Here is a 56,024-nt window from a genome sequence, read left to right as displayed (position 1 = left end):
ACAGTCCGTGCTGCACTGCAACTCGGGCTTGCCGTCCGGACCGGTGCCGTCCACCAGCTCGTGCAGGCCGACCGGGCAGCGCAGGATCTCCCGCAACCAGGGGTCAATGGTCGTGCTCATGCCTGAATCTCCTCACGGATCTGCTGAAGGGCGCTGTCACGCACGCGTTCCATCGTCGCACGATCCGCGGCCTCGACGTTGAGCCGAAGCAGCGGCTCGGTGTTGCTGGCGCGCACGTTCAGCCACCACATCGGCTCCGCGAGGTGCGTGATGGTCAGTCCGTCGAGCGTGTCCTCGTCCGCGCCGCCCTGCTCACGTGCCCAGTCGCTCACCCGCGCGGTCGCCGCAGCGCCGTCGGTCACCCGGGAGTTGATCTCACCGGAGGCGACATACCGGCTGTACGACGCGGCCAGCGCCGACAGGGGCTGCTCCTGCTCACCGAGCGCGGCCAACACGTGCATCGCGGCCAGCATCCCGGTGTCTGCGTACCAGAAGTCGCGGAAGTAGTAGTGCGCGGAATGCTCGCCACCGAAAATCGCCTGGTGCGAGGCCATTTCGGCCTTGATGAAGGAGTGGCCGACCCTTGTCCGCACCGGCTCGCCACCCTGCTCGGCGATGATCTCCGGGACCGCGCGGGACGAGATCAGGTTGTGCACGACGCGCGAACCGGCACCGGCCTTGGCGATCTCCCGCGCTGCCACGAGCGCTGTCACGGCGGAGGGACTCACCGGCGCACCCTGCTCGTCGACGACGAAGCAGCGGTCGGCGTCCCCGTCGAAGGCCAAGCCTGCGTCGGCACCGTGCTCGACGACGGCTCGTTGCAGGTCACGGAGGTTCTCCGGCTCCAGCGGGTTGGCCTCATGGTTGGGGAACGTCCCGTCCAGCTCGAAGTAGAGCGGCACGACGTCGAGCGGTAGCGCCGGCAGCCCGGCGCCGGTGCCCAGCACGGCCGGCACGGTGTGGCCGCCCATCCCGTTGCCGGCATCGACCACGACCTTGAGCGGGCGGCTGCCGGACAGGTCGACAAGGCCGCGCAGGAACACCGCGTAGTCGGCGAGCAGATCGCGCGCGGTGATCCCACCGGTCGACTCCCCGCTCGGTGCGGTCGACGGGTCGTCCAGCCATCCCTGAGCCATGGCGGTGATCTCGCCGAGGCCGGTCTCACGACTCACCGGACGCGCAGCGGAACGGCAGAGCTTGATGCCGTTGTACTGCGCAGGGTTGTGGCTGGCGGTGAACATCGCACCCGGCAGGTCGAGGGCACCGCTGGCGTAATAGAGGCCGTCGGTCGAGCAGAGGCCTATCTGTATGACGTCCAACCCCACCGAGGCGGCACCACGCGCGAACGCGTCGGTCAGTGTGGGCGAGCTCGGGCGCATGTCGTGACCCACGACGATCGCCGAGGCGCCGTCGGGGCGAGCGACGACACGCGCGAAGGCCGCACCGATCGCGGCGGCCACGTCATCGTTGAGTTGCTCGGGCACGAGGCCTCGAACGTCATACGCCTTGCAGAAGTCGGCGAGTCGGGGCACGGTCACAAAGGGTGAGCCTACCGGGACGAATCCAGGCCGGGCAGCACGGTCAGCACCGGGCGGCCGCCCTCCTTCGGCGGCTGCTCGGCCATCGGTGGTGGGGCCGCCGCGGCACGCACGGCGTCGGCCAGCGCGAGCAGGTCGTCGGGTGTCGGCTCCGGCTCGGTGAGGTCGATCGCGAGCCGCACCACGTCCCACCCGCGGGGCGCGGTCATCCGGGTCGTGTGATCGGCGCACAAGTCGTAGGTGTGCGGCTCCGCGTAGGTCGCCAACGGCCCGAGCACCACGGTCTGGTCCGCGTGCACGTAGGTGAGGGTCGCCACCGCCGCAGACTTGCATGCGGTGCGGGAACACAGGCGCTTCACACTCGGACCAGTCACGATGCTCGACTCTAGGACACCGGGACCGGTCGTGGGTCCCCGGCACGCCGCCTGCTCCGGGATCGCCCTGCCGGGCCGGGCGTCCGTGGCGAATCCCGTTGTGCTGGCTAGAGTCGACGTATGACGACCGATCGACACGGCCGCGGCTTCCGTGGTCCGCTGGCCTGGCCACCGGTCCCTGCCATGCGCAGCCGATCGGCGCAGTTCGACGAGCTCGTACTCGACGGGGTGGAGAACCTCGAACGACGCCTCAAGCGCAGCCTCGACGGGATCGAGTTCGCGGTGGAGGACGTGCCCTCGACCGACCCACCGCCCTGGGAGGCCGACCTCGCACTCGGTCGGGCCTACCCCGAGCAACGCGGGCGGGCCGCTCGTGTGGTGCTCTACCGACGCCCGATCGAGTCGCGTGCCGCCGAGGACGCGGACCTGAGCGACCTCGTGTGGGATGTGCTCGCCGAGCAGGTCGCCCACGTCATCGGCATACACCCCGACGATCTGGAGGACTGATGTCACAGGCCACTGATCCGCCGCCGCTCGTCCCCGGCCTGCCCGGCGTCGCCCGGCTACCCGTGCTGGTGACCGGCGGCACCGGCACCATCGGTTCCCAGGTCGTGGCGGAGTTGCTCCGATCCGGCGCTCCGGCAAGGGTTTTGACTCGTATGACGGGTCAAACGAACACGGACGCACAGGAGATCGAGGGCGACCTCGCCACCGGCTCCGGACTAGACGAGGCGGTCGACGGTGTGCAATCGGTGATCCACTGCGCCAGCAACGCCGCACACGCCCAGGACGTCGACGTCGACGGCACCGAGCGCCTGTGCAACGTACTGGCCGAGCACAACCCCACCGCCCGGTTGATCCACGTGTCGATCGTCGGCTGCTGGGAGAACCCACTGCCCTACTACCGGGCGAAGGCAGCCGCGGAGACCGTGGTCATCGGATCGGGTCGCAGCCACGTCATCGTGCGTGCCACCCAGGTGCACGAGCTGGTGCACCGACTCATCGGCGGCCAGGTCGCCGGGTTCGGCGTGGGACTGCGCGGCCTACGCTTCGCGCCGATCGAATCCGCTTGGCTGGCAATGCAATTGGTCGACCGCGCGCTGGAGGAGAAACCGTCGCAGGCGAGCGTCGAGTATGCCGGCCCGGAAATCCTGACCGGCCGTGAGCTCGCGGTGCTCACCGCCCACATCGAAGGGCGCCGCGCACCACGGGTGCTGCGGCTGCCGGCCGTGGGTGGCACGATGCGACGCTTCGCCGAAGGATCCAATCTGCCCGGACCCCAGGCGATCCGGGGCGGCGCGACCTACGCCCAATGGCTGTCCGACCAGCCGGCGTGACAGCCGGCCTCAACCGCGGGCCGGCACCAGTCGCTTGGTGGACTGGCTGAGCGGAGTCTGGTCCAACGGCATGGTCGCCAGCAGGTCCGCGTTGTCGTGTCGGCCACGCAGCGTGACCGCAGCGTGCACCGGGTGGCCCTTGCCCGGCCTGACCCAGACCGCCGTGGCACCCGCGCCGATGTCGGTGACCACCGGACGATCCGCAGGGATCGCAACGGTTCTGGCCTTCGGTCCCGCCGAGGTCATCGTGATGACGTCGGCGCTCGTCGCGGTCGGAGCGCTGAGCATCAGCGAGGCCTTGGCCTGCGGTATGCCGTCCGGGATCGCGATGCCGGCCGGGCCGTCGATCGCCGGCAGCGCTGGTGCCCAGGTCAGGTCGGTGGTGCCGGAGCCGGCGGTGCGGCTCATCACCGATGCGGCGACCGGGACGTCGCCGGTGATCTGCACGTCGTAGTTGCCGGTTGTGAGACCGGTGAGCGTGACCCCTGTGCTCGTGCCCGGCGCGACCGTCTGCACCTTGTCGACGACCACCGCGCCGGCGGTGTTGACGACGCGCACCCGCACGATCGCCTCGTCCTTGCCCGGGACCGCGACACGGACCTGGGGGGCGGCGCTGGTCGCGGACACCCCTGGAACGGTGAGCTTCTCGGCAGGCGTCACCGGTGCGCTCGTGGTGTCCTCACCGACCGGTGTCTCGCCGTTCATCCAGGCGTCGGTGAGCGATGCGGACACGCCGGCGCCGGTCGCGGTGACGTGCACCGCCGGTGCGGCGAGGGCTGCGGCGAAGTCACCGAGCACCAGCACTTTTCGTTCACCCGGTGCGAGCACAGTGCCCTTGACCGACGCAGCCGCGTCGGCACCGTCGGCTCCCAGGACCGTGACATCGACCGTCGTCGGCGTGGCGCCGGTGTTGACGAGGGCGAGTCGGGCGACACGGCCGTCGTCGTGTCCGCCGCCGAAGAACCAGCCGTCCTGCACGGGCCCGCCGCAGCCGCTGACGTTGAGCCCACGGGCCGTGGTGCGCTCGTCGAGTTGTGTCTGCGTGGCCACCAGTCCGGTCGCCAGGCCACCCTTGCCGACCACGGACGCGGCGGTCGTCGCGGGCAGATCCGTGCTGACAGCACCACCACGCCGCAGCGACAGCGGCTTGCTCCTGCCGTCGGTCGTGACGGAGACTGATCCGCCCGACGCGGTGCCGTGGACCCAGTCCGCCGGGGCGGACGCCGCGCGCACCCGGCCCGCCGCGGCGGCGCCGGTGCAGGAAAGTGAGACGTCCCGCAGCGCGCTGGACGTCGTGTCGACGTCGAGCTGACGCACGTCGGCCGGCCGCGTCGCGTCCGCGGTGTCGGTCGTCTGGGTGGCTCCCCAGACCAGACCGGCTCCGGCGAGCACCGCCACTGTCGCCCGAACGACCCCGAAGACCTTCACAGCGTCCTCCGGGAGCGTCGGTTGCCGAGTGGTATCGCCAGGAAGAGCAGCAGTGCGGCCAGCGCACCCTGGCCGAGCGCGATGTTGCGGTGCTGCACGCCGGGGTCGATCACCAGCCGGCCGCCGCCGGCCGGCATGGGATAGCGCAGTCGGCCATCGGACACAACCGGCTGGACCCGGTGACCGTCAACGGCGACCGTGCCGTGGTCGCGCCAGCCGGCGCCTTCGGCCAGCACCAGGTCGCGACCGGCGGGTCCTGCCGGGAGTCGCGTGTGTGATCGAGCGTGAGCCACGGTGGAGGGCAGCGAGTCGACGGGTACGCCGTCACGCTCGAGCCATACGCGGCTGCTCGCCACGACGGTGCCGCCGCCGGAAGTCACCGCGGGGTCGACGCGCCATACAGCGGCGCGCGCAGCGCGGGAGATCTGGGTCAGCCCGGCCACCCCGTGCAGTGTGTCGGTGACCGCGGCTCGCTCACCGGGCCCGTCGACGATGACGAAACCGACCGCCAGCGCACGCAACTCGGCCGCGACGGCATCGGCCTGGTCGGGCTCCAGCAGCGCGGTGGCGGCAGTGGCCGCCTGACCACCGCCGCTCGGGGCGGGCTGGTGCAGCCCGGTCGCCGGCAGCCCGGTCTCGCGGCCGGTGAGCCGATAGGTGATCGCGCCGGTGTCGGAAATGCTCAGATGCAGCAGCCGCACGGCGTTGGGACCGGTCAATTGGCTGGCGACGACGCTCGGCGGGCCGGCCGGGGCCGGCCGCAACGCGGTCGTCGGTTGTGCCTGCCAGGCGACCAGCCCCGCGATGCCGGCGAAGAGCACGCACGCCGTCGCCGTGACACCGACCGCGAAGCGATGCACGAACCGCGGCGCTCGCGCCGAGCGCTCGGCCAGCAGGCCGCGCAGCCCGACGAGGCCGGCGGCGATGAGCGCTGCGGCGAAGACGTCGAGGCCGAGTCCGGCCCAGGGTGTGCGCGTTCCGTCGGACCACTGGACCAGGTGCAGATGGCCCGCGGCGAGCCCGGTGGCCAACCCAAGCAGCCCGACAAGGGCGAGCCCGGTGGATGCCTTGCCGAAGCCGGACCGGACGAGACCGGCGATCCCGAACACCAGCACGGGGGCGCTCGCCAGCACGGCGTAGGAGCCCGGGCCACCGGGATGCAGCAGCAACAACTGCCATGCCGGGTGGTCGTGCAGCGTGTCCAGTCCGCCAGGGCCGGCGAACAGCGCGCGCCAGTCGCTGAGCAGGTTGCGGGTCCACCAGCCGAGCACCAACCACGGCAGCACTGCGACGGTCAGGCCGCGCAGTCGCGCCCAGCCCGGGCCGAGCACGACGACGCCGAGTGCGACGAGGGAGATGACGATCAGCAGTGCGGGCGCGAAGGCGCCGACCACGGCTGCGGCCAGCACGGTGCCGAACGTGACCGGAGTGCTGGCCCGGCGCCGGCCGATCTCGAACACCCCGGCGAAGGCGAACGGGAAGACGATGTGCGCCACCACCGGGCCCAGCCGGCCGCCGGCGACGGCGGTCGTCAGGGTGGGCAGTGTTGCCCAGGCGAGCGCGGCGGCGACGCGCGGCCACCGTGCATGGGTGGCGATGCGTCCGGCGCGGTAGGCGACCAGGCCGGAAAGTGGCATCGCGAGGACCAGCAGCCAGGTGACGACGGCTGACGCGGAAGCCGCCCCATGGACGCCGGGGAGCTGCTGCGCGATCCACGCCAGCGGCGCGAGCACGACGAGGTATGGCGTGGCGGAGCCCGCCTGGCCGAGGCCCGGACCGGTCCAGGCATCGCGCCACATCCGCCATACGCCCGAGGCATCGGTGGTGAAGGGCTGCAGCGCTCCCCCGGTGAGGCCGTTGCCGGTGCCGCGCAGTGCGCCGCCGGTGATCAGGTCGCGCCAGCACACCGCCGCGGTCGCGAGCAGACCGAGCACCACCCACAGGCCCGGGTTGCGCAGCACGCCGGTGCGCCCGGCGACCGGCGTCGGCATCGACTCGGCGTCATCGGCCACCGGTCCGGTCTCGACCGGCGCGGTGGCGGGTATGTCGCGGCGGGTCGGCTCCGGGGTGATCGCGTCGCCGATCGTGGCGGTCGCGTGATCGATCGCGCCCCGCCAGGGCACGAAGATGTTGCGCAGGTTGCGCCGCCGGGTGCTCGCCCGCCCGATGAACCGCCACCGGGCGCCGATGATGCGGACCACACCGAGCGGAGCGCTCGCCTGCGCGAACTCCGCCAGCGAGCGGCGAGGGCGCTTCAACAGCAGCATCAGCAGGCCGAGCACGGTGCAGCTGAGCAGGATCCACAACGCCATGAACGGCAGGCCGAGCAGCGAACAACGCGCGAGTGCGACCTGGCGGTGCCGTCGCAATGTCCGGGGGCTGCGCGGAGCCGGCCGGTCGACGTCGCTGTCCTTGCCGACGAGGTCCTGGTGCGCGCGGGCGGCAGGTACGACGATGACCTGTCGCCCGATCAGGTGGGCGCGCCAGGAGACGTCCAGACCGTCGCCGTCTCCGTCGAAGGCCGGGTCGAAGCCACCCAGGCCGAGGTAGACGTCGCGGCGGATGAGCATGCCTGCGCTGCTGACGCCGAGCACGTCGCGCCGGTCGTCGTGCTGGCCCTGGTCGGGCTCGCCCTGCATGCGGGAGCCGACGTGCCGACCGGTGCGGGTCAGGTCGATGCCGACGTTGACCAGTCGCGTCGGGTTGTCGCTGTCGAGCACCTTGCAGCCGGCGATGCCGATGCGATCGCTGCCGGAGACGACGGAAACCAGTTGGGAGAGGGCGTCGGAGTCGGGGGCGCTGTCCTCGTGCAGCAGCCACAGCCACACGTCGCGGTCACGCGGGCGGACCGGTCTCTTGCGCGCGCGGCGGCGCGGGCGCAGCGCCACCACGGCGTCCTCGCCGGGATCGGGCAGCGCGGTGACCGCGGTGTCGACGATCTCGGCGAACGGTGTGCCCGCGGGCACGGTGACGACCGAGAGCGACCAGTCGGCGTCGCCGACGGCAGGGTGCTCCGCGAGCAGGCCCGGCAGATCGCGGCCCGGTGTCGCGTCGATGACGATCAGCCGATCCGGCCTGTGATCGGAAGCGACGAGCGCGTCCAGGGTCTCGAGGAGTCGCGGGTGATCACTGTGCTGCACCACCAGCAGCGCGGTGACGGCGAGCTCTACGGCGTCGTCATCGGTCGCCAAGAACCCGGCACTGACCAGCTCGGCTGCGTGCCGGGAAGGCGGGGCTTGCGTCGTGGTCAGACTGCCCGCTTCTTGAGCTTGCGACGCTCACGCTCGGACAAACCACCCCAGATACCGAAGCGTTCGTCGTGTGCGAGGGCGTATTCGAGACACTCGGCCTTGACGTCGCACCCGATGCAGACCTTCTTGGCCTCACGGGTGGACCCGCCCTTTTCGGGGAAGAACGCCTCCGGGTCGGTTTGTGCGCACAGCGCACGCTCCTGCCACGAAAGCGCTGTCTCTTCTTCTTCCTGCTCGAGCCCCTCGTGCAAGAGGGTCAAAATCGTGAACTCCTGCACGGCTCCTCCTCATTGTCGGTAATGACCTGACGGGGCTAATTACACGCGTGTCATTCCGATCCGTCAAGCCCACGAGGTGCTAACTACGGTTCGCAGACCTCCGCAGCGGCAACGCTTTTCGTCGTCCGGACGGCCAGGTCTCCCGCCGGACCCGACGTGCGATCATGGACCAATGCGCATCACCGCTCTCGCCGGAGGTGTCGGCGGAGCCCGATTCCTGCGCGGCCTGCTTCACCACCTGTCCAATCGCACCGACGGTCCGCACTCGCTGACAGTGATCGGCAACACCGGCGACGACATCTCGCTCTTCGGACTGCGGGTGTGTCCCGATGTGGACACCTTGCTCTACACCCTCGGTGGCGGAGTGCACGAGGGCCAGGGCTGGGGCCGGGCCGACGAGTCGTTCGTCGTGCAGGGCGAGCTGGCGGCATACGGAGCACAGCCGCAGTGGTTCGGCCTCGGTGACCGCGACTTCGGCACCCACATCGCCAGGAGCCAATGGCTCGCGCAGGGTATGACGCTCAGTGCCGTCGTCGAGCGGCTCGCGCAGCGCTGGGGACTGCCTGAGCAAGGGGTGACGCTCCTGCCGATGACCGACACTCCGGTCGAGACCCACGTCGTCATCGAGGACGAGGACGGCTCCGAGCGCGCCATCCATTTCCAACAGTGGTGGGTGCAGCACCAGGCCTCGCTACCCGCGAAGCGCTTCGTGGTCGCCGGGCTCAACCAGGCGGCCGCCGCCCCGGGTGTGCTCGACGCTATCCGCACCGCCGACCTGGTGCTGCTGCCACCGAGCAACCCCGTCGTGTCGATCGGCATCATCCTGTCCGTGCCCGGAGTCCGTGACGCGATGCGTGGCACGAACGCCCCTGTGGTCGGCGTCTGCCCGCTCGTCGGCGGCGCTCCGGTGCGCGGTCACGCGGATGCCTGCCTCTCCGCGATCGGCGTGCCGGTCACTCCCGACGGCGTCGCCGGCCTCTATGCCGACTTCCTCGACGGCTGGCTGGTCGACAAGGCCGACGAAGCGTCGATGGCCGGCGCCGAGCCCGCGATCCGGGCCATCCCCCTCCTGATGACCGACATCGAGGCCACCGCCGAAATGGCCTCGGAAGCAGTCGAACTCGGCCTGTCGCTACGTCGATGACCGCACCCCCGCAGCCGGTGTCGATCCGTCCCGTCGGCTTCGACGCCGAGGTGACACCGGCGATGGATCTGCCGGCAGTGCTCGGGGATCTCCTGCGTCCGGCCCTCTCCCCCGGCGACGTCGTCGTGGTGACCAGCAAGATCGTCTCCAAGTGGCTGGGACTCTTCGCGCCGGTCGGCGTCGAGCGGCCCGATCTCGTGCTCCAGCAATCCGATTCGGTCGTTGCCGAGCGCGCGAACGACTCGGGCACCACTCGTGTCGTGCAGGCGGTCGCCGGGCCGGTGATGGCGGGGGCCGGCATCGACGCCTCCAACTCCGGCGACGACCGCCTCCTGCTCCTGCCCCGTGACCCGGACGACGTCGCCCGCCGCGTGCGTCACGAGATCGCCGAAATCCTCCAGCGGCCAACAGATTTCGCGGTCGTACTGTCGGACACCTCCGGGCGCGCATGGCGTGGCGGTCTGACCGACTTCGCGCTGGGTGCCGCGGGACTGCGACCGGTCGACGATCTGCGCGGACTGCCCGACACGGCCGGTCGTGACCTGGCGGTCACCGTTCGCAACATCGCCGACGAGGTCGCCTCGGCCGCCGACCTGGTCAAGGGCAAGATCGACCGCGTGCCCGTGGCGCTGCTGTCCGGGCTCGAATCCTTCGTCACCGTCGACGACGGACCGGGTGCCGCCGGGCTCGTCCGCACCGGTCCGTCCGACTGGTTCGCGCTCGGTCGGGCCGAGGCCGTCCGTGCCGCGCTCGGTGTCGCGCCGGGCACTCCTCTCTCGGCCGAGGTCGGCATCGAGTCGGTCGCTCCGGAGCCACTGCCGGATCGGGTGGCCCGCGCCGTCCGGGTGGCACTCACCGCGGCCGACCGGGTCGACGTCGATCAGTCGGCGCCTTCGGACGACGGTGTCGTCATACGACTCGAAGGCTCGGATCCCGTTGCACTGGGCCGGGTTTGGGCACGCCTGGAGGTGGCCCTCGCCGGCGAGCGCCTGACCGGGGTCGCCGCGCGCGACGCAAACGGCGTGTGCCTGACCGTCCGCGACTGACTCAGCGACCGACCGTCATCGGCGGCTTCCCGCAGCGATGAGTTGCTCGATGCCGTCGAGGACGACGGACAGCCCGAACTCGACGTCCTGATCGCTCGGGAAGGCCTCGTCATCGTCGAACGTGCCCGCCTCGAGAGCGGTCGAGACCGCCGGGAACTCGTCCGGATCCACGACCGACGCCAGCGCCCGGGCCCACCCGGTGCCGGGTCCGTACTGCCGCGCCTGGCCGACCATGCTGCGCACGAACCCGTCGACGACGAGCAGCGCGGACGCCGCTGACTGCGGGTCGAGTCCGGTGCGCCCGATGGCCTGCATGCCGCTGTCCATCCAGGCCACGTTGTTCGGCCCCGCGGGCGGACCCTCCAGGATGACGTCCAGCACCCACGCGTGCGCCTGCAGCTGGGCCAGCTCCGCACGTGCCCACTCCCCCACCTGGCGCCGCCAGCCGGCCCGACGGGACGTCGCCGGCGGCCGACCCAATGCGGCGTCAGCCGCCACCGCCACGAGGTCGCTCCGCGAATCGACATGCCGGTAGAGCGCCATCGTGGTGAGTCCGAGGCGGCCCGCGACTGCCGCCATCGTGATCGCTTGGATCCCGTCGCCATCAGCGATCTCCATTGCGACAGAGGCGATTTCGTGAACCGTAACCGTCGGCTTGGGGCCACGACGAGGCCTTTCCTCGACACCCCACAGGGCACGTATGCCGCGACTCAGGCCGGACTGCTCCACGTCGTCTCCTCTGCGCTGCGGAATTAACTCTTTACATCGTACACAGTCGCGCTCTACCCTCTGTATCTGTCATAAACAGTTTTTGTCATACGCAATCAGGAGAAGTGATGCTCACGACCGGACTCACACCACCTCGGGCCGGGCGCAAGGAGTGGCTGGCGTTCGCGGTGCTGGCGCTGCCCCTGCTGCTGGTCTCGATGGACGTGTCGGTGCTCTACTTCGCGGCACCGGAGATCAGCCGCGACCTGCACGCCTCCCAGACCCAACAGCTGTGGATCTTCGACATCTACGGTTTCGTGCTGGCCGGCATGCTGATCACGATGGGTGGCCTCGCCGACCGGATCGGCCCCCGACGGCTACTGCTCATCGGCGCGGCGTGCTTCTCGGCCACGTCCCTGCTCGCGGCATACTCCGCGAGCACGACGCAACTCATCGTGGCGCGGGGCATCCTCGGCGTCGCGGGTGCCACCCTGATGCCATCGACGCTGTCGATGCTGCGGTCGCTCTTCCCCGACGAACGCCAGCGCGGCCAGGCGATCGGCGCCTGGACCGGCATCATGACCGGTGGCATCGCGCTCGGCCCGGTGCTGAGCGGCGTTCTGCTGCAACACTTCTGGTGGGGCTCGGTGTTCTTGATCAATCTGCCGGCCATGGCCATGCTGCTCGTGCTCGGCCCGATGCTGCTGCCGCGTGGTGAGCGCCGCGCACACCGGGTCGACCTGCCGAGCTCGGTGCTGTCCCTGATCGGCGTGCTGTGCACGATCTTCGGGATCAAACAGTGGGCGACCGACGGCTTCGACCTGCGCTGGACCGTCTCCATCGCGCTCGGCGGCGCCCTCCTCGTGGCGTTCGCTCACCGGCAGTTCCATCACGCCCACCCGATGGTGCCGCCCGCCCTGCTGCGCAACAGGGGCTACTGCACGGCGTTGCTGGGCAACACCATCTGCTCGTTCGCGCTGGTCGGTAACGCGGTGCTCTTCACGGCATACCTGCAGCTCGTGCTCGGCTACGACCCGCTCACCGCCGCGTTGTGGAGCATCGCGCCGACGGTGTGCGTGGGCGCCGTCGCACCTTTCGCGGCGACGCTGGGTGTGCACCTGGGCAAGCCGGTCGCCGCGGCGCTGGGCCTGACGGTGGGCGCGTGCGGGTTCGGCATGCTTGCGACGGTCGGCACCTCGTCGCTGATGATGGCACTGATCGGTGCCGGCGTGCTTGCCGCCGGACTGGTCGTCACCATGACGCTGGCCAGTGAGCTCGTCCTCTCCAGCGTCGACGAGGGCCAGGCGGGCAGCGGAGCGTCGGTCTCCGAGGCCGCGAGCGAACTCGGTGGGGCGCTCGGCATCGCACTGCTGGGCAGCGTCGCCGCCGCGGGATACCGCGCTCGGGCACACGAGACCCTACCCGCATCCGCGGTGCACGGGCCCGCGGGCGAATCGCTCGCCCAAGCGGCCGGCTTCGCCGCCGGTCTGCCGAATCCCCTGGCGCACCAAGTGTTGTCAGCCGCTCGTGCGTCATACGTCCACGGTGTGCACCTCGCGGTCCTCACCGGTATGGCGCTGCTCGTCACGGCAGCAGTCGTTCTCTGGCGCAGCCGACGGACGTTCGCGTGACGTCTCAGCCCGGCAGATGCGTGGGTATGGCGAGGCGCGGCCCATGCCGGGGTGCGCCGAGCCGACCTGACATCACGAGGAATTGGACGCGATAGCGATGCCCGGCATAGGGCCGCAGCAACCGCTCCAGCTCCTCGTCGTTCACGGGTGCACCGGTCAAGGCGTGGCCGATGTCCTTGGCGATGTGGTAGTCACCGAAGCTGACGGCATCGGCGTCGCCGGCAGCGCGTTGCATCGTCTCGGCTGCAGTCCAGACGCCGACACCGGGCACGGATCGCAAGCGCTGCCAGGCATTTTCGCGAGGCAGTGACGCGCACTCCTCGAGCCGCGGCGCGACCTGCAACACCCGCTGCACCGTGTCGGCCCGTCGACCGTCGACACCGGCGCGCAACCACTCCCAGGACGGGATGCGTCGCCAGCCCGCGACGTCCGGTGGCAGCATCAGCCGGATGGCCGCGATGGCGTCGGTCGGACCGGGCGCCGGTGCGCCGTGGCGACGCACCAGCTGCCGGTAGGCACCGAACGCCTGCTTGCCGGTGACGCGCTGCTCGATGATCGCGGGGATCAGACTGTCGAGCACCAACCGGGATCGGGCGATGCGCCAGTGTCGCTGCTCCTTGGCGATGTGCCGGAGGCTGTCGTGCTGGATCTCGAAGGTCCGCGGGTCGTCGGCCGCTCCGAGCAATTCGGGCAGGCCCTCCAGGATCCAGGTGGCACCAGCGCCCCATGCCTGTGCGACGACCCGGTCACCGGTCGGCGCCGGCTCCCGGTGCAACCGCACGGTCGCCGGGCCCTCCGGAGTGCGGGTGGCACGCCATACGACATCCGCGGTGGTGTGGAAGGTCGGGTCGCCGGCGCCGTGCCGGTAGGTGCCGAGGATCGCGCCGAGCGGCACCGGCCGGCCGGGCGCGAAGTCGGCGGTGGCCGCCGGTGCCGTCACCGCCGCCGGAAGGTCAGCAGCGCCAGCCCGAAGTTGCCGGTCTCACCGGCCGCGACGGTGTTGGCCTGCCGGCCCTCTTCCAGCGCGAGATCGCCCACCAGGGACAGCCCCTGCTCGTCGGCGCGGGCTATCAGCGAGCGCACGTCGGCCACGGCGACACCGCCCGCGTCGCGCGGGCCGAGCCGCAGCGAGACCATGATCAGCCCGCCACGACGCAGCGCCGCGGTGCCACGGGCCAGGTCCTCGTCGACGGTCGCGGGGTCGCTGGAGTGCGGGTGCAGGCGGACGACGAGGTCGACGGAGCCGGCGTCGATGTCGTTGCCGACCACGTCGGGGCGAATGACGTCCACGGCGAGCGGGGCGAAGCCGATCTTGGTCGCCCAGCGGGAGAACACCGACCGAGCGCCGGCCGTGTCGACGACCACCGCGTGCCGACGACCGTCGTCGACGATCCGCAACAACGCCGCGAGGGCGCCGAAGGCCGCCCACGCGCTGGTGTCGTCGAGGGTGCGTGCCAGACCGAGCCTGCGGGCCGCCTTGCGCGCGAGTCGTGCCTCGTCACCGTCCAGCAGGAGACCGGTCGTGCGCACGCCGCTGAAATCGGCCGCGCGCAGCGAGACCTTCTGCTCGACCGGGCGCGGAAGCTTGGAGGCGGTGTCCTTGGCCGCCTGCCGGGCACGGCCGACCACACGTTGCACTGCCGGTGAACCTGAGAGGCGAGCCGCTGCTGTCGAGTGGACCTTCACCCTTCGACTCTAACCGGAGACGGTGACAGCGGCCGGCAGATAGCGGCTCAACAGCTCACGTTGCTCGCGGCCGAGGCCCGTCTCGAGGTGTTCCAGCCCCGGGGTGACGACGCGGGTCGTGGGCATGTCGTGCAGCGCTGCGAGATTCAGCAGCGCGGTGCTGGTGCCCCCGACCGCTCCCGAGGCGCCGATGACGGCCGGGTCCAACTCCGCCGGCAGATCTCCCTCGATCGTCTCGAAGTCGCGGTATCTGGCTGGGTCCTCGGCCGGGTGCGGACGCACCACGAGGCGCTTGCCGCGAGCCGCGGTGTCCCGTGCGACCGCATCGATGTGGAGCAGGTAGTCCTTCTCCGCAAGTGCACCGATCTCGACCCACGGCGAGCTGAGGAAGACCACCCGTCCGTCCTCTCGGTCGGGCCTGCGATCTCCGGCGTGTGCCAAGAACTCGTCCCGGATCCGCGACTGCAGGGCGAAGCCGCGCCCGACGTCATACATCGCGAAGCGGGTGCTGGTCAGCCCGCGGACGGCGCCCTCGACCGCCAGCGCGCGCGCCGTCGTCCACGGCTCGCCGCCGCCCTGCCGGCGCCAGGCCGCACGGCGGGTGCGCCAGTCGCCATACGTTCCCAGTCCCTCGTCCGTGACGACGGTGCGCAGGGGCCGGCGCGGGGCGGCTCGGCGCATGGTCACCCACGGCTTGATGCCCGGCGCCCCGACGGACAGGTAGGTGAGTGGCCCGTCCGGAACACCCGCGAGCGCCCCGACCGACTGGATGATCTGCAGGTGGGTGTCCGGCCCGAGCGGCAGCAACCGGCGGATGTCACCGGTGGTGACGCGTGCCTTGCCCAGGAAGGTCCCGCCCGCGAGGTAGGTGACGTGGAACTGCTCGGTGAGTCCGCGCAGGTATGCCGCGAGGTGCACCAGGTGGGTGCGGCTGCGCACCCCGGTGATGACGATCTGTCGCATCCGGCTCACACCACCGGTGGCCGGCCGGCACGGGCCAACCGGCCGACGGTCCGCCAACTCATCGGGCGTCGGTCGCCCGCGCTGGTGCGGACGCCCTCCAGGAAGCCGCCGGCCCACGTGCGCAACGCACGCTGGTCGTGGACCCGGACGATGGTGAGGCCGGTCCAGAACGACAGGTAGACCGGCACCAGCGGCGCCGGCAGGTTCCGCTTGGCGACCCAGACCCGGTTGCGCGCGTTGGTGTGGAAGTAGATCCGGTGCCGGGTCGCGGCGGTCGCCGGGTGATGTATGACGACCGACGGCAGATATTCGATGCGCCAGCCGAGATCCACCAGCCGCCAGGCAAGATCGACCCCCTCGTGGCCGAAGAAGAAGTGCCCCGGCCAGCCGCCGGCCTGCTCGAACGCCTTGCGGCGCACCAGGACTGCGGCCTCCCAGAACCATGCGGCAGGCCCGGCGCGACCACCGTCACGCACATCGAAGCGCGGGACCCACCGACGCGGCGTTGGCCGGCCGTCGGGGTCGACGCCGCGCGGCTGGACCACCGCGATGCGCTCGTCCGAGTCCAGCCTCCGCGCCAGTCGGGCGATGACGTCGACCGCCGGCAGCGCCGCGTCGTCGTCATAGAAGTAGATGAACTCTCCGCGAACTTCGCGCGCGGCCACGTTCCGTCCCTCGGGAATGCCGACATTCTCGGGAAGGTGAACAGTCCGCACCCAGTCCGGCAGACCCTCCGGCTGCCAGCCGTTGCCCACCAGCACCACGTCGAGTTCGACACCCTGCTGCGCGCGCAGCGTCGCCAGCGCGCGTCGCAACTCGACGGGGCGGTCCCCCATGTGCAGCATCGCGACACCTACTGTGGGACGGCGCACCGGCCGTGACTGGGCGGACGACGACAACACCGGACGCGAATCCGGCGTGCTGAGAGTGCCTTCCACCCAATATCTCCCTCGTGAGGACGACTGTGTTTCGCAAGTTACGAGCCGCGATTGAACGGAGTGCGGAGCGTGTCTGAACATCACGACAACCCCGGGGCAGCACCGGTGCCCGTCGGTGGCGAGATGGCATACGGATCCGATGCGCCGGCGCCGCTCGGAGTCCTGCTCGACCTGCTGCGCGAACCACTCCGGGGGGCGTCCTCCGTGCTGTTGCTCGGCGCCACCGCCGCTGCACTGGCCGAAATCTGTCCGGCCGCAACGGCCTTCGTCCGCCGGACCGCGGACGCAGAGCAGCTCGCGAGCCGTGGTGTGCGGGTGCTGGTCGGTGGGCTCGACAGGTTGCCGCGTGAGGAGCGCGCCGATCTCGTCATACAGCTGGACCCGCCGGGGCGGGTGTTGACCCCCGACTCCCCCGGCTGTTCCCACGCGCAGGTGGTGGCGATGGCCGCCGAGCATGTCGCACCGGGCGGCCGGCTGGTCGCGTTGGTACCCGGTCCGCTGGGTCCGGATCGCGCCAACTCGCCGTACGCCCCGGAGCCGGACGCCGACGACGCCTGGTGGGTCGGCACGGAGGGGTATGACGAAAGGCCTCCCACTCTGCGCGAACTCCCGCGCCAGCCAACGCATTTCGTGATCTCGAGCGGTGGCGTGCCGAACGTGGCCGCGTCGGCCGCACCCGCCGCCGACCCGTTGGTCGAGGTCGCGGACGCATGGTTGCTGGGCGACGCCGACCAAGCGCCCCCGGCGGATGCCGTGTGGACGCTGCCTGCAGAGGGGTCCGCAGACCGTCCCCTCCACCGCCCGGGTCGGAGTGAGCAACGCATCGCCCAGCTGACCGAACAGGTCCGCAAGCGCGACGCCGAGTTGGTCGGGCTGCGGACGTTGCTGGATCAGCAGTTGCGCCGGGTCCGCGCGCTCGAGCACGCGATTGCGACCGAGCACGGGCCGCTCGCCCGGCGGACGCTCTTCGTGATGACGGCCCCCGTCTCACGCATCGTGGAGGCCGCTCGAGCGCGAAGGCACCGCTGACAGCTGCGGCATCGTCGGGAATGCCCCGTGCGCGAGCGCGCTTGCACCGAGCATGGACTTCTCCCGGCCGGAGTGGCGCATCGACAGCTCCTGGAAGTGCGAGCTGCTCGAGGACGGCGCTCTGGAACCGACCCGGTCGTCCCTCTGGGTCCTGGTGTGCTCGGGGTCGATCTCCGTCGGCGGCACCGGTGCGACCACTCTCGAGGCGGGCGATGCGGCATACGTGCACCACGCCCTGTTGCATCCAGTGCGTGCCATCGCCGACAGCCGGTTGCTGGTCGCCGACCTGCACGCCACCCGCGGCGAGTTCCGCGGACCGATGATCGCTCGGGGTTTCGCCGACACCCAGAGCGGCATCGTCGCTCTCCTGGCCGCGTGCCCGGTGCGTGGCGAGATGAGGATCGAACGTCCCGGCGTCACTGCTGCGTATGGCGAGCTGCTGGGTTCGGCGATGCTCTCCGAGCACGAGCGTGCCGTCGACGAGCACCTGCCCAGGTCGTCCGCCGATCCGGTGGTCCGTGCCGCAGCCGTGGCGATGGCGGCCGATCCGACCCGGGACTGGACGCTCACCGAGCTCGCCGCGTTGTCGCACGTCGGCACCACGACACTGGTCGCTCGCTTCCGCGAGGCCACCGATCTGGCCCCCATGCAGTTGCTACGCAGGCTGCGGATGCGCCGTGCCATGGATGAGCTGTCCAGGTCGGACGCCGCGATCACCACGGTCGCGCGGCTCGCGGGTTACGGTTCGGCGGAGGCATTCGTCCGCGCGTTCCGCGCCGAGACCGGGCTGACTCCCGGTCGGTGGCGTCAGTCCTCGCGCGGCACCAGCCGCACCGCTGCGAACCCGACTGCGGCCAGCCCCGCGAGCCCCGCCCCAACGGCCATGGCGGCCCAGACATCGCGGTGATCCACGATCAGGCCGCCCAGGACCGCGCCGAGCGTGATCGCGGCCTGGAACGCCGTCACCTGCAGTGAGACCGCCGCCTCCACTCGGTTCGGCTCCGCTCGGGAGACCCACAACTGGGTGGTCACCGGCACCATGTTGAACCCCGTGCCCCAGGCCAGCACGGCCAGCGCGACGACGACGGTCGACGGATGGGCGGCCATCAGGACCAGGCCGACGAACAGCACTGCGGGCGCCGCCACCACGCCGATCCGCAGCCGGGTGGACAGCCAGCCGCCCACGAGGTTGCCGACGAGTCCACCGATGCCCCACGCGAGCAGCAGCACCGTGACGAGCGAGGGCGTGACCGCCTGCAGCGCGACCCGGATGTAGGGGTACGCGGCGAAGTTGGCGAAGGCTGCCAGCGCGATCATCGCCACTCCCGCTATCAGTCGGCGGTTGCCCAATGCCTGGCGCATCATCGCCGCACCGGCACCCGGGTGCGCGGGCACCGGTGGCAACAGCCGGGCCAGCACCAGTCCGGAGGCGGCCGTCGCCGCGATGAGTAAGGCGAACACCGCCCGCCAGCCGATGACATCGCCCAGCACCGACGCCAGAGGCACGCCGATGATGGTCGCGACGCTCGTGCCCAGGGACATCGCCGTCGACACCAATGCCGGACGTTCGGTGACCGCCACGCCGACGCCGAAGGTGAACGACCAGAACCCGGCGATCGCGACGCCGAGGAGCACCCGCCCGGCCAACAGCACCGGTAGTGAAGGCGCCAACGCCACCACCAGGTTCGACACGAGCGCCAGCATCAACAGCCCCAGCAGCACGCGCCGTCGATCGGCCCGTGGCAGGACGGAGGCGATGGTCGGTGCGGTGATCGCACCGGCCAGGGCCGTCGCGGCGACGGCGAGACCGGCGCGCCCCTCGGTGACGTGCAGGTCGTCGGCGAGCAGGGGCAGCACTCCGGCCGGGACGAACTCGGCGCTGACCAGGACGGCGGTGCCGGTGGCCAGTGCGAGGGCGGTCGGTATGGCGCCGGGCCGACCATCGGGCACGACGGTGTCGGCGACAGGAACGGTGCGAGTCGGGTCGGAGCAGGTCACCCGTTCATCGTGCTGCAGATCCGGCGGGCCGCGTGGACCCGTCCGCCGGGATCATTGATCGCACGGCCGCCGGTCGTCAGTGCTGCGCGCGCAGGCCGCAGCAGACGAGCACGTCACGGACCGGGACGAACGCGACGCGCACCTGGCGGGCGAGGTCGCCGGGCACGATCAGCCCGGGCCAGCCCAGCCACGAAAGCACCGGCAGGCCGAGCAGTTTCGCGGTCACCTCACACTGGATCCACCGTGGCCACACGACGGCCGGATCCGTGCTGCCGGCTCGTCGGGCCAGGCTTCCGGTGACCCGTTGCGCACTCAGCTCGGCGTCGATCGCTGCTCGACCGCTGAGGGTGTCGGGTACGTGCCACGCGACTCCCCTACCGTCCGCGAGGTACGACCGCACCCCCGATCCGGTCGCGCGCACCGCGGCGCCCGCGCCGAGTTCGAGGAGTTCGGGCACGGCGTACCGGGCGAGCAGCTCGGTGTCGGTCGAGGTCGATCCTGAGGTGGGCATCCGTGTCTCAGATCGAGCTGCCGCCGTCGATGGTGATGACCTGCCCGTTGAGGTTCGTGTCGTCGAACAGCAGCGACCGCACGACCGGTGCGATGTTGGCGGGCGTCACCATCCGGCCGGACGGTGTGCGCCGCGCGATCGTCGACAGTTGCTCGGTGCCGAGCACCGATGACATGTCGGAGGCGAAAAAACCGGGCGCGACCGAGTTGACCAGGAAGCGACCGTGCATCTCGCGTGCGAGCGTGCGCATCGCGGCGTCGAGGCCGCCCTTGGTCGCGGCGTATGTCACCAGTCCGGAGTAGCCGCGCTGCGCGCAGACCGACGTGATCATGACGATCCGTCCGCGGCCGGTCTTGGCCATCGCGTGCCGGATGAAGGCTCGGGTCAGCACCAGCGGCGCCGTCAGGTTGGTCTGCACAATCCGCGCGATCTGCTCTGGTGACGTGTGCAGATGCATCGAATCCTGGCCCATGGCAGCGTTGTTCACCAACGAGTCGATCGGCCCGAGGACCGCCGAGGCGTCCTTGAAGAAGCGCTTCACGCCGTCCTGGTCGTTGATGTCGACCGGTGCGGCGAAGAGCCTGCCGTCATACTCCTGCTGCAGCTGCTCGATCTCGGGCGTCAGCTTGCGGGAGAACGTCGCCACCTTCGCGCCGCGTTGCAGGGTGTCCCTGACCAGCTCGAGGCCGAGGCCCTTGGTGCCGCCGGTGATCAGCACGCACGAGGCTGCGGGGATCGGGTCCTGGGTCGAAACAGGGTCAGACATCGCTCTTCAAGCTCTCCTTGATCGGGATCTCGGGCAGCACGCGCACCCGGCGCGGCACGGCGTAGTCGGGCAGTTGCTCGGCGCACCAGCTCGTCAGGTCGCCGGTCGTCACGGTGGCGTCACCGGCCAGCACGACGTCGGCGACGACGACCTGGCCGACCAGCGGCGCCTTGCGGCCGCGTACGGCGGCCCACACGACGTCGGGGTGGTCCAACAGCCTGCGCCGCACGGACGAGCCGGACGCCTTCGAACCACCCACGTTGATCTCGTCGGACGCGAGCCGCCCCACGATCGCGACGCGGTCGTCGCTCAACTCGACCCGGTCACCGGTGTGTATGAGGGAAGGCATCCCCTCCGCGGCGTGCGGCGAGGCGATGACGAGCTCGTCGCCCTCGACACGAAGGGTCGGACGCTCCGGGGTCTCCCGGTCGAGCCAGGCACGGGGGAACCCGGCCCGGCCGTCGTGGACCGCGATCGCGGCGCCGGCCTCGGAGGATGCGTAGATCCAGGAGATCCGGGCGGCCGGGAAGACCTCGCGCAACCGGTCGAGGATGCCCTGGTCGACGGGCTCGCCGCCGAGGGTGATCTGCTCGAGCGGCAACTGCGCGACGGTGGCGCCGGAACGCCACATCGCCTGTCGCCAGAAGGTGGGTGTCCCGGACGCCGCGGTCACGCCGTGTTCCATCGCCAGTTGCGGCCAGCTGTCGATCTGGTCGGGCTCGATGAAGACGATGTCCTGCCCGGGTAGTGCGAGCGACAGCGAGACCACCTGCCACCATGCGTACGCACCCGTCGCGTACGGGCACAGCCAGGTACGCGACGGCTGCTCACCACTGACCGTGGTGAGCGAATCCAAGGTGTGGGCAACCTGTTTCGGCCGCCCTGTCGATCCGCTGGTCAGCAACCAGAGACGCCCCGCATCGACCGCGTGCTCAGTGGACGGGGCCTCCACACGGTCCCCCTGCGCGACGGCCAGCCCGGCGCTGCGGAAACCCTCTGCCTGTGTGGCGTCGACGCGCCGGGCGGTGCTGATCAGGGTCTCCCGATCGCCGTCCATGACGTGCTGCCAGACCGCACGCACCGCATCGGTGTTGTCCTCGGCGAGGACCGCGGCTGCCGCCGGCAGGTCCGGCCATGCGGGCAGGTCCGCCCACGTGCCGACATACCCGGTGGTGACGATGCGGTTGCCCGCGCCGCAAGGTGCACTCACGCGGTGGGTTGCAGCTGGTCGATGAAGTCCAGGACGTCGCCGACGGTCTCGACCGAACGCAGCTCGGGTGCGTCGAAGTTCAGCTCGGTGTCGAGCTCGTCCTCGACGCGCAGCGCCAGCTCGGAGAAGTCGAGCGACCGGAAGCCGATCCCGTCCAACCGGGTGCTGTCATCGGCCGGCAGCTGCTTGCCCTGTGCGGCGAGAACCTCACCCATCATCGTGCGCACGTGGTCACGGCTCAGTCCGGACATCGGCCCTCCATCGGTGTTCACCAGTTGTTGTCCTCTGCGTTGCTCGCATCGCCTACGTTCGCGGCGATGACAATTTCGACCATTCACTTCGACCGACGACGAGGGGCCTGAATGCTGCGGCCGGCCACTGACGCCGACAAGGAGTCCATACGCATCTGGCGGAACCATCCGCAGGTCCGTGCGGTCTCCCTGACACAGAACATCATCACCCGCGAAGAGCACGAAACCTACTGGGAATCCTTGTATGGCAACGCTGTTCGTCGAGTGTTCATCTTCGATTTCGCGGGCGTTCCCGCGGGTGTGGTGACCTATTTCGACATCGACGACGACGCACGGACAGCGATGTGGGGCTATTACCTCGACAACGAGGGGCTGCAGGAACGCGGCCAATTGCTGCCCGCGTGGATCAAGATCCAGCGGGAGGCGATCAAGCTCGCGTTCGGCGAACTCGACCTGCAGGAGTTGTACGGCGAGGTGCTGGACGCCAACGAGGCGGTGCGTTCGATGAACGCCCGCAACGGCTTCGAGGAGATCGATGCCACCGAACGCATCGTCGACGGGCGCTCCGTCACGGTGCACACGATCCGCCGCAGGAGGCAGCCGCATGAATGATCCGGTCGACATCACGATCGGCAAGCACACGATCGGACCGGGTCACCGGCCGTTCATCATCGCGGAGGTGTCGGGCAATCACGACGGATCGCTCGACAAGGCGCTGGACATCGTTCGGATGGTTGCGGATGCGGGCGCGCAAGCGGTCAAGCTGCAGACCTACAAGCCCGAGACGATCACCATCGACTCCGATGCACCCGACTTCCGGTTGTCCGACGGCCACGAGCTGTGGGGCGGTCGCACGTTGTGGGACCTCTACCAGGAGGCGCACACACCCTGGGAGTGGCACACGCCGATCTTCGAGCTCGCGAACTCGCTCGGCCTGGCCTGCTTCTCCTCCCCCTTCGACCCGACCGCCGTCGATCTGCTCGAGTCGCTGGACACCCCCGCATACAAGATCGCGTCGTCGGAGATCGTCGACCTGCCGCTGGTCCGGCTCGCCGCGAGCAAGGGCAAGCCGATGATCATCTCGACCGGGATGGCATCGATCAGCGAGATCGACGCTGCGGTCTCGGCTGCACGCAGCACCGGCAACGACCAGATCGTCGTGCTGTCCTGCACTGCCGATTACCCGGCGAACCCCGAGGAGTCCAACCTGCGCGGCATACCCGTGCTCCGTGACGCCTTCGGCACGCACATCGGCCTGTCGGACCACACGCCCGGGATCGGCGCCCCACTGGCGGCTGTGGCACTGGGCGCGGTCGTCGTCGAGAAGCACGTGACGCTGGCCCGCGAAGGTGGCGGCGTCGACTCGTCGTTCTCACTCGAACCGGCCGAACTCGCCTCGCTGGCAAGGGAGTCCGAGGTCGCTTGGCAATGCTTGGGGAAGCCACGGATCGGGGCCACGACCGGCGAGCGCGAGGGTCTGCGCTTCCGCCGTTCCTTGTATGTCGTGCAGGACGCGCGTGCAGGCGACCCGGTGACCGCGGAGAACGTCCGCTCGATCCGTCCGGCGGGCGGGCTGCCGACCGACCTCTTCGGCGTGGTCGAGGGCCGCACCTTCACGCAGGACGTCAGCCGTGGCACCGCGCTGTCCTGGGACATCATCTGATGCACACAGCGAATCACTACTACGGCCACGCCCACGTGATGGCGCGCTACGCGGAACTCGCTGAGGTTCCTCGCATCTGGGGCTACTTGCAGCACGGTTGGAACACACACGACGGCTTCGCACCCGGCACGCAGTTCACCGACGGCTTCGCCAAACTCGTGTGGTCGCAGGCGTGCGCCCGTCGGGGCTGGGCGACGGGATTGCGCGACTACGTCGTGGTCGGCGCTCCGTGGGCCTACCTGCTCGACCTCGAGAAGCAGGACGAGTGGGCCGCGACCAGCGTGGAGCGGGAAGGCACGATCGTCTACCCGTTCCACGGCTGGGAGCAGCAACAGGTCCTGGGCAGCCACGACCGCTACATCGAGCAGATCCGCGAGGTCGAGGGCGACGTCCCGATCACGATCTGCCTCTACTGGAACGAGTATCAGGACAAGAACGTCCGGCGCGTCTACGAGGACGCGGGCCTGCGGGTGATCACCCACGGCTACCGGGGCTACCTCTGGAAGGGCACCGACACCGAGTTCCTCTACAAGCAGCTCGACGAGCTGCGCCGGCACAAGCGTGTGGTGTCCAACCGGATCGGCTCGGCGCTGTTCTACGGCGCGTCGGTGGGCGCCGACATCGGCATCTACGGCGACCCGATGTTGTTGGAAGCAGAGCGATCCCAGCTCGGCGGCCAGACCAAGCCGCTGCGCTTCTGGCCGGAGATGCACCAGCCCTTCGTGCCGCGCGACGTCGCCTGGGAGCTGACCCGCGAGGAGCTCGGTATGGACGTCGTGCTCAGTCCCGCGGAGGTGCGCCAGGAGTTCGGCTGGACCCAGGCATTGCGTCGTACCGCTGCGACCGAGGAGCACTCGGCCGCCGTGGCCGACCCCGACGAGCAGCCGCTGGACCATCTGCCGACCGACGACGAGCAGACCGACGACAGTGCGGTGTCCAGCCGCGACGGGGACCTCGCCACCACATGACCGGGTCCCCGCCGCGGGCGGGCTTGCAGGTTGTGGGCTACTTCAGGTTGCGGCGGGCGAAGTTCTCCAGCTTGCCCAGCAGCTCCGGCGGGACCAGTCGCAGCGACGCACGCTGGGACGATCGCAGCACCCGCCGGCCGGGAGCAGTCATCGTCCGACCGATCTTGAACGACGCCGACTCGCGCACCCGACCGAGGGTTCGCTCGGTCTCCTCCAGCCGGCGCTCCCGCATCCGCAGGGCGGCCTCCAGCCAGTCGATCTGACCCTGTCGGACCTCCAGCGAGTTGGACATCCGGGTCAGCTGCTGCACGGTCTCGCGATAGCCGCGCGCGGGGCCGCCGGTGGCGGTGAATTGTGAAGCGCCGGAGCTGATCTCATCGGTCAGCCGCGCCTCTCGGTCCGCTTCTGCCGCGCCCAGCAACGCGGCCAGGTCGACCTCCCACTCCGCCACGACCACCAGGTCGTGCGGGTCGGGCTCGAGCCCGCTCATCACCGCCAGCGTCTCGGTCAGTTGGTCCGGCGAGATCTCCGCACGCCACGGGTGACGGACCCGCGCGCGCAGCACGCGTTTGGCGAAGTGCCGCAGGTTGCGTATGACGACGGTCCGCGACTCCAGTGTGCCGAGCCATTCCCACGACTCATCCAGCAACCGGAAGTGGCCGTCAGGGGTGGCGACGACGTTCTCCGGCGTTGCGAAAACCCTTTGCCCGTCTCTGATCTCGTCACTGGTCAGCCACTCGGCATACCGACGAACGCTGCGCCGGATGCGGGTCAGGTCGGCCGACGCGAGTGCGTCACGCAGCTGACCCTCGAGTGATTCGCCGGCTTCCGGCAGCACCCGCAGGCGGCCGAAGTCGCGTTGCAGTCGCCCTTCGAGCATCTCGCCGCCACGGCTGGCGGTGAGGCTGCCGTCGACCGCCACCTCGACGGTGGTGGCCCATTGCGGGTCCAGCTCCAGGTCGCCCCACACGAGTGCGGGGGTCGGAACCTGCGGTGCGTCGTCACGACGCGCGACGACCAGCCACCCTGGCGCCAGGTCGATCTGCAGCCCGGCGTCGAAGATCTGGGGCACCATCGCCTGCGGGTCGATGAGGGCGGCACGGGTCGACGACAGGTCCGACTGCAGCCGTGTCGCGACCGCGCGGGCCAACTCCTGGTGCGGGTTGTCCGCTCGCACCAGCAGCGCAGGGTGGTCCGACTCGGGGTAGACACCGTAGAGGGTCTCCAACTGCACCGGCAGGCGATCCAGCGCACCAGCCAGCTCGGCGCGATAGGGCCGGCGGTCGGCGAAACCGTCCGCGCCCTGCCACCACCGGTCGTTGGTGTTCTCGCCGACATGGCGCTCGTCGCGCAGCTTCTCGCGCAGCTGCTGCCGGGTGAGACCGGCGTCCTGCGCCAGGTCCCGGTCTTCCGGGCGCAACTCCTGCAGCGGCAGGTCGAGCACCGAGGCCAGGCCGAGTCCGTTGTGCACCTGGGCGACGAGAGTGCCCGCCGGTGCGACCCATTCGGAGATCAGCTGCAACATGTCAAGGTCGTGCGCACCCGGGGAGTCCGGGGTCAGCAGCCGATCCGGACCGTCGAGCGCGATCACCAGGTCGAACTGGCTTGTGGGAGCGAAACGGTCGACACCGCCACACCACAACACCATCGAGCGGCGCAGCTGTGCCTCGCTCGCCAGCTCGCGCGCGTCCGGCAGGGAACGGACCACCAACTCGACGTCGACGTCCGGGTCGATCGAACCGACCAACCGGCTCGCCCGCGGACCGAGCAACAACACGCGAGCCCGCCTGTCGCGCGCGAAGCGGCCGATGAGGCCGGTCAGCACACCCAGATTGCCGATGCCGTCAGCACCATCAGGATGCGCGTCGCTCCACAGGAGCATGTCGCCGCCGATCAGACGGGTGCCTGATGACGGGTCGAGCTGATAGTTCTGCACACCTTCTCCTACGAGATCATCACGTGCGGCAGGGCACGGGAGTGACCTGCCAGCCCAGCATTTCGCGCAATCGTTCCGGCGGAAGCAACACGTCCGTGCCGAGCTCGACACGCGCTGTCCGCTTTGCCACTTCGGGCGGCACCACCTCCTGGTGCAGCTGCGGGAAGAGACGTTGCTGGCGCGCCATACCGCCCAACACCGCGTGGTCGTTCTCGAGCACCATCGGATCCCCGTAGACACCGATCTCGCGGCCGAGCGCGGCGCCGTAGAGCAACGCCGACCCGAGCCGGTTGGACACCACCCGCCGGTGCCTCTGCAGCTCGGCGAGTTGCCGGTCCAGGAAATCGGTGTCGCCCCCGACGTTGCCGTGGCCCCGCCGACCGTGGCTGATGACGCGGAACCCCTTGTCGTCATACACCTTCCGAATGTGGGGGTCTTCGAAGTCGTTCCAGTAGAGGCACATCGTCAACGGTACGTCGCCCTCGACCGCACGGATCTCGTCGGCGTATGCCGCGTGGTCGCCCACGATCTGCTGGCCCTCCCAGCCATGGAAGGGGTAAACGATCGTGCCGACGCCCTCCGGAGGCGAATCGGCTTGCTGCGCCAGCAGATAGGCCCATGGTGAGCCGATCACGCAGTAGTCGCGCAGACCCATCGCCCAGCCACGCCGGCGCACGGCTTCGGACCACACCAGCTTCGGCACGCCCGGGATGAAGTCGTGGCCGACCGCGAAGCCGTGGTGCAGGTTCCAGCCGTGTTGCAGGTAGCCGTGGATCGGTGGAACGTCGTCGAGACCGCAGTAGCGCGCCAGCACTGCTGCGTGCCCGTAGAAGGCATTGGCGTGGTGCATCGTGTCAGGTGCCGACGAAGTCGCGAACCAGCTCGACCACCCGGTCGACGTCCGCGTCCGTCAGCCCGGGGAACATCGGCAGGCTGATCTCCTGCTCGGAGTAGGTCTCCGCGACCGGGAACTGCCCCTGGCGCCAACCGAGTTCGGCGAAGATCGGCTGCACGTGCACCGGCAGGTAGTTGACCTGCACGCCGATGCCGTTCGACCGCAGGTGGTCGAAGAGTCGCCGGCGGCGACCGTCGACGATCCGCAACGGATACAGGTGCCACATCGGGTCGGCACCGGCTCGGGTCACCGGCAGCCGGAGCGCGTCGATGCCGGCGAGCCCCTCGTTGTAGCGGTGGTGGATCTCCCGACGACGTGCCTTGAACCCCTCGATCCGTTTCAGCTGGTTGGACCCCAGCGCTGCCAGCACGTCCGGCAACCGGTAGTTGAGGCCGAGCGACTGCACCTCGTAATACCAGGGTCCGTCCGCCTCCGAGCGCAATCTCGCCGGGTCGCGCGTGTAGCCGATACCCTTGAAATCCCTTGCCCGGTCAAGGATCTCGACGTGCGATGACACCAGCGCGCCGCCTTCGGCAGTGGTGAGATTCTTCGTCGGGAAGAAGCTGAACGTCGTCACGTCGGCGAGCGAGCCGACCGGCTCGCCGTCCAACACTCCGGCGATCGAGTGCGCCGCGTCCTCCAGCAGCAGGGCTCCACCCGCGTGGGCGACCTCGCTGAGCGCCGTCGCGTCGATCGGGTGGCCGGCGAAGTCCACACCGGCGACGACTGCGGTCCGCGTCGTCATGGCGTCCTTCACCGCGAGCGGGTCCAGGTTGCCGGTGTCCTCGCTGATGTCGGCGAAGACGATGCGCGCGCCCTGCCACATCGCGGTCGTCGCTGTCGCGAAGAACGTCAACGGTGTCGTGATGACCTCGTCACCGGGGCCGACACCGAGCCCGGCGTATGCCGTGTGCAGCGCGGCCGTGCCGGACGTGACACTGACTGCGGGCTCGGAAGTCCCTGCGAGCAAGCCGATCTCGCACTCGAACGCCTGCACCGCAGGACCCGTCGTCAGCCAGTCGCCGCGCAACACCTCGGCGACGGCTTCGATGTCCGACTCGTCGATCGACTGTCGGCCGTAAGGAAGCACCGGCCGCCGCCTAGCGTGCGACGGACTTCAGGCCGACCGGCCCGAGCTCGAGCACCCGACGAAGGTCGGCAGCGTCGTACCAGAGGTCGTTCTTGTCCGACGAGCAATGGAAACCGGTCGGCACGGGAGTGGCGCCGGTGATCTTCTGATAGCCCCAGCTGGCCAACTCCGGCTCGAGCACGAAGTACTTGCCGTCCTGCACGACGACCGCGCGGCGGCCCTCTTCGGGGCTGATCATCTCCTCGTGCAGCTTCTCCCCCGGACGCAGGCCGATGTCGTGCATCCGCGCTCCCGGAGCGATGGCCTGGGCGAGGTCGGTGACCTTGTGGGACGCGATGTGCGGCACCACCAGCTCGCCGCCCTGCATCATGTCGAAGGTGTCCAGCACCATCTGCACGGCCTGCGGCAGCGTGATCAGAAAGCGGGTGCAGCGCAGGTCGGTGATCGGCAGGGACTCGCCCGCTTCGTGCAGAGCGCGGAACTTCGGCACGATCGAGCCACGGGATCCGGTGACATTCCCATACCGCACCACGGAGAACCGTGTCGGGTATGCCGCAGCATAATGATTGCCGAGGATGAAAAGTTTGTCTGCCGTTAACTTGGTGGACCCGTAAAGGTTGATCGGACTCGAGGCCTTGTCAGTCGAGAGTGCGACGACCTTTTTCACACCCGAGTCAATGGCGGCCTCGACGACGTTCTGCGAGCCGAGCACATTCGTCTTCACGAACTCGAAAGGGTTGTATTCACCGGTGTCGACCTGCTTCAGTGCAGCGGCGTGGACCACGTAGTCGACCCCGTGCATCGCTCGGTGCAGCCGCGGCAGATCGCGCACATCCCCGATGAACCAACGCAATCGGGGGTCGTCGTTGAACATCTGGCGAACTTCCCATTGCTTCAACTCGTCGCGTGAGTAGACGATGACACGGCTTGGTTTCTGGTCCTCCAGCAGTCGGGTGATGAAGGCCTTTCCGAAAGACCCGGTGCCACCGGTGACCAGGACCGAAGAACCCTGCAAATCAGTCACGTACAAACTCCAAACCAACGAAATTTCAGCGAATTGTTCGACTCTTGCAGCGGGGACGATACCCACCGAAAAGGATGCGGCTACCATCATCACGATGACATTTACGGAAACCTTTCCCGAACGTATTGCGATCCGGTGCGACGCCACCCCACAGATCGGCGTGGGGCATGTGGTGCGCTGCCTCGCGCTCGGTCAGGAGCTGCGTGCGCGCGGCCTGGACGTCGTGCTCTGGGGCGACATCGATGGGCTCGACTGGCTGACCGGGCTGGTCGAGGCGAGCGGGCTGCGTCGACTCCCTGCGACCGGCGAAGTGGCGGACCAGCTGCGGCAGGCTGACGACGAACAGTTCGTCGGTGTGGTGCTCGACGGCTACCACCTGTCGCCGACGTTGGGCGGTGCGCTCCGTGCCGCCGGGTATGTCGTGCTCGCCCTGGTCGACGGCGAGTTCGGGGCTGCTCAACAGGCCGACCTTTACGTCGACCAGAACCTCGGCGCGACGCCGCACCAAGGCGGCCCGACCGGCTCCCGGTGCCTCACCGGTCCCGACTTCACCTTGCTGCGCGACTCCGTGCTGCAGCGACGGCGTGCGCCGGACCTTCTCTCGCCGGGGCGACTGAGTGAAATTCGTTCCGTGCTGGCGGTTTTCGGCGGCTCGGACCCTGCCGGTGCAGCGCCGGTCGTCGTGCCGGCCCTCTTGTCGACCGATGCCGCGCTGGATGTGACGGTGGTGTCGTCGAACCCGCGGACGGCAGACCGTCTCGCCGCGCTGCGCCTGTCGTCGCAGCAGCGGCTGCGCGTCATACCTCCGCAGCCGGATCTGGCCGGCCTCGCCGCTGCGAGCGACCTGACGATCAGCGCCTCCGGGACGACTGTGTGGGAGCTGCTCGCCATGGGCGTCCCGACCGCGGTGGTCTGCGTCGTCGACAACCAGCGGCTCGGCTATCGCGCACTCCTGGCGGCCGAGGTAGCGACCGGTCTGGGCGAGCTGACCTCGTTCGACACTGCCGCAGCAACGAGCGCACTCGCTGCACTCATCGAAAACCCTCCCAGGGCAACCGGACTCGCCCTCAAAGGGCAGCGCCTCATCGACGGGGACGGCCGGCGTCGTGTCGCCGACGCCCTGCTGGCGATGTTCGTCGGCCGGGACGGCCGCGCCGGCTGACCTGCTCACCGACTGCGCAGAGCGACCTCTTGAGCGGCGACCTGGTCCGACGACTCGGCGGCAAGGACGACAGCGGTCACTCCGGGGCGTCCGAGGGTCCGCGCCGCCATCGCCGGCTCGTGGCACCGCACGATCACCAGGCGGTCGTCCCTGACGGTCGAGGGCACGGCGCTCAGCAGTGCGGCCGGCACCTCCAGGAGGCCGATCCTCGAGTCGTCGAGCGCCGCCACGAGCTCGTCCTCGTCGCGCACCGCACAGCCGAGCACTCGCACCCGCCCTTCCTTCTGATGCCGCAGCAGGGCTTCTGCCGACTCGTCAAGGTGTGACGGCGAGGTCGCGACAACCGCGTCGAGTGCCGAGACCCGCAGTCGCGCAAGGGTTTCCCACACCGCGGCGTCCGCTGCGGGCGCTGCACCGGCCGGCAGGTCCGCGACGACGCCGATGCGTTCGCTCAGTCCGTGCGCCAGTGCCCGACCGACCCGGGCTGCACTCTCCGGATCGGTGACCCACACGTGGGACGCGCCGGCCAACGCCGCGTGCTCCAGCACCCGAGATGCCGTCGACGGTTCCATGATCCCGAGGTCGCCGCCGGTGACCCAGAGGCCGAGGCCGATCGAGTTCGGCCGGCTGCCGGGCAGCGGCTCGGGCACGGCCCCGCCGGCCGCGGCCCACGCGCCGAGGATCTCCCGCCAGGTCGCCCCCACCGGGTCGGGCACGGTGCTCAACGCTCGTGCTGCGATCGAGAAGTCCAGCAGCGTGTCGACCGTGCACCGCACCCGTCCCGCTGCGCCCGAAACCGGTGGCACCCAAGTGAAATCGTCCGTATGGCGCCGGATCCACGGCGTCACGTGCTCCCTGTCGTATGGCGCCTGCGCCGACGCATCCGCCGCTCGCAGCAGCCGGGCGGTGAAGACCTCTGCGCCCAGCCCGTAGACCGTCTCTGTCGTCACGCGAAGGTAGTCCTGTCCGGCATCGCGCATCCGCGCGACGAGTTCCTCGACATACGCGCCGTCCGGGCCCACGTTGTCACCCGTCAGCCGCACGACGAGGTCGTCGTCGGCGAGGTCCGCAGTTGCGCCGACGAAACGATGCAGGGTGTTGTGCAGGTCGCCCCGGAACACCGCGACGCCCGCTGTCCCCAGTGCGTCCGCCAGCGCGTCGTCCTCCGGCTCGACGCTGGTCGCGACGACCACGTCCAGACCGGTGTTGGCGGCTCGCTGCGCGGCGAGGACGACCAGCGGACGTCCGGCGAGGGTGAGCAGTGCCTTGCCGGGCAGTCGGGACGAGGACAGCCGGGACTGCAGGACGACACGGACCCTCTTGCGGGGTCCGTGCGAAGTATCCGGGGAGCGAAGCGGCGGAGAACTTCGTGGGGTGTCCTTCATGCGCGCGACGGTAGGTGGCGAAAGTGTCGCGTCTAGGCTCATCAGGTGAATTCTGATCAACTTCGGGCAGCCCTGCTGGCCGGTGACCTCTCTCGCCCGCGGCTCACCTGGTATGACGACGGTTCCGGCGAACGCATCGACCTGTCGGGCAAGACGCTGGCGAATTGGGTTGCCAAGGCTGCGAACTGGCTGGAGACCGAGATGGCCCTGGCTCCCGGCGACCTTGTGCGGCTCGACCTGCCGGCCGATCACTGGCGAGCGATCTACTGGTCGCTCGCGGCTTGGACCCGTGGGTTGACAGTCACCACGGAGGCCGACGCCGATGCGTGCGTCAGTCTCGACACCGAGCCGGACGTCGACGCGGACCTGATCGAGCCGGCGGCCGCACTGGCAGCGAGCCCCTTGCAGGCGATGTCGGATGCGATGCCGCCACCGGTCGGGCCGACGACGTATGCCGGGCTCAGCCTTCCCCGGGACGTGCCCGCCGGCACTCGGGTGCTGCTGGACGGCGCAGCACCCGAGCGGGTCCCGGCCGTGACCGCTGCGCTGATCGGCCACGACTGCTCTGTGCTGGTGGTGCGCGGCGCCGACGAGCAGGCCCGCTCGGCCAGGAGTGCGTCCGAGGCGGTCGACGTCGTGCTCTAGGCGGCGTCTTGTAATGTCCGTCACATGGACAAAGTCGTCTCCTCGGCAGCTGAAGCTGTCGCCGACATACCGTCCGGGGCATCTCTTGCCGTCGGCGGTTTCGGCCTGTGTGGCATTCCCAGCGTGCTGATCCAAGCCCTGCACCAGACCGACACCACGGACCTGGAGGTCATCTCCAACAACTGTGGCGTCGATGACTGGGGGCTCGGGATCCTGCTGCGCGACAAGCGGATTCGGCGCATCATCGCGTCATACGTCGGCGAGAACAAGGAATTCGCCCGGCAATACCTCGAAGGTGAGCTGGAGGTCGAGCTGACCCCGCAGGGCACGCTCGCCGAGAAGCTGCGCGCCGGCGGCGCCGGCATCCCCGCGTTCTACACGGCTACCGGTGTCGGCACCCAGATCGGTGACGGCGGTATGCCGTGGCGGTATGCCGCCGACGGCTCGGTCGCGCTGGCCTCGCCCGCGAAGGAGACCCGCGACTTCGACTTCCGCGGCACCACCAAGCCCTACGTGCTCGAGGAGTCGATCGTCGCCGACTACGGCCTGGTGCGCGCTGCCAAGGGCGACCGGCACGGCAACCTCGTCTTCAACCAGGCGGCCCGCAACTTCAACCCGCTGTGTGCGATGTCCGGCACGATCACCATCGCGGAGGTCGAGGAACTCGTCGACCCGGGCGATCTCGACCCGAACGAGATCCACCTGCCCGGCATCTACGTGCACCGCGTCGTCGCGCTGACCCCGGAGCAGGCGACCGACAAGCGCATCGAGAAGACCACCACGAAGGACGGCCACTGATGGGGCTCAATCGCAACGACATGGCAGCACGGGCGGCCCGGGAGTTGCACGACGGTGACTACGTCAACCTCGGCATTGGCCTGCCGACCCTCGTGCCCAACTACGTGCCCGATGACGTCGAGCTCGTCCTGCAGTCCGAGAACGGCCTGCTCGGCGTCGGCGCCTACCCCGAGGCCGACAAGGTCGACCCCGACCTGATCAACGCCGGCAAGGAGACCGTCACCCTGCGCAAGGGCGCCTCTGTCTTCGACTCGGCCACCAGCTTCGGGATGATTCGTGGCGGCAAGATCGACGCGGCGATCCTGGGCGCGATGCAGGTCTCGGTCGCCGGTGACATCGCCAACTGGACGATCCCGGGCAAGATGATCAAGGGCATGGGCGGCGCGATGGACCTGGTCCACGGCGCCCGCAAGGTCATCGTGCTGATGGAACACGTCGCCAAGGACGGCTCGCCCAAGATCGTGACCGAGTGCACCCTGCCGCTGACCGGGCAGAAGGTCGTCCAGCGGATCATCACCGACCTCGCCGTCATCGATGTCACACCGGACGGGCTCAAACTCGTCGAGACCGCACCCGACGTCACCGAGGACGAGGTCCGCGCCGCGACCGGCGCCGAGCTGAGCTAGTCGTCCGAGAGTCGGTCCTCGAGCGCGCGGGGCGCGTCACCGGACAGCCGGATGCGGCTGGTGAGGAAGCCGTAGCCCCACGTCATGTGCATGGTGGCGAGGACGGCCGGCATCCGGCAGCGGACCGACGGGGTCGACCCGGCCGAGATCATCGCCCCGCCGACGGTCACCGCTCCGGCATACCCCGCCGGGATCAGCCACAGCGGACGCCACAGGAACCCGCCGACGGTGCCCGCGGCGATCGCCGCGAGCGCGGTGGGCGGCGCGAGATAGCGAGCGTTGATCGAGCCCTTGTGCTGCCTGGCGACGACCCGTCGCCACTGGCCGTACTGCTTGTACTGCCGTGCCAGCGTGCGGAACGAACCGCGCGGGCGGTAGGTCACCTTCAGCTCGGGGGTGAACCAGACGATGCCGCCGGCCGCGCGGATCCGGAAGTTCATCTCCCAGTCCTGCGCGCGGGTGAAGCGGGTGTCGTAGCCGCCGACGCGGCGCAGCCAAGAGCGTCGGAACACCCCGAGGTAGACGGTCTCGGCCGGGCCCGGCTGCCCGCCCAGCTTGAACTTCACGCCGCCGACACCGATCTTCGACTTCATCGCCACGGCCACCGCACGCTCGAAGTCGGTGGTGCCCTCGGCATCCATGATCCCGCCGACGTTGGCGGCGCCGGTCTCGTCCAGCACTCGCATCGCGGTGGCGAGATAGCCCGCCGACAGGATGCCGTGCCCGTCGACCCGGGCGATGACGTCATATGACGCCGCCGCTATCGCGGCGTTCAAGGCGTCCGGGGTGCGGCCGGTGGGATTCGTGACAAGTTTCACACGGTCATCGGCTGCCCGAAGCCGCGCGGCGACGTCGTCGGTGCCGTCCGAGGAAGGGCCGAGCGCGAGGATGACCTCGACCGGACACGGCAGCTCCTGCCGCAGTATGGCGGTCACGGACTCGGCCAGATGACGCTCCTCGTCGAGGATCGGCATGATCACCGAAACGCCATCGGTCAGTTGCGGTTCGGGAGCTGGCACGCGTCGCAGATTACACGGCACACTCATCCATCCGCGTTACCCTCGTGCGGTGCCAGACGACGACGAGCCGATGATCATCGACACCCGCAAGGGTGGCAGTGCGCCTCGCCGCCCCCGGCGGCCCGCGCAGGAGCCGCAGGAGATCCCGGTCCGTCCGGATGGTTCGCGGCCCGCGCCGCAGGCTGGTGGCCGGAGCACCGCACCTCGGAGTGCAGCCGCTCCCCCGCCGTCGGGCGGCGACTCCACCCGGATGATGCCGACCGGTCAGCGCGGCTATCCGCAGGACCGTGGCATGTCCGGAGGTCCGGCCGGCCCACGGCAGTCGGGACCGGGCGGTCCACGCGGACCGCGACCGGGACCACGGCAGGCGCCGCCGGCCCACCCTCCGCGCCGGAAGCGGAAGTGGCCCAAGGTGCTGCTGGTCATCGTGCTGATCATTGCCCTGTGGCTCGCCCTGCTGATCTGGGCCGGGCTGTCCGCCTGGGGTCACGTCAAGAAGGTCGACGCGTTCCCCAGCGGTGACCGCCCCGCCGGAGGCAAGGGCACCAATGTGCTGCTCGTCGGCTCCGACTCACGCGCCGGACTGTCCGCCGAGGACGGCCGGAAGCTGGGCACCGGAGGCAGCAACGTCGGCGGCGGCACCTCACGCACCGACTCGATCATGGTGCTGCACATGCCCGACAGCGGGAAGCCGACGCTGGTCAGCTTCCAGCGCGACTCGTGGGTCAGCATCCCCGGTCACGGCCAGGGCAAGATCAACTCGTCGTTCTCGATCGGTGGTCCGAAGCTGCTGGTGCAGACCGTCGAGCAGGCCTCCGGGCTGCACATCGACAACTACATGGAGATCGGCTTCGGCGGGTTCGCCGGCGTCGTCGACTCCGTCGGCGGCGTGCGCATGTGCCTCAAGCAGGATGTCAACGACAAGGACGCCCACATCAACCTCAAGAAGGGCTGCCAGAACCTCGACGGCAAGAACGCCCTGGGTTATGTGCGGTCCCGCCACGCCTTCGCCACCGGCGACCTGGCGCGCGCGGAGCACCAGCGGGAGTTCCTCGCCGCGCTGATGAAGAAGATCGCCAGCCCGACCAACCTGCTGCTGCCATGGAAGCTGAAGAGCGTCGGTTCGGCCGGCGCCAAGGGCGTCGCGGTCAACAAGGGCATGTCACCGATCCAGGCGCTGAAGATCATGTGGGCGCTCAAGGGCATCAGCAACGGCGGTATCTCGGTGCAGGTGCCGGTCGCCAACCCCAACTACTTCGCCCCCGATGGTGAGTCGGCGGTGCTGTGGGACAAGGCCCGCGCGACCAAGCTCTTCGACGACCTCAACAACGACCGGCCGGTCACCGCACCGACGACGGGTAGCTGACGCGGGCGCGCCGGATCAGCGCTTCGTCGACGTGTGCCGCTCGAGCGGCATACCAACGCACTGAGGGGCGTACGGAATCCGGGTGATTCCGTACGCCCCTCAATGCCGAGGTATGCCGCCCGATCCAGGTGGCAGGGTTCGGCTACTTCTTGAGCAACTGGCGCGCCATCACCATGCGCTGGATCTGGTTGGTGCCTTCGTAGATCTGAGTGATCTTGGCGTCGCGCATCATCCGCTCGACCGGGTGGTCCTGGACGTAGCCGGCACCGCCGAGCAGTTGCACGGCGTCGGTGGTGACCTCCATCGCGACGTCGGAGGCGTAGCACTTGGCTGCGGCACCGAAGAACGGCAGGTCGGCGTCACCGCGCTCGGACTTGGCTGCCGCCACGTAGACCATCTGGCGGGCGGCCTCGAGCTTCATCGCCATGTCGCCGAGCATGAACTGCAGCCCCTGGAACTCCGCGATCGCCTTGCCGAACTGCTTGCGCTCCTTGACGTAACCCAGCGCGTAGTCGAGCGCGCCCTGGGCGATGCCGACGGCCTGGGCGCCGATGGTGACGCGAGTGTGGTCGAGTGTGCGCAGCGCGATCTTCAGGCCCTCGCCGGGCTTGCCGATCATCCGGTCGCCGGGGATACGGCAGTTGTCGAAGTGCAACTCACGCGTGGGCGAGCCCTTGATGCCGAGCTTGCGCTCCTTCGCACCGAAGCCGAAGCCCTCGTCGGACTTCTCGACGACGAATGCGCTGATGTTGCGGCCGCGTTCGCCGTCGGGGTCGGTGACGGCCAGCACCGTGTAGAACTCCGACTCGCCCGCATTGGTGATCCAGGACTTCTGCCCGTTGAGGATGAAGCCATCGCCATCGGCGGTGGCCTTGCAGCGCATCGACGCGGTGTCAGAACCCGCTTCGCGTTCGGACAGGCCGTAGGAGAACATCGCCTCGCCGCGCGCCACCGGCGGGAGGTATTTGCTCTTGATCTCGTCGTTGGCCGCGAGGATGACCGGCATCGAGCCGAGCTTGTTGACCGCGGGGATCAGCGACGAGGACGCGCAGACACGCGCGACCTCCTCGATCACGATGCAGGTCGCGAGCGCGTCGGCGCCGACGCCGTCATACTCCTCGGCGATGTGCGGCGCGTGGAAGTCGGACGCGACCAGTGCCTCCAGCGCGGCGCGCGGGAACTCGCTCTTCTCGTCCACCTCCGCGGCGTGCGGGGCGATCTTGTCCTCGGCCACGGCACGCACGGCCTCGCGCAATGCCTCGTGGTCCTCGGAGATGTCGAACAGCGGGTACAGGTCGTCCTTTGATGAGCTCACGTGATGATCCTACTCGTCAGTAACAAGGTTCAGTCAGCCAGTTCGGGGATGATCTCACGCTCGAAACGCTCCATCGTGCCGCGGTCGTATGCCGCATCCGGGAAGTACGTGATCGTGTAACCCAAGCCGGCGTCCTTCATCGACCGCAACGCCTCGGCGACCTGCTCCGCGGTGCCCACAGTCGCCTGGTCGCGCAGCGAACGCTCGACGTGCGCCCTGGCGTCCGCGTCCGACATACCGCCCTGCACCATGCGCGCCGAGATGGCGCCCAGCTTGTCGTCGAGCTCGGCGTCGTTGTCCGCGATGACGACGTTGGTGTTGCCGGTCAGTGTGATCTCGTCGAAGTCCCGGCCCACATCCCGGCAGTGCCCCTTCAGGATCTCGGTCTTCTCCGCGAACTGTTCCGGGTCACCGAAGTAGTTGGTGTAGTCGGCATACTGCGCGGCGATCTTGAGGGTGACCTTCGGCCCACCACCCGCGACCCAGATCGGGATCCGGTTGGCGGCACTCGTGGTCTGCAGCGGCTGCGGGTGACAGAGCGCCCCGTCGACCTGGTAGTACTTCCCGTCCAGTGTCGCCGAGCCGGTCGTCCAGGCCTGCCGGAAGATGTCGACACCCTCCCGCAGTCGGCCGAGGCGCTCGCCGGCCGGCGGGAATCCGTAACCGTAGGCGCGCCATTCCTGCTCGTACCAGCCGCCGCCGATGCCCATCTCGACGCGGCCGCCGCTGATGTGGTCGATCGTCGCGGCGACCTTCGCCAGGTAAGTGGGTTCGCGGTAACTCATGCAGGTGCACATCTGGCCGAGCCGCACCCGGGAGGTGACGGCCGCGAAGCCGGCCATCAGTGACCACGCCTCGTGCGTCGCCTCGTGCGACGGCTTCGGTGTGGTGTGGAAGTGGTCGTAGACCCAGACCGACTCCCAGGCGGGCGTCGTGTCGGCACACCGCACGAGATCGCTCATCACCTGCCAGTGCTGCGCCGGGTCGATGCCCACCAGGTCGTAACGCCAGCCCTGTGGAATGAACAGTCCGAATCTCATCGCCTCGCATCGTCCTCTCGGGTTGTGGATCTGGCGGGACCGGTCAGCCGGTACCGTGAGCGCCATGTCAACGCGCACCAGGATCACCGTAGTCGGCACCGGCTATGTCGGGCTCTCGATGGCGGTCCTGCTCGCCTCGGTCGCCGACGTCGTGGCTTTCGACATCGACGCCGACCGGATCGCGATGCTGCAGCAGCAGCGCAGTCCGATCAGCGATCCCGAGATCGAGGACCACCTGACCAACGCGGATCTGTCGCTGGACTTCACCCTCGACAAGCAGCAGGCGTATGACGGCGCTGACTTCGTCATCATCGCCACGCCGACCGACTACGACCCGGAGACCAATTACTTCAACACCACGACCGTCGAGGGCGTCATATCGGACGTCGCAGCGCTCAACCCGGCCGCCACGATGATCGTCAAATCGACGGTCCCGGTCGGCTTCACCGCCGACGTCCGCAAGCGGTTGGGCACCGAGAACGTCGTGTTCTCACCGGAATTCCTCCGCGAGGGCAAGGCGCTCTACGACAATCTGCACCCGTCGCGCATCGTCGTGGGCGAGGTCAGCGACCGCGCACGGCGCTTCGCCGACCTGCTGGTGGCGGCGGCGGACGACAACGACCCACCCGTGCTGTTGACCGAGTCCACCGAGGCCGAGGCGATCAAGCTGTTCGCCAACACCTACCTCGCGATGCGCGTGGCCTACTTCAACGAGCTCGACACGTTCGCCTCCCTGCACGGGCTCGACACGCGGCAGATCATCGAGGGCGTCGGCCTCGACCCGCGCATCGGCCGCCACTACAACAACCCGTCGTTCGGCTACGGCGGCTATTGCCTGCCCAAGGACACCAAGCAGTTGCTGGCCAACTACCAAGAGGTCCCGCAGACGCTGATCAGCGCGATCGTCTCGGCGAACACCACCCGCAAGGACTACGTCGCCAGCGACATCCTGGAGCGCGGCCCGAAGGTCGTCGGCATCCACCGGCTCATCATGAAGTCGGGCTCGGACAACTTCCGCGCCAGCAGCGTGCAGGGCATCATGAAGCGGATCAAGGCCAAGGGCGTCGACGTGCTGGTCTACGAGCCCGAGCTGGACGCCGAGGAGTTCTTCGGCTCGCGGGTCACCCACGACCTGGACGAGCTGAAGCGCGAGGCCGACCTGATCGTCGCCAACCGGCGCACCGAGGATCTGGCCGATGTCGCCGAAAAGGTCTACACCCGAGACCTGTTCGGCTCCGACAGCTGACGTGATTCAGTCCCGGCAGGCAGCGTCCTGTCTGGCCGCAACCCTGCTCGCCGTCACCGCGACCGCGTGTACGACGCGGTCCTCCGCCGGCACCGAGGCCGTCCGACAGCCTCCTCCTGCAGGCGTCTTCGACTACCAGCTCGGTGGCCCGTACCCGCCGGCCGGTGATGTCCGAATCGTCGATCGCGACCGCACCGCCGACCCGCTCAAGGGCATCTACAACATCTGTTACGTCAACGCGTTCCAGACGCAGCCGCAGGACGGCCGCTGGTGGCGTGTCAAGCATCCGAACCTGTTGGTGCGCAAGCAAGGTCGGCCGGTACAGGATCCGGACTGGCCGGGCGAATACCTCCTGGACACGTCCACCGCCGCCAAACGCACGGCCCTGCTCGAGGTCGTCGGAGGGTGGTTCGACGGTTGTGCGCGCAAGGGATTCGACGCGGTGGAGCCGGACAACCTGGACTCCTGGACGCGCACCGGAGGTGCGGGTGTGCTTACCCGTTCCGGCAACATCGCCTTCGCGCGGCTGCTGGTGCACCGTGCTCATGCCGACGGCCTGGCGATCGCGCAGAAGAACACACCGCAACTGCTGACCGCAGGACGATCGTCGATCGGATTCGACTTCGCCGTCGCGGAGGAGTGCGAGGTGTATGGCGAGTGTGGCCGCTACACCTCGGCATACGGCAAACACGTCATCGAGATCGAGTACACCGACAACGGTCGCGCCGCCTACGCGCGGTCCTGTCGTGCCCGGTCCGGTCAGCTGTCGATCATCCTGCGCGATCGCGACGTGGTGCCCGAAGGCACTGCTGGATATAGCTATTCAGCGTGCTGAGTGTCGGCCACCTCGGCGCGCAACGCCGCACCCTTGGCGTGCGCCTGATCGCGCAGTTCGATCTGGAAATCGGTCATCGCCGCACGCAGCCGCTCGCCCTCCTCGTCCGGCGCCGACGCCAGGATGCGCGCGGCCAACAGCCCTGCGTTACGTGCGCCACCGATCGAAACCGTCGCGACCGGGACACCGGCCGGCATCTGCACGATCGACATCAGCGAGTCCATGCCGTCGAGGTATTTCAGCGGCACCGGCACGCCGATCACGGGCAGCGTCGTCACCGACGCGAGCATCCCCGGCAGGTGGGCCGCTCCCCCGGCACCGGCGATGATCACCCGGATCCCTCGGCCGGCCGCCTGCTCGCCATACGCGATCATCTCGGTGGGCATCCGGTGCGCCGACACTACGTCGGCCTCGTAGCCGACGCCGAACTCGTCGAGGGCTTCAGCCGCAGCGCGCATGACCGGCCAGTCGGAGTTGCTGCCCATCACAATGCCGACAACCGGAGTCATTCGGTCACCGTCCCTTCGAGATAGTCGGCCGCGTGCCTGGCGCGCTCGCGCAGCGCGTCGAGGTCGTCGCCATACACATTGACGTGCCCGATCTTGCGGCCGGGCCGCACACCCTTGCCGTAGAGATGCACCTTCAAGCCAGGATCACGGGCGAGCAGGTGCTTGTAGGTCGGGTAGAGCTCGTCGTAGTCACCGCCGAGCACATTGCCCATCACGGTCCACGGCGCGCGGGGGCTGACATCGCCCAGCGGCAGGTCGAGCACCGCCCGCAGGTGCTGCTCGAACTGCGAGGTGACCGAGCCGTCCATCGTCCAGTGGCCGCTGTTGTGGGGGCGCATCGCCAGCTCGTTGACGACGTATGACGGCGCGGTGCCGTCGGCGCCGGGGATCTCGAAGATCTCGACCGCGAAGACTCCGGTGATGTCGAGTTCGCCTGCGAGCCGCAGCGCGTCCTGCGACGCCCGCGCGGCCAGTTCCGGGTCCAGCTCGGGCGCAGGCGCGAGCACCTCGGTGCAGATGTTGTCCGTCTGCACCGTCTGCGCGATCGGCCAGACCGCCGCCTGCCCGGAGGGGCTGCGCGCGACCAGCACCGCGAGCTCACGGCTGAACGGCACGCGCTCCTCGGCCAGCAGCTCGCCACCGCGGGCGAACCAGTCGGCCGCCTCCTGTGCCGTGTCGATGAGACGCACGCCCTTGCCGTCATACCCGCCACGCGGCGTCTTGAGCACGACCGGCCAGCCGTGCCGGTCACCGAAACCGGCCAGCTCCGCCTCGTCATGCACCTTCGCCCAGGCGGGGCATGGGACGCCCAGCTCGGTCAGCCGCTCGCGCATCGCCAGCTTGTCCTGCGCGAAGCGCAGCGCTTCCGGCTTCGGGTGCACCGGCACCCCGGCGTCGACCAGGGCCCGCAGCACCTCGGCCGGGACGTGCTCGTGGTCGAACGTCACCACGTCGCAGTCGCCGGCGAACGCGAGCACCTGCTCGACATCCAGATGCGACCCGACCGGCGCGGACGGCACGACGAGCGCCGCTGCCGCGTCGGCCGACTCGGACAACACGCTGAGGGTGAGGGCGAGGTTCACCGCCGGAGGCTGGCACATGCGGGCCAGCTGACCGCCGCCGATGATGCCGACCACCGGGAAGCCGCCCGGGGCACGCTGAGGGGAAGTCACCCGCACACCTTAGTGCGGGGTACTCAGCCCGCTCTCAGCGCGCGCCCCGTACGCTGAATGACGTGATTGGGGCGAGGTTGATCGAGCTGGTCCGCTCGCTGTGGCGCGAGCTGGCGAAGTTCGGCGTTATCGGTGTCGTCAACATCATCATCGACATGGGCCTCTACAACCTGCTGATCGCGGGCCCGATGCCCACCAAGGTGACCGCCGCCAAGATCATCAGCGGCAGCGTCGCCACGCTCTTCGCCTGGGTCGGCAACCGCTACTGGACGTTCCGGCACCGCCGCAACCGTCCTGTCCACCACGAGGTGGTGTTGTTCTTCGGCGTCAACGGCGTCGCGCTGGCGGTGTCGGTGCTCTGGGTCGCCTTCGCGCACTACGTGCTCGGTCTCGACGGGAAGTTCTGGCTGAACTTCAACGCGATGTTCGGCATCGGCCTCGGCACCATCATCCGTTTCTGGGCGTACAAGCAGTTGGTCTTCCGCAACGAGCCGCTGACCGAGGAGACCGCGGGGCAGGCACTTGCCGAGCCGTTGCAGCGCGAGGACGCACGCCAGAGCGACAGGCCGGCCTAATCGTGGTTGCGCTGTAGCGCGGACGGTGCCGCTTCACCCTCCGACAAGAACAACGCGAACACCGCCGGCTGCGCGCTCCGCAACTCCAACCGGCCGCCGTTGGCGCCGGCCAGGTCGCGCGCCAGCGCCAGGCCCAGACCAGTGCCGCCGGTGGTGACCCGGCGCTTGAAGATGTGCGGCGCGATCGCGGCATCGACGCCCTTGCCCTGATCGCTGACCTCGACGACCACCGACGGTCCGTTGCGGCGAGCCATCACCTCCACGGTGCCGGTGCCGTGCTGCAGGGTGTTCTCCAGCAGAGTCGCGAGGATCTGGGACAGGCCGCTGCGACTCGCGACGACCTGGAGGCCGCGCTCACCGCTGACCTTCACGCTACGCCGGGCATCGGCGAACGCCGGCTGCCATTCGCGCTGCAACTCGGCGATCACCGAGTCCAGGGAGATGGTGGGCAGCGGGCCGGACGGGCTCTCCCGGGCGCGCTGCAGCAACTTGTCGACCACAGTGGTGAGCCGCTCGACCTGCGCGATGCCGACGGTGGCTTCCTCGTGGATCTGGTCGATGTCGTCGCTGATCGAGATCTCGTCCAGCCGCATCAGCAACGCGGTAAGCGGTGTGCGCAGCTGGTGACTGGCATCCGAGGCGAACTCGCGTTCCGCGGCCAGGGTGGCGGTCAGTTCAGCCGCTCGCCCTTCGAAGACCTGTGAGATCCGGTCGATCTCGTCGATGCCGCTCCGGAGCGGCTCGAAGATGACCGGCCCGTCCTCGACCCGCTCCGCACGGCGGGTGAGCTCCTCGACCGGGCCGGCAGTGTCCTCGGCCTCCCGAGTCGTCAGCCACCAGGCGAGTGCCGCGCCGAGTGCCGCCGCCACCAGCAGCACCACGCGGTGCCACCACGACGACACCAGCACCAGCGCCGGGAGCAGGACAAGCAACACCGCCGGCGCAGCGATCCGCGGCCCGGCCCGCAGGAGTCTGGCGCGCAATGGTCAGTCAGCTTCCGCCAGCGGGCTCGAAACGGAAGCCGACGCCGCGCACCGTGGTGATGAAACGGGGTCGGGTCGCGTCGTCGCCCAGTTTCCGACGCAACACCGAGACGTGCATGTCGAGCGTCTTGGTCGAGCCGAGCCAGGCGGTCTCCCAGATCTCGTGCATCAGCTGCTCGCGGGACACGACCTTCCCCTGCTCGCGCACGAGAACCCGGAGCAACTCGAACTCCTTTGCGGTCAATTGCAACTCGTTGTCGCCGACGAAGGCTCGGCGGGCTTCTGCGTCGAGCCGCACCAGCGGTGCGGACTCCGCTTCCTCCGGCGGGGTACGGCGCAAGAGCGCCCGGGCCCGCGCCAGCAACTCCGCAAGACGGAACGGCTTGGTGACGTAGTCGTCGGCGCCCGCATCGAGCCCGACGACGGTGTCGACCTCGTCAGCGCGGGCGGTGAGGATCAGGACCGGGACGGAGCTGCCGGAGTTGCGCAGACGGCGACATACTTCCAGACCGTCGATCGACGGAAGACCGAGATCGAGGATGACCAGGTCCGGGCCGCTCTGCGCACCGTCGAGCGCCGTCAGCCCGTCCTCGCGGACATCGACGGCGTAACCCTCCCGTCGCAGCGCGCGAGCGAGTGGTTCGGAGATTGCAGGATCGTCCTCGGCCAACAAGACACGGGTCATGGTGGCGATAGTAGTTCTCCATGACGCCTGGATAGGACCCACGAGGTGATTTGTCCGATTCCGGGTAGGTGAATCGCCTCACGCGCGACCGCTCGCACGTGCGGATCGTCGGTGAGCGCCGCCGCCACGTCGGAGTCGGCGAGCACCGTGCCTGGCTCAGCGGCCCCGGACAGCCGACTCGCCCGGTTGACGGTGTTTCCGTAGACATCGCCGAGCCGGGCCAACACCCGCCCGGTCGCAACCCCGACCCGCATCCGCGGGATCAGATCGTCGGCGGCAGCCTGATCGATCAGGTCGAACGCGATCGCGACCGCGCCCTCGACGGTTGTGTGCGAGAAGAGGATCTCGTCGCCGACGGTTTTGACGACGGCACCACCCTGCGTCGCCACGACGTCGGACGCCAGGGACTCGAAGCGCTGCACCAGCGCGGCGAGCTCCCGCTCCCCCAGTTGCCGGGTCAGCTGGGTGAAGTTGACCAGGTCGGCGAAACCGATCGTCCGGCGTACGCCGATGTGCGACTCCGGCTCCGAATCGGCGATCATCCGAGAGATCGCGACGGCGAGATTGCGGCGCCATACATAGGTGATCAGAGGGGTGAGCTCCTCGGCGACGTCGACCGCGCGCTGTGCGGCGAGCCGGGCGACCCTGCTGTCGACCCCGATGCCGTCGTCGCCGGTGACCATGTCGGTGATCACCTGCAGCGACCACATGGCGAGCCGATCGGTCGACCGGCCTACGGCACGCGCGAGACCGAGCACGGTGGCCTCGTCCAACTCGCCGTCCCGGACGGTTCGCGCGACCGCCTGCACCGCCGTCAGATCGGCCTCGGAGAAGACCACGTCCTCGTCCCGGGCGCTCGCAAAACCGAGCGCCCGCCACAGCCGGCTGGTCTCCTCCTCGGTCACACCCGCTCCCCGGGCGATGTCCGAGCGCCGCATCGAACGCGGCGCACCGAGCAGCCGTTCCTCGAGGGCGTCGACGAAAGCGGCCCGATCGTGCGGGTCCGGCTCGGGCAACAGGTCCATCTCGCCCGGCCGGATGTGTATGACGTCTCCCACCGCGTGCGGCACCGGGCCCTCCGGCGTGTCGACGACCAGCCGGCCCATGGCGTCGATGTCCAAGGCCGGGCCGGTGACCGATTCGTCGCCGGACATCTCGACCCGCACCTGTTGTCCCACCGTCACGCAGGCGGCCCGATAGGCGCTGTCCTCGCCGTCGCCGTCCCACTCCTGCTGGATCTGCGCGAGGGCGCGCAACACGCCGACGATCAGGTCCTCACAACGCACGTCGTGCCCGACGAGGTGCAGGGACGTCGCGGTGTCGACCGGCAGCTCCTCGGCGGTCTGGTGCACGTTGATCCCGATCCCGACGACGACGCTCGGGTCTGCGCCACCGGTGGCCTGGCACAGGATGCCGGCGAGCTTCGACCAGGGAGCGCGCGCGTCGGCGCGAGCGAGCACGTCATTGGGCCATTTCAGCCCGATCGATGCGCCGGTCAGATCGCGGACCGCGCGGCGTACGGCGACACCGACGAGCAACGGCACCCAGCCCCAGCGGGTCGCATCGCGCGGCAGCGGCAGGGTCGCTGACAGGGCTATCGAGGTCCCGGCGGGCGCGACCCAACTACGGTCGAGCCGGCCACGGCCGGCGACCTGGTTGTCGGTGACCAGCGCCCGCCACGGGCGCGGATCGCGCATCAGCTCGTCGTTGGTGGATGCCACTTCAGGACTGACGTCGATGTCGCGCCAGGGAGTGCTCTCGAGCCGATCGTTGATCTCCGATCGATCCAGGAAGTGGCTCACGTCACCCAGGTTAGTCGTCGCGGCCCGGCGACTTCTCGCGCCATCCGGCTCGACGGGGTCCGCGCGATGTGCATCTCGGGCGCGGCCCCGTTAGCCTTTGTCGTGAACGGGAGTAGTCCCTCGACCGGATGTCGACATACTGGCGGCCCGCCGCCCGGTGTCCGGGGTCACCGACAGGTGACTGGACGAGACGTTCGAACCATGACAGCTATCCGCTGCCGGTTCGACGTGCTCGTCCTTTTTGTTGCCCGGCACGGCGTTCCGGCCCGAAGCCAAGGACCTTCGTGCTCGACCTCGGAATCATCCTCACCGTCTTCGCGCTCGCCTTCGTGGCCGAGCTCCCGGACAAGAGCGCCGTCGCCGGACTCGTTCTCGGCACGCGCTTCCCGTGGCCGTGGGTGTTCACCGGCATAGCCGCGGCGTTCCTGACCCACGTCATGATCGCGGTCAGCGCCGGCCAGTTGCTGTCGCTCCTGCCGGGTCGACTGGTCGAGGCTCTGGTCGCCGTGCTCTTCCTCCTCGGCGCCTGGCTGATCTGGCGCGAGGGTGCGCACCAGGACGAGATAGAGGCCGAAGGTGAGGCCGAGAGCGCGGACGCGGTCTCCGGCAAGTTCGACGGTGCCGGGTTCTTCAAGGTCGCCTCGCTCGGGTATGGCGTGATCTTCGTCGCCGAGTGGGGTGACCTCACCCAGATCCTCACGGCGAATCTCGCTGCGAAGTATGACGATCCGTTGTCGGTCGGAATCGGTGTGACGCTCGGCCTGTGGACAGTCGCACTGCTCGCCATACTCGGCGGCAAGACGCTGCTGAAGGTGCTGCCGATCGTCTGGATCACGCGGGTGGCAGCCGTCGTGATGGTGGTGCTCGGCGTGCTGAGTGCCGTGTCGGCGATTGGCGGCTGAGGCTACTCAGCCGAGCAACTCCTCGATCCAGCGGTCAAGTCGTCCGCGCAGGAGCGGCCCCGTGATGTCGTCACGGCCGATGCCCAGATAGTTCACGTCCCACGTCGCGACGTGGGGGTCGGCGTGCTCGGCAGCAAGAACATCCCAGGCGTGTATGTCGGGAACTGCGTTCCCGGAGTGCATCTCGTAGGTACGGAGGAAGTGCTCCGCGGCGCTCGGGGAGCCGAGCAGCACCAGATCCTGACGACACCACGCGACGTCCACTCCACGAGGTGCCCATCGGGCGCCGTTCCAGTCGACCACTCCGACCAACTGGTCGCCGTCCCAGAGCGCGTTGCCGCACCAGAAGTCGAAATGCGTCAGCACCCGGTCGTTCAGGTCGAGCCGGGTCCACTCTTCGTGCGCACGTGTGGCGAGCCGACCGGCTCGTGCCGGCGGCTCCTGCGGCTCGCGACGAAGACCTGCGCCGTCGAGCCGGTGGATCTGCGCGAGGGCGATCGCCATCTGCTCAGCGATCGCATGCCGCGACAGTCCGGGATCCGGGTGCGCACCGTCGAGCGCGGAGGTCACGATCACGGGGTGGCCGGACTCTTCGCCGTGGGCGACGAGCCGGGGTGCGAGCGCACCGAGTGGGCCGAGTCGGTGCAGCACGCCGAGCTCGTGCTCGACCGCCGGGGACGCGTGCGGAAACGCACGGACGACATAGGATTCGGCGTCGTCGCCCGCGCCGGCAGTCGCCAGCACGGTGATCGCGTGCTGGCCTCCGCTGAGCACGCGGCGCAGCCGCAACCCGCGTGCCAGGAGCCGGGATCCGGCAGCGACAACCTCTGCCGGACGCATCACCTTCATTGCGCCACCCTGGCACGGCGCTGATCGATCAGCGCGAGCCGGCGACGAGATGATCGCGCAGCGCCCGGGCTGTCGGTGAGAGCTCGCGTTCGGCGACGAAGCACACGACCAGGGTCCGTTCGGCCCAGGACTCGTCGAGCCTCACCGCGACGAGCGACCCGTCGTCGATCCATTCCTGCACGGCGTGCCGGGGCAGGATCGTGATGCCGATGCCGGCGGCGACCGCCTGGCACACCGCATCGACACTGTGCAGCCGCACGCGGTAGGCGAAGCGTGACCCCAGTGGCAGGGCGTGGTCCTCGAGGTGTTCGGCGAGCGCATTGCCGTGGCTCAAGCCGACGAACGGCCGCTCGATGACTTCGACGATCGACACCTTCTTGCGGCGTGCCAGTGGCCCACGCGGCGCGCAGAGCACGACGAGCGGGTCCTCACGCAGTGTGCGGGTCTGCAGCGTCCCCAGATCGGCACTGTCGGACACGATGCCCAGGTCGGCACGGCGTTCGGCGATCTCCACGACAGCGCGACGGCTGGGTCGCTGCTCGAGGTCGACACGGACGGCCGATCGGTCCGCCAGGAACGACGTGACCGCGGCCGTGACCAGGCTCGCAGTGCTCGCCGTGTTGGCGAGCAGGCGCACGGTCGCACCGTGCCCTTCGGCGTATGCCGCCAACTCGAGATTCAGCTCGTCGATGTCCTGGGAGATGGACCGCGCGTGACGTAGCAGCAGTTGTCCCGCCTCGGTCAGCGTGACCCCGCGACGGCCTCGATCGAGCAGTGGGACTCCCAGACCGGCCTCCATCCCTCGCACGCGGGCGCTGGCGGAAGCGAGTGCGAGGTGGGCTCGTTCCGCGCCACGCGTGATGCTGCCAGACTCGGCGATGCTGATGAACAGCGCCAGGTCGGTCAGGTCGAATCGCAGCGATGGTCCGATGGGCGACATACCGCCTTGGTACCACAGCCTTCGTTTCAGGCAGACCCTGACTTCGGAGATTCCGCATTGTGCAACACTCCGTTGCCCGGCACGTTCGACATCGTGAGTTTGTGGGAGTCGCTGATCCTTTTGCTGGCAGCAGGTTTCGTGGGTGGCGCGATGAATGCTGCAGGTGGTGGCGGCTCATTCGTCACGTTACCGGCCATGATCACTGCGGGTGTGCATCCGGTTGTGGCGAATGCTTCGAGCAGCGTTGCACTGTTCCCCGGCAGCGTCGCGAGCGCCACCGCGGCACGCCGGGACCTCGCGCCGATCGCCGGTGCGTCGCTCCGGATGCTCGTCGCCATCACGGCCGGCGGCGGGCTGATCGGGGCAGCGTTGCTGGTCAACACGCCCTCAGCCGTGTTCGGCGCCGTCGTTCCGTGGCTGCTCCTCTTCGCCACGGTGACGTTCGCTGTCGGGCGTTCGGTGGGCAAGGCACTTCGCAGCCGCCTGACGCTGCCCGCGCACACCGTGCTGGTCAGCCAATTCGTGCTCGGCGTGTATGGCGGGTACATCGGCGGCGCCGTGGGCATTCTGATGATGGCGACCTGGAGTCTGCTCAGTACCGCCGATCTGCACGAACTCAATCCGGCGAAGAACCTCATGGTGGGCGCGGCCCGAGCCATCGCCGTCCTCTTCTTCGTCGCGACCTCGAGCATCAGTTGGGCGGCGACCATCCCCGTCCTACTCGCCGGAGTCGCCGGCGGCTGGGTGGGCGCGCGCGGTGCCCGTCGAGTGAGCTCCTCCGTGCTGCGGACCGGGATCATCACCGTCATGGCCGCGATCACCACAGCGTTCTTCCTGAACCGATGACCCTCCTCGGCAATGCCGTCCTGGCGGTCGTCACCCTGGTCATCGTCGGCGCGCCGGTCGTCGCACCCGTCATCCAGCGCTGGTCCCAGTTGAGCAAGGGCGGGGACGGTGGGCGATCGCAGCAGCTCGCCGACCGACAACCACCCAAGCCGAAACCACAACAGCCACAACAGTTCCCGCAACGGCCATGACCGCCGAGGCATTCATGGCGGTCGCGCACGAGCTCGCTGTCTGTGGTCGGTCATCGTCCTGGCGGACACCCATGACATCGACCTCGAAGCAGCCTTCGAGCACGATGTCGAGCCTGGAAACACACCTTCGGAGTGAGCCATCGGAGGACTCCGAGGAATAGCACGCGACACCTACGCTTGCTGCATGCCACGACTGATCCTGATCAACGGAGCACCGGGCTCCGGCAAGTCAACGATCGCTGCCCTGCTCGCCACGGAACAGCCGCTGGCGTTCGCTCTCGAAATCGACTCGATCAAGCATGCGCTGGGACGCTGGGACGAGGATCCACTGCGCTCCGGCCTTCACGCGAGGCGGTTGAGTGTCGCTGCGGCCAAGGAGCAACTTGCCAGCGGGCACGATGTCTTCATCGGGCAATACCTCGCCCGGACATCGTTCATCGAGGAACTCGAGAGTCTTGCCGTCGCGTGCCGAGCTCGGTTCCACGAGTTCGTACTTGACCTCGACGCCGTCGCACTCGCCGAACGGATCGGCGCACGCACTGCACGCCCTGATCGTCCCGAACACGACGTGAACAATCAGCTCGTCGGCGCTCGGGACGCCGAAGCACTCGCACGGTCATTGGACGAGCTTCGTCACACTCGCCCCGATGCCGTATGGGTCGATGCTCGTGGATCGCTCATGGCGACAACCGATCTGATCCGTGCTCGGCTCGAACAGGACCAATGAAACGACGGTCGCACGAAAACGCAACAGCCACAGGTGGTCTCGATACGGTCTCGCCTAGCGGCTCGACCTACTCGACCAGCATGAGGCGGGCTCGTTCCTCACCGCTACGACCCGCATGCCGCGGCTCAGCAGGTCGCAAGCATGCTGTTCAGCGCGCTCTTCTCACTACTGGTCACCCACAGCCCGTACTTGTCCTTGATCAGCACCCAGCGCGTGGCGTAGAGACAGAACGACGCGCTGTTCGGCGGCTTCCACTCCGACGGGTCGTCGTCGCCCTTGGACTGGTTGAGCGAGTCGTCGGACGACACGAGCACCAATGGGTCGTTCGCGTACTGCGTGCGTTTCGTGGTGTCCCACGCCGCGGCGCCGGTCGCGTAGGCATCACCAAGCGGCACAACGTGATCGATGTCGATGTCGGACGCCTCGTCATACTTCCCGGCGCCGTACGGATCGACCCACGTGCCCTGCAAGCTGGTGCAGGTGGACGACATCGTGACGTTCTCGCCGTCCCGGTAGAGCGCCGCGTTGCGCGCATTGCACGCGTTGTTCGGCTCGACCGGCCAGCCCCACGTCGACGCGTCCCGCCAGTGCGGGAACAGGTCGCGGCTGTACCCGTCCATCGAACCCTTCGCCTTGACCGTCAACGTCGGCAGATCGGCCTTCGCGTCCGCGGACGTCCCCGACATGCCCAGTTTCAGTTGAGCGGCGGCCACCGTTCCCGAGACGTGCCCGACCTCGGAGGCATCTGCGGGGGTGGTCGCCGCCGCCATACCGAATGCGACAGAACCAGCTGAAACTGCAACGAGCAAGCGACATTTCATGGTTCTCGACGCTACGCCCGGCACGTCATGCGCGAGTGATGCTCGGGTCAGCGCTCAGTCAAGAGAGGGTGATTTTTTTCCGCCATCTGCTCGCGCTCGTCAGCGTTCAACACACCCGCCTCGACCACAGCCCGCATCGCGTCGACATCCCCGTAGAACGCCCGGAACGCGGTGGGCACCCCCACACCGTGCGCGGGGCGATCGTGCACCCGCACACCGTCACCCGGCCGTATGACGCCTGGCGTCACCACCCGCAGGTACGCTCCGGAGAGGCCGTGCTCGACATACCTCTTCAGCCAACCGCGCTCAGCCATGTGCACACGGAAGGTGCCGCACGGGATCCGCGGACCGGTCACCTCCAGCACAGCGGACCCGACCGACCACCGTGTGCCGATGACCGCGCGGTCCACGTCCAACCCGACGGTCGTGAGGTTCTCGCCGAACATGCCGTCGTCGAGCCGCCGGCCCAGCTGCGCGCTCCACCAGTCCAATTCCTCGCGCGCCACGGCATACACCGCCTGATCATCCCCGCCGTGGTGCTCGCGGTCCCCGATGAAATCTTCGATCACCCCGCTGCCGAAGCCGCCATGTTTCGGTCCCGGCGCACGCACGCTGATCTCCGTGACCGCGCGTTTGTGAATGCCAGTGGGCACGGTTTTCGCTGGATTCGGTTCTGCTCGGCCGATGTTCGTCGACAGCACGCGGGGCATCTCGGACTCGCCGGACTCAGCCGGACCATTGGCGAACAGCACCCCGCGATTGTCCCGGCCGGACAAACCCGGTGCAACGCCGTTTCGTCCGCGTTAGCGTGCTCGAGTGACAGACGATCTCGCACGCACGCCCACACCCGTCGACGCCATCGCCAACGGCTTCCACGAAAAGGCCCTCGCGCTCTCGCCGATGTGGGGCACCTACCTCGGGTCGCCCGACCGGCAGGACGAGCTGGACGACTTCTCCCCCGCCGGACTGGCTCGAACGCACCAACTGCACCGCGAGACGCTGCAGGCCCTGGACGGCGTCACCGCCGCCGACGACGTCGACAAGGTGACCGTTGACGCAATGCGCGAGCGCCTCGGCCTGGACGTCGAGCTGTATGACGCCCACCTCCAGCACGCCTCGCTGAACGTGATCGCCTCTCCGTTGCAGGACATCCGCGACATCTTCGACCTGATGCCGACCGACACCGCCGAGCAGATCGACACGATCGGCCGCCGCATGCGCGCGGTCCCGCGCGCGCTGGACCAGTGGTTCGAGTCGCTGCACGTCGCAGCCGACAAGGATGTGGTCAGTCCGGTCCGGCAGGTCCGAGCGTGCATCCAGCAGACCAAGGACCACACCGCGCCCGAGGGCTACTTCGCCATCTTGAAGGAGCAGCACCCACAGATCGCCGATGCGATCGACGAGGCGGCCGCGGCATACGCTAAGGCGGGCGACCGGCTGCAGGCCGAGATCCTGCCGCTCGCGCCCGAGTCGGATGCCTGTGGCCGGGACGCCTACTCGTTGCACTCCCGCTATTTCCTCGGTGCCACGGTCGACCTCGAGGAGACCTACGCGTGGGGCCAGGAGGAGCTGGCCCGCATCACCGACCAGATGCAGCAGATCGCCGAGCAGATCAAGCCCGGCGCGACTGTCAAGCAGGCCATGGCGGTCCTCGACTCCGACCCGGACTACACGTTGCACGGCACCGACGAACTGCAGCGCTGGATGCAGGGCAAGGCCGACGAGGCGATTGCGAACCTCGGCGGCTCCCACTTCGACATCCCCGAGCCCGCCCGCACCATCGAATGCTGCATCGCCCCAACACAATCCGGCGGCATTTACTACACCTCACCCAGCGAGGACTTCTCCCGCCCCGGGCGCATGTGGTGGTCGGTGCCCAAGGGCGAGGAAGACTTCAGCACCTGGCGTGAGCTGACCACCGTCTACCACGAGGGTGTCCCGGGACATCACCTGCAGAACGGCCAGACGATCTTCCGCTCCGCTCTGCTCAATTCCTGGCGGCGGCTCGACGTGTGGTGCTCCGGCCACGGCGAGGGTTGGGCCCTGTATGCCGAACGGCTGATGGACGACCTCGGCTACCTGCAGGACCCGGGCAACAAACTCGGCATGCTGGACGGGCAGTCCCTGCGCGCAGCCCGCGTCGTGCTGGACATCGGTGTGCACTGCGGGTTCGACGCACCGGAGGAACTCGGCGGCGGGGCATGGACCTACGACAAGGCGTGGGCGTTCCTCAACGCGCACTGCGACATGGGTGAGGGGTTCCTGCGGTTCGAGCTGGACCGTTACCTCGGCTGGCCGGGACAGGCTCCGTCATACAAGATCGGTGAGCGGATCTGGTTGCAGCTGCGCGACGAGGCACGCGCCGCCGAAGGCGCCGACTTCGACCTCAAGGCATTCCACCGTCGCGCGCTCGACATCGGCTCGGTGGGCCTCGACACGCTGCGGGGCGCGGTCCTGGGCACTCTGTGACCTCCTTCTTACTGCAAGGATGACCCGGTGAAGGTGAATTGGCACAGGCACCAGAGGTTCGGGATGCGTCCGCGTTGCGGGGAGCCGGCGACGCGCAACGCCGGCGCAGAGTGACCTCTCGTGCACATCGCCCTGCCGATCTTCCTGCTGACCGCCTCGGTGGTCGTGCTCGCGACCATCGCGCGCTGGATCCGACTGTCCGCGCCGCTGTTGCTGGTCGCGGTGGGTGCGGTGGTCTCGTTCCTGCCGTTCATGCCCTACCCGTTCGAGGTCGACCCCGAGATCGTCCTGCTCGGGTTCCTCCCGCCGCTGCTGTTCGCCGCGGCGTCCAACACCTCACTGATCGACCTCAGCCGGGAGCGACGGCAGATCCTGCAGATGTCGGTCCTGCTGGTGCTCTTCACGGCATTCGGTGTGGCGCTGGTGGCGTGGAAGCTGCTGGACGTGCCGTTCGCGGCGGCGGTCGCGCTGGGTGCGGTGGTCGCCCCGCCGGACGCGGTCGCTGCCACCGCGGTCGCCCGGCGCATCGGCCTGCCCCGCCGGGTGGTGTCGGTGCTCGAGGGCGAGTCGCTCTTCAACGACGCGACCGCCCTCGTCACGGTCAACACGGCCAAGGGGCTGATCGCCGGAGGTGCCGGCGCCACAACGGTTTTCACTGCCGGAAGGGACTTCCTGTGGGCCTCGGTCGGAGGTGCGGCGATCGGCTTCGTCGCCTACCTCCTCGTCTCGTGGGTATGGCGACACGTGACCGACACCGTCACGGTGGTCGCGCTGAGCTTCCTCAGCCCGTGGATCGCCTACCTGCCGGCCGAGGAGGTGCACGCGTCCGGCGTCATCGCGGCCGTGGTCTGCGGCGTCGCCACCAGCCACGCCGCGCCGAAGATCCAGACCGCCCAGTCACGGGTCTCCGAACGCCTGAACTGGGCGTCGATAACCTTCCTGCTGGAGAACATGGTCTTCCTGCTGATCGGCCTGCAGACCCGGACCATCGTCGAGGGCGTGCGGCATTCCGGCAGCGGCCTCGGTCGCACCTTCGCGATCGCGGTGCTGGTGCTGCTGACCGTCATGGCGCTGCGCCCGATCTGGTTGCTCGGCTCGGAGATCGTCAGCCGGCGGATGGGGTGGTCGAGCACGGCGATGTCCGGGCGTGAGACCGCGATCGCGTCCTGGGCGGGCATGCGCGGCGTGGTGACCCTCGCGGCGGCATTCCTGCTGCCGCGCGAGACGCCGGAACGCCAGGCGATGGTCTTCATCGCTTTGTTCGTGACGGTGGGAACGCTGGTGCTGCAAGGGTTCTCGCTCGGTTTCCTCTCCCGCAGACTCGACCTGCACGGCCCCGATCCACGCGAGGACGCCCTGCAGACCGCACAGCTCACCCAGGCCGCGGTCAACGCAGGCAACCGGCGCTTGGACGAGGAGCTGGACGACAGCGAGTTCGAGGTCCCGGAGCAGG

General features: G+C 69.0%; 57 protein-coding genes (2 of these 57 cut by a window edge). 24 read left to right on the top strand and 33 right to left on the bottom strand.

The features are described 5' to 3' along the window. The 3 genes in view from IEX71_RS16090 to IEX71_RS16080 are tightly spaced (at most 11 nt apart) and all read right to left on the bottom strand, a layout consistent with a single transcriptional unit that may run on beyond the window. Positions 1-120 carry the 5' portion of a Trm112 family protein gene (locus IEX71_RS16090; RefSeq protein WP_188838068.1) on the bottom strand. Its footprint begins 87 nt before the window's first position, so 120 of the gene's 207 nt are visible here — the first part of the coding sequence; it begins with the start codon at positions 118-120; its stop codon lies beyond the left edge, outside the window. Beyond that, on the bottom strand, positions 117-1,538 hold the full coding sequence (locus IEX71_RS16085) for a phosphomannomutase/phosphoglucomutase (RefSeq protein ID WP_188838067.1): 1,422 nt from the start codon (positions 1,536-1,538) through the stop codon (positions 117-119). Before IEX71_RS16085 ends, IEX71_RS16090 begins: the two co-directional genes overlap by 4 nt. An 11-nt stretch (positions 1,539-1,549) precedes the next feature. Continuing rightward, entirely contained in the window at positions 1,550-1,855 is a 306-nt protein-coding gene (locus IEX71_RS16080; protein ID WP_373284653.1) for a DUF3499 family protein, read from the bottom strand. Between the two features lie 177 nt (positions 1,856-2,032). On the opposite strand from IEX71_RS16080, the gene IEX71_RS16075 reads away from it, so the two are divergent. After that, a complete protein-coding gene (locus IEX71_RS16075) occupies positions 2,033-2,419 on the top strand; it encodes a metallopeptidase family protein (RefSeq protein ID WP_188838066.1) in 387 nt (128 codons plus the stop codon). Further along, a complete protein-coding gene (locus IEX71_RS16070) occupies positions 2,419-3,249 on the top strand; it encodes an SDR family oxidoreductase (RefSeq protein ID WP_188838065.1) in 831 nt (276 codons plus the stop codon). The genes IEX71_RS16075 and IEX71_RS16070 overlap by 1 nt, the downstream gene beginning before the upstream one ends. Positions 3,250-3,258: 9 nt before the next feature. Here the strand turns inward: IEX71_RS16070 and IEX71_RS16065 are convergent, their stop codons facing one another. Genes IEX71_RS16065 through IEX71_RS16055 form a run of 3 tightly spaced genes read right to left on the bottom strand, consistent with a single transcriptional unit; the run spans position 3,259 to position 8,188 of the window. Further along, positions 3,259-4,677, bottom strand: coding sequence for a DUF5719 family protein (locus tag IEX71_RS16065; RefSeq protein WP_188838064.1), 1,419 nt, complete (start codon positions 4,675-4,677; stop codon positions 3,259-3,261). Further along, positions 4,674-7,868 (bottom strand): glycosyltransferase, encoded by a 3,195-nt coding sequence (locus IEX71_RS16060; RefSeq protein WP_188838063.1) that lies wholly within the window; start codon positions 7,866-7,868, stop codon positions 4,674-4,676. Before IEX71_RS16060 ends, IEX71_RS16065 begins: the two co-directional genes overlap by 4 nt. A gap of 56 nt (positions 7,869-7,924) precedes the next feature. Then, on the bottom strand, positions 7,925-8,188 hold the full coding sequence (locus IEX71_RS16055) for a WhiB family transcriptional regulator (RefSeq protein ID WP_308420990.1): 264 nt from the start codon (positions 8,186-8,188) through the stop codon (positions 7,925-7,927). Positions 8,189-8,378: 190 nt separating this feature from the next. On the opposite strand from IEX71_RS16055, the gene cofD reads away from it, so the two are divergent. Then, positions 8,379-9,350, top strand: coding sequence for a 2-phospho-L-lactate transferase (gene cofD, locus IEX71_RS16050; protein WP_188838062.1), 972 nt, complete (start codon positions 8,379-8,381; stop codon positions 9,348-9,350). Next, complete coding sequence (locus tag IEX71_RS16045; RefSeq protein WP_188838061.1) at positions 9,347-10,396, top strand: coenzyme F420-0:L-glutamate ligase; 1,050 nt, start codon at positions 9,347-9,349, stop codon at positions 10,394-10,396. The genes cofD and IEX71_RS16045 overlap by 4 nt, the downstream gene beginning before the upstream one ends. A 15-nt stretch (positions 10,397-10,411) precedes the next feature. Here IEX71_RS16045 and IEX71_RS16040 read toward each other — a convergent pair whose 3' ends face one another. Next, positions 10,412-11,125: a TetR/AcrR family transcriptional regulator gene (locus IEX71_RS16040; protein ID WP_188838060.1), complete on the bottom strand. Its 714-nt coding sequence runs from the start codon at positions 11,123-11,125 to the stop codon at positions 10,412-10,414. 107 nt (positions 11,126-11,232) lie between these two features. Between IEX71_RS16040 and IEX71_RS16035 the strand changes: the two genes are divergently transcribed. Continuing rightward, a complete protein-coding gene (locus IEX71_RS16035) occupies positions 11,233-12,735 on the top strand; it encodes an MFS transporter (RefSeq protein ID WP_188838059.1) in 1,503 nt (500 codons plus the stop codon). A 4-nt stretch (positions 12,736-12,739) separates the two neighbouring features. On the opposite strand, the gene IEX71_RS16030 is transcribed toward IEX71_RS16035, so the two are convergent. Genes IEX71_RS16030 through IEX71_RS16015 form a run of 4 tightly spaced genes read right to left on the bottom strand, consistent with a single transcriptional unit; the run spans position 12,740 to position 16,322 of the window. After that, a complete protein-coding gene (locus IEX71_RS16030) occupies positions 12,740-13,675 on the bottom strand; it encodes a DNA-3-methyladenine glycosylase family protein (protein ID WP_229749799.1) in 936 nt (311 codons plus the stop codon). Further along, positions 13,672-14,373 carry a hypothetical protein gene (locus tag IEX71_RS16025; protein WP_188838058.1) on the bottom strand — a complete coding sequence of 234 codons (702 nt, stop codon included), beginning with the start codon at positions 14,371-14,373 and terminating at the stop codon, positions 13,672-13,674. The genes IEX71_RS16030 and IEX71_RS16025 overlap by 4 nt, the downstream gene beginning before the upstream one ends. Before the next feature lie 57 nt (positions 14,374-14,430). Next, entirely contained in the window at positions 14,431-15,384 is a 954-nt protein-coding gene (locus IEX71_RS16020) for a hypothetical protein (protein WP_188838057.1), read from the bottom strand. A 5-nt stretch (positions 15,385-15,389) separates the two neighbouring features. Continuing rightward, positions 15,390-16,322 (bottom strand): glycosyltransferase family 2 protein, encoded by a 933-nt coding sequence (locus IEX71_RS16015; protein ID WP_229749798.1) that lies wholly within the window; start codon positions 16,320-16,322, stop codon positions 15,390-15,392. Positions 16,323-16,391: 69 nt separating this feature from the next. On the opposite strand from IEX71_RS16015, the gene IEX71_RS16010 reads away from it, so the two are divergent. Together IEX71_RS16010 and IEX71_RS16005 are read left to right on the top strand one after the other, a co-directional pair. Beyond that, positions 16,392-17,351: a hypothetical protein gene (locus tag IEX71_RS16010; RefSeq protein ID WP_188838056.1), complete on the top strand. Its 960-nt coding sequence runs from the start codon at positions 16,392-16,394 to the stop codon at positions 17,349-17,351. A gap of 52 nt (positions 17,352-17,403) precedes the next feature. Next, a complete protein-coding gene (locus tag IEX71_RS16005; protein WP_188838055.1) occupies positions 17,404-18,258 on the top strand; it encodes a helix-turn-helix transcriptional regulator in 855 nt (284 codons plus the stop codon). Here IEX71_RS16005 and IEX71_RS16000 read toward each other — a convergent pair. The 5 genes from IEX71_RS16000 to IEX71_RS15980 all read right to left on the bottom strand — a co-directional run bounded on the left by IEX71_RS16000 (position 18,159) and on the right by IEX71_RS15980 (position 22,087). Next, on the bottom strand, positions 18,159-19,349 hold the full coding sequence (locus IEX71_RS16000; protein ID WP_229749797.1) for an MFS transporter: 1,191 nt from the start codon (positions 19,347-19,349) through the stop codon (positions 18,159-18,161). The two genes, IEX71_RS16005 and IEX71_RS16000, sit on opposite strands and share 100 nt — an antisense overlap. A 76-nt stretch (positions 19,350-19,425) precedes the next feature. Continuing rightward, entirely contained in the window at positions 19,426-19,860 is a 435-nt protein-coding gene (locus IEX71_RS15995) for a hypothetical protein (protein WP_188838054.1), read from the bottom strand. 7 nt (positions 19,861-19,867) lie between these two features. After that, complete coding sequence (locus IEX71_RS15990) at positions 19,868-20,626, bottom strand: SDR family NAD(P)-dependent oxidoreductase (RefSeq protein ID WP_188838053.1); 759 nt, start codon at positions 20,624-20,626, stop codon at positions 19,868-19,870. After that, the gene (locus IEX71_RS15985) at positions 20,619-21,836 is read right to left on the bottom strand and encodes an AMP-binding protein (RefSeq protein ID WP_188838052.1); all 1,218 of its coding nucleotides are present in this window, start codon (positions 21,834-21,836) and stop codon (positions 20,619-20,621) included. Before IEX71_RS15985 ends, IEX71_RS15990 begins: the two co-directional genes overlap by 8 nt. After that, positions 21,833-22,087, bottom strand: coding sequence for an acyl carrier protein (locus tag IEX71_RS15980; protein ID WP_188838051.1), 255 nt, complete (start codon positions 22,085-22,087; stop codon positions 21,833-21,835). Before IEX71_RS15980 ends, IEX71_RS15985 begins: the two co-directional genes overlap by 4 nt. Positions 22,088-22,198: 111 nt before the next feature. Between IEX71_RS15980 and IEX71_RS15975 the strand changes: the two genes are divergently transcribed. Genes IEX71_RS15975 through IEX71_RS15965 form a run of 3 tightly spaced genes read left to right on the top strand, consistent with a single transcriptional unit; the run spans position 22,199 to position 24,718 of the window. Further along, a complete protein-coding gene (locus IEX71_RS15975; RefSeq protein WP_188838050.1) occupies positions 22,199-22,699 on the top strand; it encodes a GNAT family N-acetyltransferase in 501 nt (166 codons plus the stop codon). Continuing rightward, on the top strand, positions 22,692-23,750 hold the full coding sequence (gene pseI / locus IEX71_RS15970; protein WP_188838049.1) for a pseudaminic acid synthase: 1,059 nt from the start codon (positions 22,692-22,694) through the stop codon (positions 23,748-23,750). The genes IEX71_RS15975 and pseI overlap by 8 nt, the downstream gene beginning before the upstream one ends. Beyond that, on the top strand, positions 23,750-24,718 hold the full coding sequence (locus tag IEX71_RS15965) for a hypothetical protein (RefSeq protein ID WP_229749796.1): 969 nt from the start codon (positions 23,750-23,752) through the stop codon (positions 24,716-24,718). The genes pseI and IEX71_RS15965 overlap by 1 nt, the downstream gene beginning before the upstream one ends. Positions 24,719-24,755: 37 nt before the next feature. Here the strand turns inward: IEX71_RS15965 and IEX71_RS15960 are convergent, their stop codons facing one another. From IEX71_RS15960 to pseB, 4 genes are read right to left on the bottom strand one after another with little or no spacing between them, the layout of a single operon-like run. Further along, positions 24,756-26,654 carry a hypothetical protein gene (locus tag IEX71_RS15960; RefSeq protein ID WP_188838048.1) on the bottom strand — a complete coding sequence of 633 codons (1,899 nt, stop codon included), beginning with the start codon at positions 26,652-26,654 and terminating at the stop codon, positions 24,756-24,758. Between the two features lie 19 nt (positions 26,655-26,673). After that, positions 26,674-27,504, bottom strand: coding sequence for a hypothetical protein (locus IEX71_RS15955; protein WP_188838047.1), 831 nt, complete (start codon positions 27,502-27,504; stop codon positions 26,674-26,676). Between the two features lie 4 nt (positions 27,505-27,508). Continuing rightward, on the bottom strand, positions 27,509-28,639 hold the full coding sequence (locus IEX71_RS15950) for a DegT/DnrJ/EryC1/StrS family aminotransferase (protein ID WP_188838046.1): 1,131 nt from the start codon (positions 28,637-28,639) through the stop codon (positions 27,509-27,511). 10 nt (positions 28,640-28,649) lie between these two features. Then, positions 28,650-29,663 (bottom strand): UDP-N-acetylglucosamine 4,6-dehydratase (inverting), encoded by a 1,014-nt coding sequence (gene pseB / locus IEX71_RS15945; protein WP_188838045.1) that lies wholly within the window; start codon positions 29,661-29,663, stop codon positions 28,650-28,652. A 94-nt stretch (positions 29,664-29,757) separates the two neighbouring features. Between pseB and IEX71_RS15940 the strand changes: the two genes are divergently transcribed. Then, a complete protein-coding gene (locus IEX71_RS15940) occupies positions 29,758-30,825 on the top strand; it encodes a PseG/SpsG family protein (protein WP_188838044.1) in 1,068 nt (355 codons plus the stop codon). 5 nt (positions 30,826-30,830) lie between these two features. On the opposite strand, the gene IEX71_RS15935 is transcribed toward IEX71_RS15940, so the two are convergent. After that, positions 30,831-32,210, bottom strand: coding sequence for a cytidylyltransferase domain-containing protein (locus tag IEX71_RS15935; RefSeq protein WP_188838043.1), 1,380 nt, complete (start codon positions 32,208-32,210; stop codon positions 30,831-30,833). Positions 32,211-32,255: 45 nt separating this feature from the next. On the opposite strand from IEX71_RS15935, the gene IEX71_RS15930 reads away from it, so the two are divergent. From IEX71_RS15930 to IEX71_RS15920, 3 genes are read left to right on the top strand one after another with little or no spacing between them, the layout of a single operon-like run. Further along, positions 32,256-32,855 carry a TIGR03089 family protein gene (locus tag IEX71_RS15930; RefSeq protein ID WP_188838042.1) on the top strand — a complete coding sequence of 200 codons (600 nt, stop codon included), beginning with the start codon at positions 32,256-32,258 and terminating at the stop codon, positions 32,853-32,855. Positions 32,856-32,879: 24 nt separating this feature from the next. Then, positions 32,880-33,653, top strand: coding sequence for a CoA transferase subunit A (locus tag IEX71_RS15925; protein ID WP_188838041.1), 774 nt, complete (start codon positions 32,880-32,882; stop codon positions 33,651-33,653). After that, a complete protein-coding gene (locus tag IEX71_RS15920; protein WP_188838040.1) occupies positions 33,653-34,279 on the top strand; it encodes a CoA transferase subunit B in 627 nt (208 codons plus the stop codon). Before IEX71_RS15925 ends, IEX71_RS15920 begins: the two co-directional genes overlap by 1 nt. Here the strand turns inward: IEX71_RS15920 and IEX71_RS15915 are convergent. Further along, complete coding sequence (locus tag IEX71_RS15915) at positions 34,276-35,298, bottom strand: glycosyltransferase family 2 protein (protein ID WP_373284650.1); 1,023 nt, start codon at positions 35,296-35,298, stop codon at positions 34,276-34,278. The genes IEX71_RS15920 and IEX71_RS15915 overlap by 4 nt on opposite strands. A 49-nt stretch (positions 35,299-35,347) precedes the next feature. Here IEX71_RS15915 and IEX71_RS15910 point away from each other — a divergent pair, with 49 nt between their 5' ends. Further along, positions 35,348-36,664, top strand: a complete 1,317-nt coding sequence (locus IEX71_RS15910) for an LCP family protein (protein WP_229749795.1) — start codon at positions 35,348-35,350, stop codon at positions 36,662-36,664. Positions 36,665-36,806: 142 nt separating this feature from the next. Here IEX71_RS15910 and IEX71_RS15905 read toward each other — a convergent pair whose 3' ends face one another. Then, a complete protein-coding gene (locus IEX71_RS15905; protein WP_188838039.1) occupies positions 36,807-37,979 on the bottom strand; it encodes an acyl-CoA dehydrogenase family protein in 1,173 nt (390 codons plus the stop codon). 29 nt (positions 37,980-38,008) lie between these two features. Further along, entirely contained in the window at positions 38,009-39,019 is a 1,011-nt protein-coding gene (locus tag IEX71_RS15900; protein ID WP_188838038.1) for an LLM class F420-dependent oxidoreductase, read from the bottom strand. Between the two features lie 64 nt (positions 39,020-39,083). Between IEX71_RS15900 and IEX71_RS15895 the strand changes: the two genes are divergently transcribed. Beyond that, a complete protein-coding gene (locus IEX71_RS15895; RefSeq protein ID WP_188838037.1) occupies positions 39,084-40,265 on the top strand; it encodes a nucleotide sugar dehydrogenase in 1,182 nt (393 codons plus the stop codon). Position 40,266: 1 nt separating this feature from the next. Then, entirely contained in the window at positions 40,267-41,100 is an 834-nt protein-coding gene (locus tag IEX71_RS15890; RefSeq protein ID WP_229749794.1) for an endo alpha-1,4 polygalactosaminidase, read from the top strand. Here IEX71_RS15890 and purE read toward each other — a convergent pair. Both purE and IEX71_RS15880 read right to left on the bottom strand, forming a co-directional pair. Next, the gene (gene purE, locus IEX71_RS15885; protein WP_188838035.1) at positions 41,085-41,609 is read right to left on the bottom strand and encodes a 5-(carboxyamino)imidazole ribonucleotide mutase; all 525 of its coding nucleotides are present in this window, start codon (positions 41,607-41,609) and stop codon (positions 41,085-41,087) included. The genes IEX71_RS15890 and purE overlap by 16 nt on opposite strands. Continuing rightward, complete coding sequence (locus IEX71_RS15880) at positions 41,606-42,781, bottom strand: 5-(carboxyamino)imidazole ribonucleotide synthase (RefSeq protein ID WP_188838034.1); 1,176 nt, start codon at positions 42,779-42,781, stop codon at positions 41,606-41,608. Before IEX71_RS15880 ends, purE begins: the two co-directional genes overlap by 4 nt. A 62-nt stretch (positions 42,782-42,843) precedes the next feature. Here IEX71_RS15880 and IEX71_RS15875 point away from each other — a divergent pair, with 62 nt between their 5' ends. Beyond that, complete coding sequence (locus IEX71_RS15875; RefSeq protein WP_229749793.1) at positions 42,844-43,356, top strand: GtrA family protein; 513 nt, start codon at positions 42,844-42,846, stop codon at positions 43,354-43,356. Here the strand turns inward: IEX71_RS15875 and IEX71_RS15870 are convergent. From IEX71_RS15870 to IEX71_RS15860, 3 genes are read right to left on the bottom strand one after another with little or no spacing between them, the layout of a single operon-like run. Beyond that, the gene (locus tag IEX71_RS15870) at positions 43,353-44,339 is read right to left on the bottom strand and encodes a sensor histidine kinase (RefSeq protein WP_188838033.1); all 987 of its coding nucleotides are present in this window, start codon (positions 44,337-44,339) and stop codon (positions 43,353-43,355) included. The two genes, IEX71_RS15875 and IEX71_RS15870, sit on opposite strands and share 4 nt — an antisense overlap. Before the next feature lie 7 nt (positions 44,340-44,346). Beyond that, positions 44,347-45,024 (bottom strand): response regulator transcription factor, encoded by a 678-nt coding sequence (locus tag IEX71_RS15865; RefSeq protein WP_188838032.1) that lies wholly within the window; start codon positions 45,022-45,024, stop codon positions 44,347-44,349. After that, positions 45,021-46,826: a biotin--[acetyl-CoA-carboxylase] ligase gene (locus IEX71_RS15860; RefSeq protein WP_188838031.1), complete on the bottom strand. Its 1,806-nt coding sequence runs from the start codon at positions 46,824-46,826 to the stop codon at positions 45,021-45,023. The genes IEX71_RS15865 and IEX71_RS15860 overlap by 4 nt, the downstream gene beginning before the upstream one ends. A gap of 284 nt (positions 46,827-47,110) precedes the next feature. Between IEX71_RS15860 and IEX71_RS15855 the strand changes: the two genes are divergently transcribed. Continuing rightward, the gene (locus IEX71_RS15855; RefSeq protein ID WP_229749792.1) at positions 47,111-47,728 is read left to right on the top strand and encodes a TMEM165/GDT1 family protein; all 618 of its coding nucleotides are present in this window, start codon (positions 47,111-47,113) and stop codon (positions 47,726-47,728) included. Positions 47,729-47,734: 6 nt separating this feature from the next. Here the strand turns inward: IEX71_RS15855 and IEX71_RS15850 are convergent, their stop codons facing one another. Continuing rightward, complete coding sequence (locus IEX71_RS15850; RefSeq protein ID WP_188838029.1) at positions 47,735-48,577, bottom strand: phosphotransferase family protein; 843 nt, start codon at positions 48,575-48,577, stop codon at positions 47,735-47,737. Positions 48,578-48,605: 28 nt separating this feature from the next. Then, on the bottom strand, positions 48,606-49,517 hold the full coding sequence (locus tag IEX71_RS15845) for a LysR family transcriptional regulator (protein WP_188838028.1): 912 nt from the start codon (positions 49,515-49,517) through the stop codon (positions 48,606-48,608). A 93-nt stretch (positions 49,518-49,610) separates the two neighbouring features. Here IEX71_RS15845 and IEX71_RS15840 point away from each other — a divergent pair, with 93 nt between their 5' ends. The 3 genes from IEX71_RS15840 (at position 49,611) to IEX71_RS15830 (ending at position 51,281) form a co-directional block, all read left to right on the top strand. Beyond that, positions 49,611-50,363 carry a sulfite exporter TauE/SafE family protein gene (locus IEX71_RS15840; protein WP_229749791.1) on the top strand — a complete coding sequence of 251 codons (753 nt, stop codon included), beginning with the start codon at positions 49,611-49,613 and terminating at the stop codon, positions 50,361-50,363. Further along, the gene (locus tag IEX71_RS15835) at positions 50,360-50,554 is read left to right on the top strand and encodes a hypothetical protein (RefSeq protein WP_188838027.1); all 195 of its coding nucleotides are present in this window, start codon (positions 50,360-50,362) and stop codon (positions 50,552-50,554) included. The genes IEX71_RS15840 and IEX71_RS15835 overlap by 4 nt, the downstream gene beginning before the upstream one ends. A 184-nt stretch (positions 50,555-50,738) precedes the next feature. Then, positions 50,739-51,281, top strand: a complete 543-nt coding sequence (locus IEX71_RS15830; protein WP_188838026.1) for a P-loop nucleotide/nucleoside kinase family protein — start codon at positions 50,739-50,741, stop codon at positions 51,279-51,281. A gap of 125 nt (positions 51,282-51,406) precedes the next feature. On the opposite strand, the gene IEX71_RS15825 is transcribed toward IEX71_RS15830, so the two are convergent. After that, the gene (locus IEX71_RS15825) at positions 51,407-52,102 is read right to left on the bottom strand and encodes an HNH endonuclease family protein (protein ID WP_188838025.1); all 696 of its coding nucleotides are present in this window, start codon (positions 52,100-52,102) and stop codon (positions 51,407-51,409) included. Between the two features lie 47 nt (positions 52,103-52,149). Continuing rightward, the gene (locus IEX71_RS15820; RefSeq protein WP_229749790.1) at positions 52,150-52,713 is read right to left on the bottom strand and encodes an MOSC domain-containing protein; all 564 of its coding nucleotides are present in this window, start codon (positions 52,711-52,713) and stop codon (positions 52,150-52,152) included. Between the two features lie 205 nt (positions 52,714-52,918). Here IEX71_RS15820 and IEX71_RS15815 point away from each other — a divergent pair, with 205 nt between their 5' ends. Together IEX71_RS15815 and IEX71_RS15810 are read left to right on the top strand one after the other, a co-directional pair. Continuing rightward, positions 52,919-54,571: a DUF885 domain-containing protein gene (locus tag IEX71_RS15815; protein ID WP_229749789.1), complete on the top strand. Its 1,653-nt coding sequence runs from the start codon at positions 52,919-52,921 to the stop codon at positions 54,569-54,571. Between the two features lie 120 nt (positions 54,572-54,691). Beyond that, a protein-coding gene (locus IEX71_RS15810; RefSeq protein ID WP_188838024.1) for a Na+/H+ antiporter crosses the window boundary here: on the top strand, positions 54,692-56,024 show its 5' portion. The gene runs 554 nt beyond the window's last position; the window shows 1,333 of its 1,887 coding nt (coding positions 1-1,333); its start codon is at positions 54,692-54,694; its stop codon lies off the right edge, out of view.

Source organism: Flexivirga endophytica, from assembly GCF_014640635.1.
In the GTDB taxonomy this organism is placed as follows: domain Bacteria; phylum Actinomycetota; class Actinomycetes; order Actinomycetales; family Dermatophilaceae; genus Flexivirga; species Flexivirga endophytica.
Note: the sequence above shows the minus strand (reverse complement) of the source record. Positions and strands in the feature narration are given on the sequence as shown.

Coding starts and splice junctions, on each gene's coding strand:
- IEX71_RS16075 (WP_188838066.1), top strand. CDS start 2,033: ATGACGACCGATCGACACGGCCGCGGCTTCCGTGGTCCGCTGGCCTGG.
- IEX71_RS16070 (WP_188838065.1), top strand. CDS start 2,419: ATGTCACAGGCCACTGATCCGCCGCCGCTCGTCCCCGGCCTGCCCGGC.
- cofD (WP_188838062.1), top strand. CDS start 8,379: ATGCGCATCACCGCTCTCGCCGGAGGTGTCGGCGGAGCCCGATTCCTG.
- IEX71_RS16045 (WP_188838061.1), top strand. CDS start 9,347: ATGACCGCACCCCCGCAGCCGGTGTCGATCCGTCCCGTCGGCTTCGAC.
- IEX71_RS16035 (WP_188838059.1), top strand. CDS start 11,233: ATGCTCACGACCGGACTCACACCACCTCGGGCCGGGCGCAAGGAGTGG.
- IEX71_RS16020 (WP_188838057.1), bottom strand. CDS start 15,384: ATGCGACAGATCGTCATCACCGGGGTGCGCAGCCGCACCCACCTGGTG.
- IEX71_RS16005 (WP_188838055.1), top strand. CDS start 17,404: ATGGACTTCTCCCGGCCGGAGTGGCGCATCGACAGCTCCTGGAAGTGC.
- IEX71_RS15995 (WP_188838054.1), bottom strand. CDS start 19,860: ATGCCCACCTCAGGATCGACCTCGACCGACACCGAGCTGCTCGCCCGG.
- IEX71_RS15990 (WP_188838053.1), bottom strand. CDS start 20,626: ATGTCTGACCCTGTTTCGACCCAGGACCCGATCCCCGCAGCCTCGTGC.
- IEX71_RS15980 (WP_188838051.1), bottom strand. CDS start 22,087: ATGTCCGGACTGAGCCGTGACCACGTGCGCACGATGATGGGTGAGGTT.
- IEX71_RS15975 (WP_188838050.1), top strand. CDS start 22,199: ATGCTGCGGCCGGCCACTGACGCCGACAAGGAGTCCATACGCATCTGG.
- pseI (WP_188838049.1), top strand. CDS start 22,692: ATGAATGATCCGGTCGACATCACGATCGGCAAGCACACGATCGGACCG.
- IEX71_RS15965 (WP_229749796.1), top strand. CDS start 23,750: ATGCACACAGCGAATCACTACTACGGCCACGCCCACGTGATGGCGCGC.
- IEX71_RS15955 (WP_188838047.1), bottom strand. CDS start 27,504: ATGCACCACGCCAATGCCTTCTACGGGCACGCAGCAGTGCTGGCGCGC.
- IEX71_RS15940 (WP_188838044.1), top strand. CDS start 29,758: ATGACATTTACGGAAACCTTTCCCGAACGTATTGCGATCCGGTGCGAC.
- IEX71_RS15935 (WP_188838043.1), bottom strand. CDS start 32,210: ATGAAGGACACCCCACGAAGTTCTCCGCCGCTTCGCTCCCCGGATACT.
- IEX71_RS15925 (WP_188838041.1), top strand. CDS start 32,880: ATGGACAAAGTCGTCTCCTCGGCAGCTGAAGCTGTCGCCGACATACCG.
- IEX71_RS15920 (WP_188838040.1), top strand. CDS start 33,653: ATGGGGCTCAATCGCAACGACATGGCAGCACGGGCGGCCCGGGAGTTG.
- IEX71_RS15900 (WP_188838038.1), bottom strand. CDS start 39,019: ATGAGATTCGGACTGTTCATTCCACAGGGCTGGCGTTACGACCTGGTG.
- IEX71_RS15895 (WP_188838037.1), top strand. CDS start 39,084: ATGTCAACGCGCACCAGGATCACCGTAGTCGGCACCGGCTATGTCGGG.
- purE (WP_188838035.1), bottom strand. CDS start 41,609: ATGACTCCGGTTGTCGGCATTGTGATGGGCAGCAACTCCGACTGGCCG.
- IEX71_RS15865 (WP_188838032.1), bottom strand. CDS start 45,024: ATGACCCGTGTCTTGTTGGCCGAGGACGATCCTGCAATCTCCGAACCA.
- IEX71_RS15850 (WP_188838029.1), bottom strand. CDS start 48,577: ATGAAGGTGATGCGTCCGGCAGAGGTTGTCGCTGCCGGATCCCGGCTC.
- IEX71_RS15845 (WP_188838028.1), bottom strand. CDS start 49,517: ATGTCGCCCATCGGACCATCGCTGCGATTCGACCTGACCGACCTGGCG.
- IEX71_RS15835 (WP_188838027.1), top strand. CDS start 50,360: ATGACCCTCCTCGGCAATGCCGTCCTGGCGGTCGTCACCCTGGTCATC.
- IEX71_RS15830 (WP_188838026.1), top strand. CDS start 50,739: ATGCCACGACTGATCCTGATCAACGGAGCACCGGGCTCCGGCAAGTCA.
- IEX71_RS15825 (WP_188838025.1), bottom strand. CDS start 52,102: ATGAAATGTCGCTTGCTCGTTGCAGTTTCAGCTGGTTCTGTCGCATTC.